Source organism: Aureibaculum flavum (assembly GCF_016406085.1).
Classification (GTDB): domain Bacteria; phylum Bacteroidota; class Bacteroidia; order Flavobacteriales; family Flavobacteriaceae; genus Aureibaculum; species Aureibaculum flavum.
In genome coordinates this window covers 1-57,671 of sequence record NZ_JAEHFJ010000014.1, presented here as the reverse complement: position 1 = coordinate 57,671, position 57,671 = coordinate 1, and the positions used below count along the sequence as shown (strand labels likewise).

50 protein-coding genes (1 of these 50 running past the window's edge) are annotated in these 57,671 nt (G+C 31.5%); 19 read left to right on the top strand and 31 right to left on the bottom strand.

Going from position 1 to position 57,671, the window contains the following annotated elements; translation table 11 throughout:
- From JBL43_RS18915 to JBL43_RS18905, 3 genes are all read left to right on the top strand, one after another.
- A protein-coding gene (locus JBL43_RS18915) for a M28 family peptidase (RefSeq protein ID WP_198842931.1) crosses the window boundary here: on the top strand, window positions 1-596 show its 3' portion. Its footprint begins 343 nt before the window's first position; only the last 596 of its 939 coding nucleotides appear in the window; its start codon lies beyond the left edge, outside the window; the stop codon is at window positions 594-596.
- Between the two features lie 328 nt (window positions 597-924).
- Window positions 925-1,920, top strand: coding sequence for a pyruvate dehydrogenase (acetyl-transferring) E1 component subunit alpha (gene pdhA / locus JBL43_RS18910; protein ID WP_198842930.1), 996 nt, complete (start codon window positions 925-927; stop codon window positions 1,918-1,920).
- Between the two features lie 55 nt (window positions 1,921-1,975).
- Complete coding sequence (locus JBL43_RS18905) at window positions 1,976-3,616, top strand: pyruvate dehydrogenase complex dihydrolipoamide acetyltransferase (protein ID WP_198842929.1); 1,641 nt, start codon at window positions 1,976-1,978, stop codon at window positions 3,614-3,616.
- Between the two features lie 64 nt (window positions 3,617-3,680).
- Here the strand turns inward: JBL43_RS18905 and JBL43_RS18900 are convergent, their stop codons facing one another.
- The 11 genes from JBL43_RS18900 to guaA form a co-directional block, all read right to left on the bottom strand.
- Window positions 3,681-6,110 carry a TonB-dependent receptor gene (locus JBL43_RS18900; protein WP_198842928.1) on the bottom strand — a complete coding sequence of 810 codons (2,430 nt, stop codon included), beginning with the start codon at window positions 6,108-6,110 and terminating at the stop codon, window positions 3,681-3,683.
- 36 nt (window positions 6,111-6,146) lie between these two features.
- On the bottom strand, window positions 6,147-7,877 hold the full coding sequence (locus JBL43_RS18895; RefSeq protein ID WP_198842927.1) for a tetratricopeptide repeat protein: 1,731 nt from the start codon (window positions 7,875-7,877) through the stop codon (window positions 6,147-6,149).
- Window positions 7,878-7,933: 56 nt separating this feature from the next.
- A complete protein-coding gene (locus tag JBL43_RS18890; protein ID WP_198842926.1) occupies window positions 7,934-8,920 on the bottom strand; it encodes an alpha/beta hydrolase in 987 nt (328 codons plus the stop codon).
- A 268-nt stretch (window positions 8,921-9,188) separates the two neighbouring features.
- Window positions 9,189-9,722 (bottom strand): nuclear transport factor 2 family protein, encoded by a 534-nt coding sequence (locus JBL43_RS18885; RefSeq protein WP_198842925.1) that lies wholly within the window; start codon window positions 9,720-9,722, stop codon window positions 9,189-9,191.
- Window positions 9,723-9,914: 192 nt separating this feature from the next.
- Window positions 9,915-10,652 carry a methanethiol S-methyltransferase gene (mddA, locus tag JBL43_RS18880; protein WP_198842924.1) on the bottom strand — a complete coding sequence of 246 codons (738 nt, stop codon included), beginning with the start codon at window positions 10,650-10,652 and terminating at the stop codon, window positions 9,915-9,917.
- A 120-nt stretch (window positions 10,653-10,772) separates the two neighbouring features.
- Window positions 10,773-12,374 carry a hypothetical protein gene (locus tag JBL43_RS18875; protein ID WP_198842923.1) on the bottom strand — a complete coding sequence of 534 codons (1,602 nt, stop codon included), beginning with the start codon at window positions 12,372-12,374 and terminating at the stop codon, window positions 10,773-10,775.
- A 94-nt stretch (window positions 12,375-12,468) separates the two neighbouring features.
- Window positions 12,469-14,097, bottom strand: a complete 1,629-nt coding sequence (locus JBL43_RS18870) for a hypothetical protein (protein ID WP_198842922.1) — start codon at window positions 14,095-14,097, stop codon at window positions 12,469-12,471.
- An 85-nt stretch (window positions 14,098-14,182) separates the two neighbouring features.
- Window positions 14,183-14,779 carry a hypothetical protein gene (locus JBL43_RS18865; RefSeq protein WP_198842921.1) on the bottom strand — a complete coding sequence of 199 codons (597 nt, stop codon included), beginning with the start codon at window positions 14,777-14,779 and terminating at the stop codon, window positions 14,183-14,185.
- Between the two features lie 157 nt (window positions 14,780-14,936).
- A complete protein-coding gene (locus JBL43_RS18860) occupies window positions 14,937-19,028 on the bottom strand; it encodes a hybrid sensor histidine kinase/response regulator transcription factor (protein WP_198842920.1) in 4,092 nt (1,363 codons plus the stop codon).
- A 214-nt stretch (window positions 19,029-19,242) separates the two neighbouring features.
- Window positions 19,243-21,141, bottom strand: a complete 1,899-nt coding sequence (locus JBL43_RS18855) for a LysM peptidoglycan-binding domain-containing protein (RefSeq protein WP_198842919.1) — start codon at window positions 21,139-21,141, stop codon at window positions 19,243-19,245.
- A gap of 30 nt (window positions 21,142-21,171) precedes the next feature.
- Window positions 21,172-22,704 (bottom strand): glutamine-hydrolyzing GMP synthase, encoded by a 1,533-nt coding sequence (gene guaA, locus JBL43_RS18850; RefSeq protein ID WP_198842918.1) that lies wholly within the window; start codon window positions 22,702-22,704, stop codon window positions 21,172-21,174.
- Between the two features lie 119 nt (window positions 22,705-22,823).
- Between guaA and JBL43_RS18845 the strand changes: the two genes are divergently transcribed.
- The 3 genes from JBL43_RS18845 (at window position 22,824) to JBL43_RS18835 (ending at window position 24,244) form a co-directional block, all read left to right on the top strand.
- Window positions 22,824-23,207, top strand: a complete 384-nt coding sequence (locus JBL43_RS18845; RefSeq protein ID WP_198842917.1) for a DoxX family protein — start codon at window positions 22,824-22,826, stop codon at window positions 23,205-23,207.
- Window positions 23,208-23,343: 136 nt separating this feature from the next.
- Entirely contained in the window at window positions 23,344-23,802 is a 459-nt protein-coding gene (locus JBL43_RS18840; RefSeq protein ID WP_198842916.1) for a hypothetical protein, read from the top strand.
- A 10-nt stretch (window positions 23,803-23,812) separates the two neighbouring features.
- Complete coding sequence (locus tag JBL43_RS18835; protein ID WP_198842915.1) at window positions 23,813-24,244, top strand: NUDIX domain-containing protein; 432 nt, start codon at window positions 23,813-23,815, stop codon at window positions 24,242-24,244.
- A gap of 2 nt (window positions 24,245-24,246) precedes the next feature.
- Here the strand turns inward: JBL43_RS18835 and JBL43_RS18830 are convergent, their stop codons facing one another.
- The 8 genes from JBL43_RS18830 to JBL43_RS18795 all read right to left on the bottom strand — a co-directional run bounded on the left by JBL43_RS18830 (window position 24,247) and on the right by JBL43_RS18795 (window position 32,344).
- Window positions 24,247-24,882, bottom strand: coding sequence for a SanA/YdcF family protein (locus tag JBL43_RS18830; RefSeq protein WP_198842914.1), 636 nt, complete (start codon window positions 24,880-24,882; stop codon window positions 24,247-24,249).
- The gene (gene bshC, locus JBL43_RS18825) at window positions 24,882-26,486 is read right to left on the bottom strand and encodes a bacillithiol biosynthesis cysteine-adding enzyme BshC (RefSeq protein WP_198842913.1); all 1,605 of its coding nucleotides are present in this window, start codon (window positions 26,484-26,486) and stop codon (window positions 24,882-24,884) included. The genes JBL43_RS18830 and bshC overlap by 1 nt, the downstream gene beginning before the upstream one ends.
- 134 nt (window positions 26,487-26,620) lie before the next feature.
- Window positions 26,621-27,934 carry a 30S ribosomal protein S12 methylthiotransferase RimO gene (gene rimO / locus JBL43_RS18820; RefSeq protein WP_198842912.1) on the bottom strand — a complete coding sequence of 438 codons (1,314 nt, stop codon included), beginning with the start codon at window positions 27,932-27,934 and terminating at the stop codon, window positions 26,621-26,623.
- 50 nt (window positions 27,935-27,984) lie between these two features.
- Complete coding sequence (locus JBL43_RS18815; RefSeq protein WP_198842911.1) at window positions 27,985-28,653, bottom strand: response regulator; 669 nt, start codon at window positions 28,651-28,653, stop codon at window positions 27,985-27,987.
- Between the two features lie 66 nt (window positions 28,654-28,719).
- Window positions 28,720-30,768: a tetratricopeptide repeat-containing sensor histidine kinase gene (locus tag JBL43_RS18810; RefSeq protein WP_198842910.1), complete on the bottom strand. Its 2,049-nt coding sequence runs from the start codon at window positions 30,766-30,768 to the stop codon at window positions 28,720-28,722.
- A 97-nt stretch (window positions 30,769-30,865) separates the two neighbouring features.
- Complete coding sequence (locus JBL43_RS18805; protein ID WP_198842909.1) at window positions 30,866-31,063, bottom strand: hypothetical protein; 198 nt, start codon at window positions 31,061-31,063, stop codon at window positions 30,866-30,868.
- Between the two features lie 87 nt (window positions 31,064-31,150).
- Window positions 31,151-31,348, bottom strand: coding sequence for a hypothetical protein (locus JBL43_RS18800; RefSeq protein ID WP_198842909.1), 198 nt, complete (start codon window positions 31,346-31,348; stop codon window positions 31,151-31,153).
- A 261-nt stretch (window positions 31,349-31,609) separates the two neighbouring features.
- A complete protein-coding gene (locus tag JBL43_RS18795) occupies window positions 31,610-32,344 on the bottom strand; it encodes a LytR/AlgR family response regulator transcription factor (protein WP_198842908.1) in 735 nt (244 codons plus the stop codon).
- A 472-nt stretch (window positions 32,345-32,816) separates the two neighbouring features.
- On the opposite strand from JBL43_RS18795, the gene JBL43_RS18790 reads away from it, so the two are divergent.
- The 3 genes from JBL43_RS18790 to JBL43_RS18780 all read left to right on the top strand — a co-directional run bounded on the left by JBL43_RS18790 (window position 32,817) and on the right by JBL43_RS18780 (window position 37,227).
- Window positions 32,817-32,993 (top strand): hypothetical protein, encoded by a 177-nt coding sequence (locus JBL43_RS18790; protein ID WP_198842907.1) that lies wholly within the window; start codon window positions 32,817-32,819, stop codon window positions 32,991-32,993.
- 136 nt (window positions 32,994-33,129) lie between these two features.
- The gene (locus tag JBL43_RS18785) at window positions 33,130-34,191 is read left to right on the top strand and encodes a serine hydrolase domain-containing protein (protein WP_198842906.1); all 1,062 of its coding nucleotides are present in this window, start codon (window positions 33,130-33,132) and stop codon (window positions 34,189-34,191) included.
- Between the two features lie 129 nt (window positions 34,192-34,320).
- Window positions 34,321-37,227: a leucine-rich repeat domain-containing protein gene (locus tag JBL43_RS18780; RefSeq protein ID WP_198842905.1), complete on the top strand. Its 2,907-nt coding sequence runs from the start codon at window positions 34,321-34,323 to the stop codon at window positions 37,225-37,227.
- Between the two features lie 19 nt (window positions 37,228-37,246).
- Here JBL43_RS18780 and ftsY read toward each other — a convergent pair whose 3' ends face one another.
- The 5 genes from ftsY to JBL43_RS18755 all read right to left on the bottom strand — a co-directional run bounded on the left by ftsY (window position 37,247) and on the right by JBL43_RS18755 (window position 40,602).
- Entirely contained in the window at window positions 37,247-38,200 is a 954-nt protein-coding gene (gene ftsY / locus JBL43_RS18775; protein ID WP_198842904.1) for a signal recognition particle-docking protein FtsY, read from the bottom strand.
- Window positions 38,201-38,478: 278 nt separating this feature from the next.
- Window positions 38,479-38,631 (bottom strand): DUF4295 domain-containing protein, encoded by a 153-nt coding sequence (locus JBL43_RS18770; protein ID WP_198842903.1) that lies wholly within the window; start codon window positions 38,629-38,631, stop codon window positions 38,479-38,481.
- Between the two features lie 124 nt (window positions 38,632-38,755).
- Window positions 38,756-38,941, bottom strand: coding sequence for a 50S ribosomal protein L33 (rpmG, locus tag JBL43_RS18765; protein WP_138948851.1), 186 nt, complete (start codon window positions 38,939-38,941; stop codon window positions 38,756-38,758).
- A gap of 6 nt (window positions 38,942-38,947) precedes the next feature.
- Window positions 38,948-39,187 (bottom strand): 50S ribosomal protein L28, encoded by a 240-nt coding sequence (gene rpmB, locus JBL43_RS18760; RefSeq protein ID WP_117885120.1) that lies wholly within the window; start codon window positions 39,185-39,187, stop codon window positions 38,948-38,950.
- Between the two features lie 164 nt (window positions 39,188-39,351).
- Entirely contained in the window at window positions 39,352-40,602 is a 1,251-nt protein-coding gene (locus JBL43_RS18755; protein WP_198842902.1) for a competence/damage-inducible protein A, read from the bottom strand.
- 104 nt (window positions 40,603-40,706) lie between these two features.
- Between JBL43_RS18755 and JBL43_RS18750 the strand changes: the two genes are divergently transcribed.
- A complete protein-coding gene (locus JBL43_RS18750) occupies window positions 40,707-42,173 on the top strand; it encodes a M28 family peptidase (protein WP_198842901.1) in 1,467 nt (488 codons plus the stop codon).
- 11 nt (window positions 42,174-42,184) lie between these two features.
- Here JBL43_RS18750 and JBL43_RS18745 read toward each other — a convergent pair whose 3' ends face one another.
- From JBL43_RS18745 to JBL43_RS18730, 4 genes are all read right to left on the bottom strand, one after another.
- Window positions 42,185-42,655: a CYTH domain-containing protein gene (locus tag JBL43_RS18745; protein WP_198842900.1), complete on the bottom strand. Its 471-nt coding sequence runs from the start codon at window positions 42,653-42,655 to the stop codon at window positions 42,185-42,187.
- Window positions 42,656-42,853: 198 nt separating this feature from the next.
- Window positions 42,854-43,462, bottom strand: a complete 609-nt coding sequence (locus JBL43_RS18740; RefSeq protein WP_198842899.1) for a fumarylacetoacetate hydrolase family protein — start codon at window positions 43,460-43,462, stop codon at window positions 42,854-42,856.
- Between the two features lie 55 nt (window positions 43,463-43,517).
- Entirely contained in the window at window positions 43,518-44,387 is an 870-nt protein-coding gene (gene purU / locus JBL43_RS18735; protein WP_198842898.1) for a formyltetrahydrofolate deformylase, read from the bottom strand.
- A 45-nt stretch (window positions 44,388-44,432) separates the two neighbouring features.
- Window positions 44,433-45,272 carry a 1,4-dihydroxy-2-naphthoyl-CoA synthase gene (locus JBL43_RS18730; RefSeq protein WP_198842897.1) on the bottom strand — a complete coding sequence of 280 codons (840 nt, stop codon included), beginning with the start codon at window positions 45,270-45,272 and terminating at the stop codon, window positions 44,433-44,435.
- 97 nt (window positions 45,273-45,369) lie between these two features.
- Between JBL43_RS18730 and JBL43_RS18725 the strand changes: the two genes are divergently transcribed.
- On the top strand, window positions 45,370-46,617 hold the full coding sequence (locus tag JBL43_RS18725; RefSeq protein ID WP_198842896.1) for an alpha/beta hydrolase: 1,248 nt from the start codon (window positions 45,370-45,372) through the stop codon (window positions 46,615-46,617).
- 51 nt (window positions 46,618-46,668) lie between these two features.
- On the opposite strand, the gene menD is transcribed toward JBL43_RS18725, so the two are convergent.
- From menD to JBL43_RS18710, 3 genes are all read right to left on the bottom strand, one after another.
- Window positions 46,669-48,330, bottom strand: coding sequence for a 2-succinyl-5-enolpyruvyl-6-hydroxy-3-cyclohexene-1-carboxylic-acid synthase (gene menD / locus JBL43_RS18720; protein WP_198842895.1), 1,662 nt, complete (start codon window positions 48,328-48,330; stop codon window positions 46,669-46,671).
- Window positions 48,331-48,426: 96 nt separating this feature from the next.
- On the bottom strand, window positions 48,427-49,818 hold the full coding sequence (locus JBL43_RS18715) for a M20/M25/M40 family metallo-hydrolase (protein ID WP_198842894.1): 1,392 nt from the start codon (window positions 49,816-49,818) through the stop codon (window positions 48,427-48,429).
- 68 nt (window positions 49,819-49,886) lie between these two features.
- Entirely contained in the window at window positions 49,887-50,738 is an 852-nt protein-coding gene (locus JBL43_RS18710) for a PPK2 family polyphosphate kinase (RefSeq protein ID WP_198842893.1), read from the bottom strand.
- Window positions 50,739-51,310: 572 nt separating this feature from the next.
- On the opposite strand from JBL43_RS18710, the gene JBL43_RS18705 reads away from it, so the two are divergent.
- From JBL43_RS18705 to JBL43_RS18670, 8 genes are all read left to right on the top strand, one after another.
- Window positions 51,311-52,153, top strand: coding sequence for a tyrosine-type recombinase/integrase (locus JBL43_RS18705; protein WP_198842892.1), 843 nt, complete (start codon window positions 51,311-51,313; stop codon window positions 52,151-52,153).
- Window positions 52,154-52,377: 224 nt separating this feature from the next.
- Window positions 52,378-52,518 carry a hypothetical protein gene (locus JBL43_RS18700; protein WP_198842891.1) on the top strand — a complete coding sequence of 47 codons (141 nt, stop codon included), beginning with the start codon at window positions 52,378-52,380 and terminating at the stop codon, window positions 52,516-52,518.
- Window positions 52,511-53,209 carry an Ea47 family protein gene (locus JBL43_RS18695; RefSeq protein ID WP_198842890.1) on the top strand — a complete coding sequence of 233 codons (699 nt, stop codon included), beginning with the start codon at window positions 52,511-52,513 and terminating at the stop codon, window positions 53,207-53,209. The genes JBL43_RS18700 and JBL43_RS18695 overlap by 8 nt, the downstream gene beginning before the upstream one ends.
- Window positions 53,210-53,387: 178 nt before the next feature.
- Window positions 53,388-54,068 carry a YARHG domain-containing protein gene (locus JBL43_RS18690; RefSeq protein WP_198842889.1) on the top strand — a complete coding sequence of 227 codons (681 nt, stop codon included), beginning with the start codon at window positions 53,388-53,390 and terminating at the stop codon, window positions 54,066-54,068.
- 209 nt (window positions 54,069-54,277) lie between these two features.
- The gene (locus tag JBL43_RS18685; RefSeq protein ID WP_198842888.1) at window positions 54,278-54,904 is read left to right on the top strand and encodes a hypothetical protein; all 627 of its coding nucleotides are present in this window, start codon (window positions 54,278-54,280) and stop codon (window positions 54,902-54,904) included.
- Window positions 54,905-55,116: 212 nt separating this feature from the next.
- Window positions 55,117-55,413 carry a hypothetical protein gene (locus JBL43_RS18680; protein WP_198842887.1) on the top strand — a complete coding sequence of 99 codons (297 nt, stop codon included), beginning with the start codon at window positions 55,117-55,119 and terminating at the stop codon, window positions 55,411-55,413.
- 270 nt (window positions 55,414-55,683) lie between these two features.
- Window positions 55,684-57,039 (top strand): AAA family ATPase, encoded by a 1,356-nt coding sequence (locus JBL43_RS18675; RefSeq protein WP_198842886.1) that lies wholly within the window; start codon window positions 55,684-55,686, stop codon window positions 57,037-57,039.
- Window positions 57,032-57,583: a DUF4276 family protein gene (locus JBL43_RS18670; protein ID WP_198842885.1), complete on the top strand. Its 552-nt coding sequence runs from the start codon at window positions 57,032-57,034 to the stop codon at window positions 57,581-57,583. The genes JBL43_RS18675 and JBL43_RS18670 overlap by 8 nt, the downstream gene beginning before the upstream one ends.
- The last annotated feature ends 88 nt before the right edge of the window (window positions 57,584-57,671 follow it).

The following is a 57,671-nucleotide window of genomic DNA, read 5'->3' as shown; positions in this document are numbered from 1 at the left end:
CTGGAGCAGATGATAATGCCAGTGGTGTTGCTGGTATTTTAGAATTGGCAAGATTATTATCAAAAGAAAAATTAAACTACCGTATCGATTTTGTCGCCTATACTTTAGAAGAGCCACCTTTTTTTAGAACCGCACAAATGGGCAGTGCCATTCACGCTCATTATCTAAATGAAAATAAGATTCCTGTTAAAGGAATGATTTGTCTAGAAATGATAGGGTACTACAATGACCAGCCCAACTCACAAGAATATCCTATCCCTGGAATGAGCTTAATTTATGGTAACAAGGCAGATTATATAACCGTTGTTCAACATAAAAACAGTGGTGAATTTAGCAATGAATTCAATCAATTATTTAAATCAAAAAAAATAATAAAAACAGAATCATTAAAAGGAAATTCCATGTTGCCTGGTGTTGATTTTTCAGATCACCTGAACTATTGGAATCTAAATTATGATGCTGTAATGATCACAAATACTGCATTTTACCGAAATAAAAATTATCATAAAAAAGGAGACTTATTATCAACCTTAAATCTTCATAAAATGGCATTGGTAATTGAACAACTCTACCTAACAATACAATCACTAAAATAAATCAGGTATTACCATTGTTATTGTTGGTACAAATGATAATTATTGATCAATAATTTAAACACAATCACTTTGAAATAGCTATAAAATCCTCTTTTACGAATCATTTGGAGCTAAAAATTAATCAAATGATTAATATGTTGACTATTTAAGCATAAGAATACTTCATTAATCACATATAAAATGTGTCATTTTTTGTGAAAAATATAATAATTACCTTTCATTACAGTTCTGAATAAAAGAAATATAACAAAAATCAAATGTTTCTTTTAGAACTACATCTAAAGTAGTATTTTTGTAACTACGTTTGTAACTATTACTTTAAAACAACATGAAGGAAATAACTAAAGAGACCTACATCAATTGGTACAAAGACATGCTTTTTTGGCGAAAGTTTGAAGATAAATTAGCAGCTGTTTATATTCAGCAAAAAGTTCGAGGTTTTTTACACCTCTATAATGGTCAAGAAGCTGTATTGGCAGGTGCCTTACACGCTATGGACTTAACAAAAGATAAGATGATTACTGCTTACCGTAATCACGTACAACCTATCGGAATGGGTGTAGATCCTAGAAGAGTTATGGCTGAGCTATACGGTAAAGAAACTGGAACTTCTCATGGTATGGGTGGTTCTATGCATATTTTTTCTAAAGAACATCGTTTTTATGGAGGTCATGGTATTGTTGGTGGTCAAATTCCATTAGGTGCAGGTATTGCTTTTGGTGATAAGTACAAAGGAAACGATGCTGTTACGCTAACATGTTTTGGTGATGGTGCTGCAAGACAAGGTTCTTTACATGAAACCTTTAATATGGCCATGTTATGGAAGCTTCCTGTAGTTTTTGTAGTAGAGAATAACGGTTATGCCATGGGTACATCCGTAAAACGTACTGCAAATCATGAAGATATTTGGAAGTTAGGCTTAGGATATGATATGCCAAGCAAGCCAGTTGATGGGATGAATCCCGTTAAAGTTGCTGAAGCGATGTATGAAGCTATTGAACATGCTAGAAAGGATGGACCATACTTCTTGGAAGTTAAAACATACAGATATAGAGGACATTCTATGAGTGATGCTCAGCATTATAGAACGAAAGATGAAGTGGCAGAGTATAAAAAAATAGATCCTATTACTCAAGTTTTAGATGTAATAAAAAAGGAAAAATATGCAACTGATGATGAAATAAAAGCATGGAACAAAGCAGTAAAAGATAAAGTAGCAGAATGTGAAAAATTTGCTGAAGAATCTCCATATCCAGATAAACAAGCATTGTATGATATGGTTTACGAACAAGAAGATTACCCTTTTGTAAAACACAAATTATAGTATACAAAAGATAAGCAAATAATAGATTACTAGATAAAAGTTTAAAATAAAATTTATGGCAACAATTATTAATATGCCCCGTTTGAGCGACACTATGGAAGAAGGTGTTGTTGCTAAATGGTTAAAAAAAGTAGGTGATAAGATCGAAGAAGGAGATATACTAGCTGAAATAGAAACGGATAAAGCTACGATGGAGTTCGAATCTTTCAATGAAGGTACTTTATTATATATTGGAATCCAAGAAGGAGAAACTTCTAAAGTAGATACTTTGTTAGCGATTATAGGTGAAGAAGGTGAAGATATATCAGACTTACTTAAAGGAGATTCAGATGCTCCTAAAGAAGATCAAAATGAAGCTGCTGTAACAGAAAAATCAGAGGTTAAAGAAGAAGAAGCGAAAGCCAGCTCAAATGCTGCAATTCCCGATGGTGCTCAGATAGTTACCATGCCTCGTTTAAGTGATACGATGACCGAAGGTACGGTTGCATCTTGGCTTAAAAAAGTTGGTGACAAAGTTCAAGAAGGTGATATTTTAGCAGAAATAGAAACTGATAAAGCCACTATGGAATTTGAATGTTTCTATGATGGTACATTATTGTACATAGGTGTTCATGAAGGAGAAACTGCTCTTGTTGATAGTGTTTTGGCTGTAATTGGTAATGAAGGTACTGATGTAACTGAATTAGTAGAAGCTATAAAAGGTGGTGCTTTTTCAAAATCAGAAGCGAAAGAAGAAGCAAAACCAGCTCCTAAAAAAGAAGAAGTAAAAGCTGCTCCACCACAAGCTCAAAAAACAGTAAGTGCACCAGCTCAAGAAGCAAATGTAACCACTTCTACTTCTGGGGGACGAATATTCGCTTCTCCATTGGCAAAAAAAATAGCACAAGAAAAAGGAATTAACCTTGCACAAGTAAAAGGTTCTGGTACTGGTGGACGTATCATCAGAAGTGATGTTGAAAACTTTACACCTAGCCAAGCTGGTTCATCTGCAATGCCATTTGTGGCAAGCGGTGAAGAAAGTTTCGATGAAATACCGAACTCGCAAATGCGTAAAGTAATTGCTCGTAGATTAGGTGAATCTAAATTTACAGCACCACATTACTATTTGAATGTAGAATTCAATATGGATAATGCGATTGCATTTAGACAACAATTCAATTCTGTACCTGACACCAAAATATCTTATAACGATATGGTTGTTAAAGCTGTAGCTTTAGCTCTAAAACAACATCCACAAGTAAATTCTCAGTGGTTTGACGATAGAATGCGTATAAATCATCATGTACATATTGGTGTAGCCGTTGCGGTTGAAGATGGATTATTGGTTCCCGTTTTAAAATTTGCCGATGAGCAAAGCTTACAACAAATTGGATCAAAAGTAAAAGAATATGCTGGGAAAGCAAGAAATAAAAAGTTAACGCCTCAAGAAATGGAAGGTAGTACTTTTACTATTTCTAATTTAGGAATGTTTGGTATAACGGACTTTACTTCAATTATAAATCAGCCAAATTCAGCTATTTTATCAGTGGGAGCAATTGTTCAAAAACCAATTGTAAAAGAAGGTCAAATTGTTGTAGGTAATACAATGAAATTAACCTTGGCATGTGACCACAGAACGGTTGACGGTGCTACTGGTGCTCAATTTTTATTAACATTAAAAGGATTTATTGAAAATCCAGTTACAATGTTGGTATAATTTATAAGTAGTAAAAATAAATATAGAAAAAGCCTGAAATTAAATATTTCAGGCTTTTTTGTTACTAATTTAACCTCTTTTTTTCCTCTTCTGCCCCTGTATCTCTTTCACGTGCGGATTTTAGTTTTTTATTTCCAAAATTTCTTGAATAGGTCAACATAAAGGTACGGTTCATAAAATCGAAGGTACTATTTGTATTCAGGTTTTGCTCAGGAACACTGTTGGTTACCTCCCATTTCATTGAATCCATCAAGTCATTGACCTTAAATCCGAGTGTACCCCATTTATCACCAAACTTTTTTTGAATCCCAAGATTTATTCCATAAATACTTTTTAACGTGGAAGTGCCTATAAAACTGTTTAAACTTGGGCTGTTATAATTTACACTAATTTCTGAAGTAAGGTTTTTTGCCATGGTAAATGACTGCGTGCAATTGATATTTATTGTATTTTTTTCAAAATTAGAAAGTGAGCCATCTACGGTATTTGAAAATTTGGTATTTGAAAATATAAAGTTGTTCTGCATTTTCCACCAGTGCGTTACGGTTATTGGAATCCCTAATGTTAAGGAGAATATTTTTGTCCTATCTATGTTTGCCGCCGCAAAAACCAATCTTTCATTTTCTTCGTCAAAAGAGGATTGAAATCTTGAAATAGTTCCATCCTCTATGGTATACTGTGCTGAAAGAATCATAGACCGGTAATTAACATCGAATTTAAAGGAATTTGAAATGGCAGGTTGGATAGAAGCATTTCCACTAAAAAAAGTGCCTGGGTCAAAGAAAATTACAAATGGAGCCATATCATTAAATGTTGGTCTAGTGATACGTCTTGAATAAGAACCATTAAAATTCAAACTATCGTTAACTTTATACGAGAGATATGCTGTTGGGAAAAATTCGCCAAAAGCCCTATCCACCACTTTACCTTGTTTGTCAGAATTCAACTCCGAGTCGGTATGTTCATATCGCAAGCCTAATTGCAGGCTTATTATGTCGTTTATGGTGTAGTCAATACTACTGTAACCAGCCAATATCCGTTCTTCTAATTTACTGATGTTGGTCAATTCAGGATCTTCGATAAAATTTTGCCCCTCAACAGTACCCACAACCACATCATTATCAAAATTATTAAAAGCTGCTTTTAGCCCTATTCCCAACTTTATTTTATCACTAATTTGACTACTATAATCGGCTTTGCCAACGGCAATGTTAATAGGGTTGTATTTATCACTTTTGGTAAATTCTTTCCTTAAAAAATTATTATTTTCATCAAAAAAACTGTTGGTATAATTTGTAGGATTTTCAATTTCATATTTTAAATAATCTAAATCAATACTGATATAAGCATCTTCTTTGAAACTATGTTTAAAGTTAATATTTGATCCAAAATGTTTATGTTGGTTTCTTTCCTTATTTAATAGTTCTATAAAAGAATTGGGACTTTCATTTAATAACTCTCGACTCATATTAGTTGCATCCATGGTCCATTTACTATCACTTGCCCAAAGTAGAAGCCCAATAACAGATTTATCGGACAGCTGATAATCTAGGCCAGACCTAATATTATGATAATTTAGATTTGGATCTCTGTCAGATACTGTGGCTACATTTACAGGAATACCATCTTCGTTCGTAAAACGCCTCTCAAATTCAAATAGTTGTCCTTGTGTTTGTCTAAAAAAAGAATAATTGCCAAAGATGTTGATTTTATTCTTTCTATAGTTAAAACTAATATTATCAGAAGTTACACTTCCGTTACCTACACCAAAAGAAAACGAATAGGAACCGTTCAGCCCAACATCTGTAAGCGTTTTTAATACGATATTTATAAATCCTGCATTCCCCTCAGCATCAAAATTAGCGGGTGGTGTGGTTATCAATTCAATGGATTCAATATTATCAGAGCTCATCCCTTGCAACATTTGCACCACACTTGATGCAGGCATATAACTTTCTTTTCCATTAATCATGACAACTACACCGTTTTTTCCGACTAAAGATATAGCGTTATTCTGTCTGTCAACAATAACACCTGGAGAACGTTCAAGCACTTCTAAAGCTGATGAACCAGTAGCAATAATACTACTAGATACATTTATAACCATCCTGTCAATTTTTTGTTCATACAATTGCTTTTTAGCCACCACTTCTACCTCATCAAGTGCCTCACCTTCAATCAAGACAAGAGGTTCCACTTTATAAGCAGTATTTAGATTAAAAGGTTTTGAATAGGCTGATTGGAATCCAACCATACTAACCATAATTAGGTATTCGCCTTGATTGATATTGTCCAAGGTGTAACTTCCGTTATTCAATGTAACAATTCCTTTCACCAATGTAGAATCTGATGATTGTAGCAATAAAACATTTGCAAATGGCAATCCGTTTCCATTCGCTTCCGATACTAAACCAGAAATGGTATATGTAGCTTGTGAAAAACAATACATTGAACACGTAAAGAGTATTAGAATTGTTAATTTCAACTTTTCCATGTTCAATGTTTTAATTTCTATTTTCCGATGTCATAATTACAACACAGAACTTTCTATTTCAATATCGGCATGTTCCCATGCCTTTTCAAATTCTTCTTTTATCTTTTTTGCTTCTCCCATTTTATCTTGAGCTTTTAAGCTATGATATAAGCCAGTTAAAGACCATCCGTTTTGTCTTAAAATATTCAAATCTTCCTTATATATTATTTCAGCTTCAGAAAATTTTCCAGCTTTCAATAGCACCGCTCCCAAATTTTGACGTGTGGGTATATGCCAAGCAGCGGGCTCAGTGTAGGTTAACCCATCTTCAAATTTTACAGCATTTTTAAGGTGTTCTATTGATGTTGAATAATCACCTTTTAATGCTGCTAACTCTCCTGCCACCACTTCAAAAGCAATATTAGCGGCATGGATGGATGCATTGTTTGCAGTGGCTACTAATGTTTCTAAATCAGGATCTTTCTTAAGTACAGCAATAGCATCCAACTCTTCTTGAGCCTCCTTTATATTCCCTTTTCTTACAAAAGCAATTCCACGAGCGTAATGCTGCATAAGACTCAAATGCTTAATTTTCGGATTAGGAGCAGGTATCGTCAAAATCTCATTCCATTTTCCAAACCGCGTATATGCTAATAACGGTGTAGCCGCAAAATCTTGTAAAAAAGTTAAGGTTTCTAATTCTCCCGTTGGTACTTTTTCAGCGGTTTTTTTGGCCGCATCTATAGCAATATCACTAGCTCCAAGTAAACTAGCTGATGACCATAAAAAATGAATGTTATGTGGGTAATAACCCAAAGGGTATATACCTTGAGCAAAACATTGTGAAATATAATCTTCATCTGCCAAAATTGCGGCTTGATTCACTTTAACAGCATCTAAATATCTTCCCACTCTAATATAAATATGTGAAGGCATATGAACAATATGACCAGCTCCTGGCATTAAAGTAACAAGCTTATCAGCACTTGCTACACCCATATCTGGATAAGGTAATTCTACCATATGGATATAGTAATGATGCCCACCAGGGTTTTCAGGTTCAAGCTCCATTGCTTTTTCAAGAGCTACTTTGGCTTCTTTAATATTTGGAGATGGATTTCCATCTTTATCCCAATAATTCCAAGGCACTGTGTTCATTATTGATGCCGCATACAAAATTTGAATATTTACATCTCCAGGATATCGTTGAACCACTTTTTTCATAGCGTTCATATAGGCCATATTCAGTTCAGCAACATCTTTTGTTAAATCAGTACTATATCTTGCAGATAATGCATTAATCAATGCTTTTTCCTTGGGACTAGCCTTAGACAATAACTGTAAGGCTTTGTCCATTGCCTCATTTATTTTTTGTTTCCGTTCACCATCTGGTAGTGGGTCATTTATATTTGGACCTAATGCAAATGCTTGTCCCCAATACGCCATGGCAGTGTTAGGGCTTAGCCGAGCCGTTTCCAAAAAAGAACGATGTCCTTCTGCATGATTGAAAGCGTAACTCAATTTCATTCCTTGATTAAAAAAGGCTTGCACCCGCTCATTTTTGGTGCTAATAGTGAAATTAAGATTTCCCAAATTTTCAAAAAGTGGAGAGATTTGTCTTGTAGTGTCTATGTCTGTCAATAAATACTTAGTTGACGTACATTTAATAAAATTTAATCCTGCCGTGGCTGGTCTCTCTGAAGTAATTTCTGAAAATGTTATATTTAAAAAATAAGCTATTGGCAATAGCATAAAGCTAAATAAAATATAATTTATTTTTGTTTTCATAATTTTATATTAATCAATTAATTACAATATATTAAGATGCTGTAGTTTATTTTACGCTAATCAAATTCCAAATAAGTATCGAAGAAAGGTAGCATATCGTTTAAAGCTCTTCCATCATCGGTCCATAGTTTATTTCCATGTGTTCCAATATATTCTTCTGCATAATGATTGACTCCCCAATTTTCCAACTTTTGACTAAAAATTCGACAAGTTAAAGGAATATGTGGGCTCCATTCATTTCTTCCCCAGTCCAATTTTAAAGCCTTGAGCATTCTTAAACTTTCAACATATTTATCTGCCATTCCAATAACTGATTTTTTATGCCATAGCTCCAACACTTCATTATTGATAATCAAGCTGTCTCCTTTATAGGTAAATGGTAGATCTGCATAAAAAGGCGGGTTATTTAGGTTTGGAGAATAAGTACGCCCCATTGCTACTATTGCATTTGGATAAAACTTATCCCATCCAGTAACCAATTCTTCCCTTGTTTTAATTTCTTGAACTCGTTTATATACCTCTCCCTTAATACCAATTTCTTTTGCAATGCCCAAAGTTGCTGGTGAAAGGGCATATACGCTTGAAAAAACGTGGGGAAAAAGCATTCCCATCTTTATCGCCCCCTGTCCGCCCATGGAATGACCTGCAACACCACGGCTTTCCCAATTGGGCAACGTCCTATACTTTTTATCAATAAAAGTAACTAAGTCGATACCTGTGAAATCGGCCCATTTTCCTGTCAAGGATGAATTAGTATACCAACTTCCCCGATATAGAGTATGTTCATCTGGCATAACTACAATAACAGGTTTTATAATTCCTTTAATTATTGCTTTATCCAACAATTTATCAAAATGGTCATAAGCAACTTGAAGGCTATCACTCCATGTGAATCCATGCAAATAATAGATTACAGGATACCGATTAGTTGTTTCATCATAATCTGGTGGAAGATAAATTGTTACCCTCCTGGTTGGATTTTCTCCTCCATTATTTTCCAAAGACTTGGAATAGAGGCGGTCATAAATAACTTTGCCAGACATATTTTGTCCCTGAACCGAATATAACATTGACATTATGAATAACACTGATAGTAAATATTTCATAATTTTTTTTTGTTGAGTTAAACATGTTTTATAGTATAACATTTCCAATTAGGAAATTCAGCTGTTATTAAGGGTTTTCCATTAATTAATAAGTCTAATTCTCTTTTTTTACCTTAACTTAGTTTCTTCATAATTAATTTAATAGTCAAATCATTTAGGACGAGGATGGGTTATAATTGTCCCAAAGCCCTCTCAAATTCTTCTTTTAACTTTCTTGCTCGTTCTTCAATGGCGAATGGTGTTCACTTACTATTTTCCATCCTTTGTCAGTTTTAACAAACAACAAGCTAATCTGATCATTAACAACAACGAGATCCTCTCCGAATTTCAATTGAAAATCGGAATGAAATGTAACATTAGCGACGTCTCCATAAACTGCAATTTGCATGTCTTTTGCATCAAACTTTACAACTTCGGTAACACCCCCAAAAACTTCACGCTCATAAGTTTCATTTGCCTCTGCCCCATTACGTGGTGCACCATCTTTAAATTCAGTAAACTTTGGTCCATAGGCATGGAAAGAAATTAATTTATCCATATCACCATCCTTTAAACTTTGTGCAATGGCTCCAAAGGTTTCCACAATTTCCTTTTTTGCTTCTGGAAACTCATCTTGTACTAAATCAATTTTAACTTCTTCAACTGCTACTTTTTGTTCTTTTTCCTTTTCCTTTTCTTTACATCCTATTATTAATAATCCGAAAATAATAATTGATGCTAATGTTAGTTTTGTTTTCATAAATAGTAAGTTTTATATAGTTTGTAAAATTGGTTATTGGATTCTTAAGGATATTAAACTAATTATTATCAATTTAATAATCAAGTCATTTAGGACGGAACTATATTATAATTGTCCAAAAGTCATCTAATAATTATCAGGTTGGTTAATTCATATCTTCAAAATATCAACATAGATTCAAAACAACCGCATTCAACTTTTTTTAATTTTTGTAAATGGAATTATCATTGGCACCTCTTTTTGATACGTTTCATACTCTTCTCCAATTAACTTTTTTAAATCTTTTTCTTCTAAGAATTTGACCGCAACGAAGATATATGCTGTGGTTACAACTGCGAATAAAAGCCGTCCAGCTGTCATCGTTGGAGCCGCCCAAAAGGCGATAATAAAGCCCAACATCATTGGATGTCTTATTAATTTGTAAAAATAATTTATCTGGAAAGGTGGATAGGTCAATTTTCGGTCTTTAAAATTCTCATAAATCTGGGTAAGTCCAAATAGCTCAAAATGACTGATCATAAAGGTTGATAAGAGTACTATTAACCAACCTGAATAAAACATAACGGTTATAATAGATGCGATTGTACCTTCAGTTTCCCAGATAATTTCCGTCATAGGTTGCCATTTCCAATACATCAACAATAGAATAAGGCTAGATAGTAAAACAAATGTACTGCGTTCAATAGCGGGATTTACATAATTACTCAACCACTTTTTAAAGGCAGGACGTGCCATTATAGTATGCTGAATGGCAAATAGGCTAAGCAAACCAATATTTATAAGGGCAGATTGTAATAACGGACCTTCCACCCCTGAATCAATTGATTTAGGGACAACAATGTTTCCAACAAAGCCAATAGCATATAAAAAGGCAATTAGGAAAATGATGTAAGCTACGATTCCGTAAAGGACGACGAGTATTTTGTTCATATTATTTATGGTTTAATGGTTTGTATAAATTGATTTATTTATCACAATGTTAAAATATAATACAAGAAACTACTTTCATTATTTCGTCATTAACTAGTAGTATTTGTGAATACCTCATGTCTAGTTCTCGATTTTCACAAAACTGCTTTTCTGAAAAGCAATAACTTCCGCTGCTTTATTCTGTATTGCAACATTTTTATGTTTTAGCATTTTTTTTAAGTATATAGAGACTTGTTTATAGTTAATTAGACTCAAAGCAGAAACCGCTTCAATCTTTACTTTTTCGGAAGTTTGAGAACTCTCAACCAAAGACTTAATAAATGGTAAAATTAAAGTTGACCCAGTATTACCCAGCACTAAAAGGTGTTGAATTGTATCTTTTTCAAATTTCATTTCTTCGATAAGGTATCTAGTTAATGTTTTAGCTTTCAAAGAATCCATTTTCAAAAATTGTTTTGCCATTCCTCCAAGTGTTAATTGTGCCGTTGATTTAATAAAATTATTTTGAGTGACTTTTTTCTCAAATGCTAATGATTTAATGATATCTGTTGCCTCACTGGTTGGCTTAGAAGTTGTTGCCAATGCAGGTAGCAATTCTTCTAACACTTCTTCATTTGTATTGTTAATCTCTATAATTTGAGCCATAGCATTTGTAGCACCCTCTGTTTCTGTTATTGATAATGCTTTTAAAAGTACCTTAGAAATGGTAGCGTTAAAGGATTCATTTTTTAGAAAAAAAACTGCTTTTTTACATGTTTCAGGTTCTAAATAATACATAGCACTCAATTTTTCAATTAAAACATCTTCTTCTTTCTTTGTTAAGCTTTTCGCAGATAACCTTTGGAGTAATTGCTGCCAATTATCAGAGCCCAATATTCCGGCATAAACCATTTTAGTTATTTTTTCTGATGAAATAGGAGCACTTATTGTTGTTTTGTTCTTGTACCTACTTGAAGTTTTATTTTTTAAAAACTCATTAATTGCTCTCTTTTTCACCTTAACTACTGATAATAACACAATAGATAATTTAGTACCAGAAGCACTTATCGTATCTGCATTATTAAGCACTACTTGTGCTTCTGATGTATTAATAGATTTAATTATACCATCATCATCATCGGTCTCTATCGTCGTTTTATTATCAGTATAAATATTTTGATTTTTCCTTTTTGACTTATATTTCAGGTACTTATCAATTTCTTTTTCATAAACCCTACCTTTTAAGTTCGATTCTAAAATTCGATAATTGGCTGTGTATGTTCCATTTGTATTTTCCTCTGTAGTTCTCCAACTTTTAGCTTTTTCTACTGGTAATACAAACTGTGTTCTACTAATAATATCTTTGAGAATTCCAATTGCCATTTCAGTCATTGATGAGTCGGTACTAATTAATCCTATTTTCCCATGATTATTCATTTCAACATATACTGGTTTTACTAATTCTTTGCTAATAAATTTAGTATCTGTAATTAGCCCTCCACTTTTAAGAATAAAGGATGGATTAATTAATTGGTAACAAACCAACTTACCTTCAGTATCTTGTTTTAAAATTGTTTGAGTCAAATTACTTCTTACAGTTACTTCTGCATCTTGTAAAGTCTCACTTTCAAAAAATGATTTCTCAGCATTTACGGTGTCTGAACTATATAGTCTATTTATATCATTAAATCCAAAATTTTCAGAATTGTATATGTAATTAAACTGATTTGAAGAATTAATCACCTTACTCCCTTTACATCTAACGAATATTAGACATAAAAAAAGTAGGCAACCAAAAAATTGTAGTATCTTTTTCATGATTCTTTTAACCTCATGTTTAATTTCCTATTATAACAAGTTCTTCATCATATTTGGCAATATTTGCTAATGTGTATGTTGCACTTCCTTGATCAACAGTTCCGGAGGAGCTAAAGCCATCCCAATCAAATAAATTGTGCTTATAACGTTTACAATCTCCACCATAAATGGGTACAAATTCAGGTACACATACTTCTGCATAAGCATTAAGTGAACCTTTTAAAATATTAATATCATATCCAAAATAATGATTGATGCCAACTACTATCTGTTCAGAATTTTGATTAAAAATTCCAGAATATGCTTGTAGTTCTAATTCACCTTTTATAAAGGATAATGTTCCTTCAACACCACCTCCAAATACCTTCAAGAATTCAATACCTGCTTTACCATAGCCTTCCAAGTTCACAATTGGTTTTCCTTTAACCATTGCTACTGTTCTATGAATTTCACCGTTATATTCAAAACCAACTTCTCCTCTGATACCAACAAGGCCAACAAAGTCTATTCCCGCAACTATTGGCACTTCTATCTCAAAAGAATTATCAAAACTTTTAGCATGTACTTTTGAAAATGAAGCTTGTTGTGAATGTAAAGTACTTTTATTAAAAATTGTTGTTCCAAGAATTTTTACTTGCATATTTGCCCTCATCTTTTTAGATTCATTAGATGGCACATAGAACCCACATGATGCATTGAGTATATCCATAGAATTCTCTCTGAGCGTACCTTTTACTTTTCCTGTTGCAGAAACATTAAACTCTGACTTATTTTTTTCTGGATTTTTAGGGTCAAAAGGATAAATTTTTGCGTAACGATGTAATGTTCCTTCTATACTTGCTTGAAACGTTTTAGGGTTACCAAAATTCCAATTAGCTCTTTTATCAGAAGGCTTGTATTCTGAAATTGGAGAAAGATTCCCTATTTGTTTTGGTTTAATATTTATGAATCTTCTAGCACCTTTTTGCTTTTTCGCTTTTATAGTACCTGACTCCGTTAAATAATTGTATTTATTAACCTCTATTTTTTCACGTTCAGTATACATACTAAATGGCTTTAGGGTAATTGTCTTTGTTCGTCCTCCAGAAGTTGACGATTCGATTTTTACTTTTTTTTCTAAACTCATATAGTTTTTAAGTACAGTTCCCTTTTTCAATACACCTTTAGATCTTGGAACCATTTTTCTTTTACCATCTAAATATGCACTACTTGTTACTGTTTTTGAAATTATTGGTGAAGTCTTATTACGCAACGAATATCCCTTAGCGTTAAGTTTTTTTTCTATCTCATTTAGTTCATTTATAACCTCTTGGGCAGTTGCTGCCTTACCATTTTTTAACACAATTCTTTTTCCAGATGAAATGGCTCTTCCTTTATCATCTTCTAATTTAAACGGTACGAACTTAATTTTGGACTTTGTTTCACCTTTCCAATTTGGATCATTTACTGTTATTTTTACCGATTTCATATTAGATTTCTCAGTTTTTGTTCTTTTTGCTTCCGCCTTCAACCTTGTAAAAGGATCATCTCCTCCTTTATTTCTATGATCACGTGTAACTTGCGACTGCATAGATGCACTAAAGACTAAAATACCTATGGCCATCACTATTAGGTTTCTTTTTGATTTTAAAATCGTTTCTATTTTCATAATTATAAATTTATTAGTTAAAAAATTTTAAGAATTTATAAGTTGTTAAAAGTGTTAACTTTAGCACTTATGGTTTTCGAATAGATTAAAATGGATTATTATTACCCTCTTTAATAGTATTTGGATAGGGTATAGGTATTGGATAAACAACAGGGATTTCTTTTGGTTTTACTAATTTCTCTTCAATCTCAGCATTATACTTTGCTGAGCTATCAACGACATCGCAAATAATCAAACAATCTTTTGAAGTCTCCTCTTTAAGATAAAGACAAAGTGTTGTACAGTTTAAGTAGGTCTTTTTACTTTCTTTTTTTAATGATTTTTTTTTGTATTCAGTTTTGTCTTTAACGCTACCAAATTTAATTATCTCACCCTTTTTTATAGTTACATATAATGAATTACCAGATTTCGTCTTATGTATCGAATTATCCCCGTCATTCAAATTTTGCGTTATAGTAATTGTATTTATCTTACCTGTTACTTTAAATGTGGGATGTGCATTTTTAATTTCGGTTCTTTTGCCAAAAATGGCATCTGCTTCATCGAAATAGACTATTTGACTTTTAGTTCTATGATCACGTACCACCTGTGCCTGTAAAGACAACAAATATGTTGAAGCAAATATTGCCGTAGCAATGCAAATCAGATTTGTTTTTGACCTTGGTACTTTTGTAGTTTCCATAACTCTATTTTAATAGTAGAGCTAAAGTAAAGTACATTGATTTTTAATACTTGTACTATTTGTTCAAAGCTTAGGAATAATTATGTATTGGGAAAGAAAAGCGTGTACTATTATTGCATTGGAGCATGAAAAACACAAATAGTTTACTAAAAATCAGCTATTTATTAATTTCGCTAGGTGCAAAGCCAAATTCATCCTTAAAGGCTCTACTAAACCAGGATGGATCGTTAAAACCGACCTCATAAGCAATTTCAGAAATGGTTTTGTCTGTAGTTTGAATTAATTCTTTCGCTCTTTGCAATCTGACAGAACGGATAAAAACCGCAGTAGATTTATCTGTAATGGCCTTCAATTTTCTATAGACTTGCGACTCGCTTAAATTCAACTTACTTGCCAGATTAACGGAACCAAATTCAGAATTACTAATATCCTCATTTATAAATTGTTTTACCTTATGAAGAAATTTAGATTCTGGACTTTCTATTTGTTTATCTAAAAATGAGTTTAAGCCCTCTTTTTGAAGTTTGTCACTTAGTTTTTTTCGGAGTAAAACCAATTGATCTAATCGAATGAATAATTCCTTTTCATTAAAAGGTTTAGCCAAATAGGCATCAGCTCCGTGCAGTAGTCCGGTCAAACGGTCTTCTGTTGTAACCATGGCGGTTAAGAGTACTATTGGTATGTGATCTGTTCGTTCATCTGTTTTTAGTGTTGCACAGACTTCAAAACCATCTTTACCAGGCATCATTACATCACTTACAATAATGTCCGGTATATTTTCGTAAGCCAATTCTATTCCTATATCTCCATTTATCGCATGTATTGTTCGATACTTCCCTTTAAGACAAGTATTTAAATAATGGGCTACATCTTCATTATCCTCAATAATTAAAACCAATGGAAGCATAGAAGTCTCATTTGAAACTATTGGTTTTAAAATTATGTGATTCGTTTCCTTTTTTACGGGTAGTTCAACTGCTATTTTAGCATCTACTGTTTTAATGGCATTATTTTTTATGGGAAGTTGAACTATAAAGGTACTTCCTTTACCTAAAGTACTTGCTACATCTATTGTTCCGTTCATTAATTCTACAAACTCTTTTACTAAAGAAAGCCCAATACCTGTTCCTTCTTGATATTTTTCGGATTCATTATCTACCTGATAAAAACGTTCGAACAAATGGACAACATCCTCTTGGGCTAGTCCTAAACCATTATCCTGAACCTTTATAATGAATACTTGCTTATCATCGCTTTGGATTTTATTAAGATGCACTACTATTTTTCCATTAACTGATGTAAATTTTATTGCATTTGAAAGTAAATTAGACACAATGGATGCCATCTTATTAACATCAATATCCATTTCTAACGTATCAATTTCAGAATAAACGGTGAGGTTTATTTTCTTGCTTTCTGCTAAAGAATGAAAGCTTTCACTCAAATATTTCACAAACGGAATGACGTCGACCTGTATTAATTTTAATTCCATAGTACCACTTTCTACCTTTGCTAAATCCAGTAAATCGTTCACTAATAATAATAAATTTTTACCATTGCGTTCTATCATCTCTAATGATTGAACTGATTTACTTTTATTTTTTAAATCTGATTTTAATGAATTTGTCATACCAAGAATTACAGTAAGCGGTGTTCTGAATTCATGTGTAATATTAGCGTAAAGACTGTTTTTTAGCTCGCTTACTTCTTTTAATCTATTGCTCTCATTTATAGCTAATTTCTTTGACAGTTGAAAACGATAAAATCTATCCGCAAAAAGAATTGCTATAGCTGCATAGATAGTGTAAGCCCACCAAGTTGACCACCATGGAGAAAGTATTGTAATATTCATCTCTAACGGAAGCTGGTTCCACTCTACCCCTCTTGAAAAGCCATTAACCTGTAAGGTATATTTTCCTGATGGTAAATTTAAAAACTGAATTTCTGGATCTTTTAAATTATTCCACTCAGTATCATTTGGAAGTAATTTGTATCTATACTCTACACTTTTATTTATTCTAAAATCTATAGAAGAAAACTGAATAAAAAAAGGAAATTGGTCATGTTTAAACTCCAAATGGTCTGTACTTTGTAATGACTGTTTTAAAAGAGTGTTTGATTTATTTTGAACACTAATATCTTCACTTTTTACTTTTAGATTAGCAAAATACAATTTTTGGGCGATGTCTATTTCATCTAATTCAGTAGGATTGAAATAAGTAACACCGCCAATTCCACCAAGGTAAATAACACCTTCCTTATCCTTGAACTTAGCATGAATATCAAACTCTTTACTCTGAATGCCATCTTCAACACCATATTGTTTAAAACTATTATCATTAGGGTTAAACTTCACGATGCCTTCATTTGTACCTAACCAAAGATTATCATTAACATCATCTTGAATACTATATACCACAGCATTACTAAACTGATTTTGAGTTGTCCATGATTTAAAATTATTATTACCTAGATATTCACTAAAACCATTTCTTGTACCTACCCAAATGCGATTATTTTTATCAATTAAAATATCATAAACCGAATTATGAGTTAGGGAGTTTTTATCATTTTGAATTTTTGAAAAGTTTGAAAATATTGGATTTTCGTACATTCGCTCTTCAAAACTTAATTTTGAAAGACCTCCTTGAGTTCCAATCCAGATGTTATTTTCTTTGTCTTTTCTTAGACAATTTACAAAATCATTTTTCATTGAATTATTATCTCCCTTTTTGTTGCGATACCTAAAAATATTATACTTCTTATCATTAAAATATTCTAAACGAAAAATACCTTGACCATAGGTGGCTCCCCAAAGATTATTATTCTTATCAAGTATTATGTCTTTTAAAAAATCAGCATTAATTGAATTCACATTTTCAGGATTATGGTGAAAAACAAAAAATTTAGGATAATTGGGATTAAATGTCTTTAAATCAATCATATTTAAACCTCTAGTCGTTGCAAACCACATTCTTTGATTAATTGAATCTTTGACAATTGCCCGAACTACCCCACCTGAAATCCCATTCGAATTATTCTGATTTTCAGTGAAATAATAGGATTTCCTATTTCGAATTAAATTCAATCCTCCATCTGAAGTTCCGACCCATAAATCATCTTTCTCTTTAAAAATTGAAAAAATCACATTGTCATTAAGTAAATGACTTCCCTTCATGTTTTTTGAAATATTCTTAAAATAAGGCTCTGTTAAATCAACCAAATTAAGATAATTTGCTGTGCCAACTAACATTTGATCTTTTGAAATTTTAAGTAATGCTTGAACAGTTCCATTACTTAAACCTTCTTTTGAGTCGTTAGAATATAAAATCTTATTTATAACGATATTATTAATCCAATCAAATAAATAAACTCCATTACCAGTTCCAATCCAAACACTTCTTTCGTCATTTTTAAGAAAGGCAATTACGTGTTTCGTAAAACGATTATCCTCTTTCTGGAGCTCAAATAAACTTGCTTTCCTTTTGTTGATATCATAAATATAAAAGCCGAAATCACTACCTATAAGTAACTTATTCTCAACTTTGTGAAAAGCTTGCACATTACCTTCTACGTGTAATTCTGGTACTTTGCTTGAAATCTTGTTATGAGATAGGTTTAACTTATATATATTTCCAGTTGATTCTCCAGCCCACAGCACATTTTCTTCATCAATCAGCAATCCATTTATGGTTTTATTTGATAAATAGCTTTCTTGCTGAAAAGCACTATCACTTATTGGACTTAATTTATGAAGCCCTGATATTCGGGAGCTAATCCATATATTATGATCTTGATCTTGATCTATCCCTGAAATAATCTCATTATCACTTAAAGAATTTTCCAGCTTTATTCTATGAAAAATATCGAATTTGGGATTATAAAAACTTAAACCGTTACCAATAGTACCCACCCATATCTTTCCTGTTACATCTTCATGTAATTTATTGATCAGATTGCCAGAAATAGTCAATGAATCTTGTTCATCATGATTAAAGTGCTCAAACTTATTTCCATCAAACCTATTCAATCCATCTTGTGTTGCAATCCACACAAATCCATTTTTATCTAATATCAAATCATTTGAAGATACTTGCGATAGACCATCTTCTAATGTGTAATACTTAATTCGTTGATGCTGTGATTGTGAAAAAGAAATATTATGAATGAAGAAAAATGCTAGTATTAATACATAATAGTAAAAGTGATTTTTGATTAATTTACGAATGTCATTTCGGAAATGGCACATTGGTTTAAAATGATATATTTAAATCTTATACAAGTTTTGATTTGCCTTACATTAGCAACTAATTTTACACTCACAAGATAGTTAAAAATTATAGTATTGCATAATAGGAAAAACCCCTTTATAATAAGGGGGTTTTTCCTATCTTACCTTATGCACATAAAAAAGCCTGAAATTTATAATTTCAGGCTTTTTTATTACTTAAACGATACGTTTTCTATTCTTCGATGACCACTGTATTAATTGGTTTTTCAACATCTACTAAATTGAGTCCGTCGTATTTTACTAAGAATATACCTTTGTTTATATATCCTTTATTACCATTTTTAGTATACAAAAATTTACTTGAAATTCTTTCAGAAATACCTCCTGAAAAAGCACTGTTTACCATTGCATACGTTGCCATACGAGCTAAAGCATCGTACGTTATATCAAAACCTTTAAAAGCGTAATCAGAAGGGTCTAGATAATTCTTCATTTTATACTTCGAAATAAATTGCTGTACGCTGGCACTATTCTCATCTACAAAGTTTTCAGTTGCATAATGTAAATGAACCCTTGCTAAATGATGATTTTCAATTTTCTCAAAATTAGCTTGATGTTGTAATGCGAAAAGTGTAATACTAATTTTTTCAGGCATTACCCCTAAGTTCTGAATTACATCATTAGTTACTGAAGAATCATCTGTCAGTAACACTACCCAATTCTCCTTCTTATCTAATATATTCTTTTTAAAATAATCAGGTCTAATATATCCCTTTAAAGGGCTTAAAATTCTTAGTTTACCTAATGAATCAATTGCTTTTAACTCTGCAATTGTTTTATTGTATTTTAATTGGTTCTCTTGGATATCATCTTTAATAACAATTAAATTTTCACCCATATAATTCTTTTTAATATACTCCAGTACTTTATGCGACAATTGATCTTCTGACGGTGTATCTTGAATTGTGTTTTTTGCTGAAAAGGCACCGTGATCTTTTGATGACACAGGAGAAATAATTGCTGTATTTTGATTTCCTAAACTTTGAGAAACAAATCTTACATTATTTAAAAACATTGGACCAATAATAGCATCAACATCGTTAAATTCATTCATTTTAAGAATAGTAGAAACCTCGGTTAAACTATTTTTAGTATCAAAAACTTTTGCAGTGATGTTCAATCCTTGCTTTTTCAACGAATCCAAAGCCATTTCTGCACCTAAATAGAAATCTGTAGCAATATCATCTAATCTCGGTTTACCTGAAGCAAAAGGTAACATTATTGCTACTTTCAATGTATTGTTTGATGAAAAATTCTCTGTAAACACCTCACTATTATTCAGAGATACTACTTTTGGAATTATGACAATCCCTCCCACTTTAGCTCCTAGTTTTAAGTCTGGATTATACAATACTAGTTGTTCTTGAGAAATTTTAAATTTTTGACTTAAACTAAAAATAGTTTCCCCTTTCTCAACTTGATGTCTTATCTTATCATCATTTGTCGCATCGGGAATTTCTTCTCTATTCGGTACTTCAATTATAGCATCTGCTTTTAACCCATCTATAATCGGAGGATTCATCTTTTCCAAATCTGCCACTGAAATACCATATCGCCTAGCAATCATGTATTTCGTTTCTTTAGTTTTAACCAAATAAGGTTTCACTGTTTTATCCTCTGGCTTCACCTCTTTAGCTTCCAGCTCATACCCTCTTTTCACAGGTATCTTAATTTCTTGACCGGGTTGTAAATCTCCTATTCTTAGCACTTCATTGTGCTTTCTTAATGTGCGTTTTGAAACACCATATTCCTTCCTGTATCTGAAATAATTCTCTTTCGGCAATACCTTATGGTATAAAAAACCATCCAACACATAATCACCATCTTCAATATTTGGAACTGCACTATACTTCTTATTTGGCACAATAACAACCTGATCTATACTGACCGCATCATTTTTAATATCAGGATTTAACTTTAAAAAGTCGGCTTTAGAAACACCAAATTTTTGCGTAATACTAAATACGGTTTCTCCCTTTTTAACTGGGTGAGCTATATACTTTTTCTCTTGAGAAAAGACACTTACCACCACGAAAAGAAAAAGAAGTATTGTTATTTTTATTTTATTCATTTCAATTAATTAATCTTTTTTAAAACGTATCTACTCCCACTCTATTGTTGCAGGCGGCTTAGAACTGATATCATAAACAACTCTATTCACACCTTTTACACCATTTATAATTTTATTTGATGTCTCTTGTAAAAACTCATAAGGCAAATTCACCCAATCAGCGGTCATTCCATCTGTTGAGGAAACCGCTCGCAAAGCTACAACTTTTTCATATGTACGCTCATCTCCCATAACTCCAACTGAATTAACCGGCAAAAGCATGGCTCCTGCTTGCCAAACATCATCATACAAATTCCACTTCTTTAAACCATTTAAAAAAACAGCATCAACTTCTTGTAAAATTCTCACCTTTTCTGCCGTAATATCTCCAAGAATTCTAATTCCTAATCCTGGTCCTGGAAACGGATGCCTGCCTAATAATTCAGGATCAATCCCCATGGTTTTACCAACTCTTCGTACCTCATCTTTAAAAATCATCCGTAAAGGCTCCACAATTTTCAATTTCATATAATCAGGTAAACCTCCTACATTATGATGACTTTTAATGGTTGCCGACGGACCGCCTGTTACAGAAACGGATTCAATTACATCAGGATAAATAGTACCCTGTGCAAGCCACTTCACATCTTGAATATGATGTGCTTCATCATCAAACACTTCTATAAATGTACCACCAATGGCTTTACGTTTTAATTCAGGTTCTGAAATACCTTCTAGAGCTTTCAAAAAACGTGCCGAAGCATCGACTCCCTTAACATTGAGTCCCATATGTTCATATTGATCTAAAACGCTTTCAAATTCATTTTTACGCAATAAACCATTATTAACAAAAATGCAATATAAATTCTTTCCTATGGCTTTATCCAACAGCACTGCAGCAACGGTAGAATCAACTCCTCCTGATAAACCTAGCACTACTTTATCATTACCCAATTGTTCTTTCAGTTTACTCACTGTAGTGTCAACGAAAGAATCTGGTGTCCAACTTTGTGCAACATTGGCTATTTTAACTAAAAAATTTTCTAAAATCTGCTTGCCTTCAGTGGTGTGATATACTTCTGGATGAAATTGAATAGCATATGTATCCTCATCTTCTATTTTAAAAGCAGCATGCTCTACATCTTCTGTGCTCGCAATATTTTTATATCCTTTTGGTAATTCTAATATAGTATCAGAATGGCTCATCCAAACTTGACTACCTTCATTAATTTTAGTAAAAAAGGCTTCACTATGATCTACTTTTGAAAGTTTAGCCCTTCCATACTCTCTTGTATTGGACGCACCTACCTTACCACCATAAAAATGGACTAAATATTGAGCTCCATAACAGATACCCAATAATGGTTTTTTTCCTTTAATTTTTGTTAAATCAGGTTTGGGAGCATCTTCAGTATCTACTGAACATGGACTTCCAGACAATATCACAGCTTTGTATTCATCTACGTTAAACTTGTTACTATTGAATGGAAATATTTCACAGAATATATTTAACTCTCTAATACGACGAGCTATTAATTGAGTAAACTGTGAACCAAAATCTAAAATGAGGACTTTTTCTTGCATCTGCAAAAATAAAATTTAATTCCTAAAACTTGAGGACCTTTTATGATTTGTTTATAAATTGTTTGAATATAGCTGTATGGTTTTAATTGATTTTCGACTAAACCTTAAATTAAAAGGCCATGAACTCTCGAATTCACTTCATTTTAAGGTTAATAGTGGCTCTTATCTTAGTTCAAACATTGTACTTTAAATTTTCTGCACATGCTGACAGTGTTTATATTTTTAGCACTCTAGGTCTTGAGCCCTATGGCAGAATTACAATAGGTATCTTGGAATTGATAGTAGCAATATTATTATTTATACCCAGAACTATTTGGCTAGGAGCATTACTGTCATTACTTATTATTACTGGAGCCATATATACTCACCTTACCAAATTGGGAATTGAAATTCATGGAGATAGTGGTAAACTTTTTTATTTGGCCATTACAGTCTTTATTTTTTCTGCTATTATTTTACTGAATAATAGACAAAAGATACCATTTACCATCAAAAAAATGTAAATCGTTGATTTTAACAGATTTGCTCAATAATATTCGCTATATTTGAACTCTATCAATTATTTTTCTAACGATCATATTTTAATCCCAAGTATTATTCCATTCAACTTAAATGGATCAATGCTACAAATTGTTGCACATGATATTAGAATTAGAAAAAAAAGTTAAAGAAAACACTTTCCTTATTGAGAACCTGATTTCCAACTATTTCTTGAACCATCTTTCAAAGAAAGATATGCAAACGATTAATGGACTATCAGCTAATAACAAGTTCACTTTCAATCAAAAGGTAAAATTATTTTGCGATTTAGTAACTATGTCAAATATAGACCAGGCAAAATTTAAAGTCTATGCTAAAATAACTACTGATTTAGAAAACAATGATCTTCTGAATCCTGCTTATTTTCAAAACATTAGAAATTATCACACCTTCCTTATAAATACCTACTCTGCTGCATCAGATTCGAATTGTACGCAAGTAAAACTATTTTCAGCAACTAGCAGATTGTCTAATAATATTGTTAGATTAACCCAAGTTTATACTGAAAAACCTCAGATTTATGCTCAAAAAGGTCCTAGAAACATTTTTTCTAGATAACTTTGTTTGAATGAAACAGGAGATTCGAAAAGCTGTGATGGCAGTAATTGTAAACATCGAGAATAAGGTATTAATTGGTTCTTCACCAAGAGATGGCGGTTTTAAATTCCCACAAGGTGGATTAGATGAAAATGAACATTTTATAGATGGTATTATCCGTGAATTAAAAGAAGAACTAGATCTTGATATTACTATTGATGATATTACTCAAAGTTATACTGAAACTGTAACATATATTTACCCAAATGAGGATAAATATATTTTTAAAAGCCAAGAATTAAATATTGTTAAGGTAACCTTTAACGATCAAATGAAGCTTATACCTCAAGATGATGAGTTTGAGAAGTTAATTTGGATAAACCCATCTGAATTACCAAACTACAACACCTATTTTAGAGCAAAAGCATATGAAAAGGCGTTGGTAATTTGTGGTCTTTTGTAACTTTATTTAATTTCTATTTTGTCACCTAAAAAATGAGGTTTTACACCGAAGAGTAAATCAACAAAAACTTTTACTCTCGCTAAGTATTCTCGCATCATTACTTTTGTACCTGATTTACCACCAACGTCTTTGGCATTAAAACCAATGCTCTTAATACCATTCTTTTTCGCGAGATAGATCGCTCTTTCATTATGAAATTTTTGAGAAATAATTGTTACTTCTGTTAATCCAAAAATTTCCTTCGCTCTTACTACAGAATCTAAAGTTCTGAATCCTGCATAATCTAGAAATATTCGTTCAGCCGGAATACCTTTAGCAATTAAATCATTTTTAAAATCAGTAGGCTCATCATTGTTAACCGAACTATTGTCACCACTGACCAAAATAAACTCTATTTTACCTGCTTTAAATAATGCTACGGCGGCATCAACTCTATATTGATAAAAAGGATTGATATTCCCACTCTTTAAAAGCTTAGAAGTACCTAAAAGCAAGCCGACTTTATTTGGCTTTATTGCTGAAACATTATCAAATAATTTATCCTTTGAAGTAGTTACTATTTTAGTATTGGCAGCAAAAATCATTACTAAAGGAATAATGAAAAGAGCAAGTACAACATAAATCAAACGTTTCTTCATTATAATTGTATAATCGAAAAGTTACCTTCCAACGGATTTAACGTTGCCATCAATGTTGGAATCAAACGGTCTCCATATAACAAGTACAATTCAGAAAAATTACGTTGTCGTTCTTCCAAACTCTGATTCGGAAATAATTGATTCTGCAACTCCATTATGCGATCAACTTCGTCTTTTAGTTTTCTCTTTTGTGCTTTTAAAAGTCGTTTTTCTAGGTTATCCAACCCTTTTAGCTGCTTTACCTTTTGTGCTTTAACAGCCCCTATAAATGACTTGTCCGTTTTAGTGGCAACCTCTTCTAATTCGTTAAACTGCTTTTCTAAACTATTGCGTTGCTTAGAAAAATCAATCTCAATTTTAGAAATTTCTTTTATTTTCTTATTGACTAACTGATGTTGATCTAAGAACAACTCGTCAATTGCTATATTTAATTTCTCTGCTTTATTAAATTGTTTCTCTGAAATAATTAAGGCTGAATTTCTTAATAATAAAACTGGAAATGGAATTTTAACGGCCTCAAAATAATCTTTAAGTTCCATCCAATAGGCCAATTCTCCACCACCACCGATATAACATAAATTAGGCAAGATGATTTCTTGATATAATGGTCGCATGATTACATTAGGACTGAATCTTTCTGGAAATGCATTTACTTCTTTAAGAATGTCTTCTTTACTCCAAGAAATATCAGTATCAACTACCTTATAAACACCATGCTCAAAAACAATTCGTTCTCGAATGGTATCCGTTAAGTAAAACAAGTTAATTTCACGTGGATTTACTTGAATACCATAATTTTTTTCTAATTTTTCAATTGTTTTAGAAACCTGTTTAAAACTTGTTTGATTCAACAATTCGTCCTCAACAAAAGGTGTAAACAATTCTTTTAAATTTTTATCATCACCATCAATAATTACTAAGCCATATTCGCTAAATAATTCATTTGTTAAATATCTTGTGGCGTCAGTCAGATTATTATGCTTTACATACGCATCTTTAAAAAGCTGAATTAAATACTTCGCATTTTTTGAGCCATCTAACGCTTTTTCAAAAATAGCAGCAACGTTTTCTAATCCATCGGTAGGTAAACGTCCTACTCCACTTTTACTCTCAGTGTTCCAGCTTATTTTTTGACCTTTAAAATTAAAATAATTGATTTCGTCAAAATCATGATCCTCCGTTGCCATCCAATAAATTGGAACAAAATTATCATCAGGAAATTCTCTTTTTAATTGTTCGCATAAATTAATTGTAGAGACTATTTTATACAAAAAATAAAGTGGCCCTGTAAATAAATTGAGTTGATGACCTGTTGTAATTGTAAACGTATTTTCCTTCTTTAGAAGTTCAATATTACTTTTTGTTGTGCTTGAAATTTCAATTTTTTGATATTGCTTTTCTAAAGAACTGACCAAGATAGTTCTAGACTCTAATTTAAAAGACAATCGTTTTAATTCTATTTGTTTCTTAAACCCGTCAATAGTTGTAAAATTCGCATAAAACGGCTTAATCTTATCATTTTGAGTAAGATAGTCGCAAATAATATCGGAAAAATAGCCCGTTTGGGCAAAAGGAATTGTAGTTAAACAGTCTTCTTCAATCATGTGATAAAAATAGGAAAAAATTAAAAGATTGCGTAATTATTGAAATACTATTTAAAAAATTTATCCCTTCGTGTTACAAATAGCTCTACTTGAAATAAGGTAAGCAATCCGTATTCATAAAATATAAATATTAACTAAGAAACGGGTTCTCCATTCAAGTCAAAATCACCTGCAGAATTAATTTTTACATTTACAAACTGCCCTAATTGTACATAATGTTTTGTTGCATCAATAATTACATCATTATCAACATCTGGCGAATCAAACTCCGTTCTACCAAAAAAGTAATTCCCTTCTTTTCTATCGAAAAGACATTTAAAAGTTTTACCCACTTTCTCTTGATTTAATTCAAAAGAAATTTGACTTTGTATTTCCATAATTTCGGCAACACGCTGTTCTTTTACCTCTTCAGGAACATCATCTTCTAAAGTTGCTGCATGTGTATTTTCTTCATGCGAATACGCAAAAGCCCCAAGTCTATCGAAGCGGGTATCTATAACCCACTTTTTTAATTCTTCAAAAATTTCATCAGTTTCTCCTGGATATCCAACAATTAGCGTTGTTCTAATGGCCATATCAGGTACGGCCGCTCTAAACTTTGTAATAAGATTTACTGTTTTTTCATGCGTTGTGCCTCTTCGCATGGATTTTAAGATCTCCGTATTAATATGCTGTAAGGGTATGTCTAAATAATTACATACTTTAGGCTCATTTTTCATCACGTCAAGTACATCTAATGGAAAACCTGTAGGAAAAGCATAGTGTAACCTAATCCATTCTATTCCCTCTACTTTTGCTAATTCTATTAATAAATCGGCTAAGGCTCTTTTTTTATAAATATCTAGTCCGTAATACGTTAAATCTTGAGCAATTAAAATCAACTCTTTGATTCCTTTTTCAGCTAAATTTTGAGCTTCTTTCACTAAATTTTCAATAGGTGTAGAAACATGCTTACCCCTCATTAATGGAATGGCACAAAATGAACATGGTCTATCACAACCTTCTGCAATTTTTAAATACGCATAATGCTTTGGGGTCGTTGTTACACGTTCTCCTAGCAACTCATGTTTATAATCTGCTTCTAAAACTTTTAATAAGTTTGGTAAATCATGTGTACCAAAATAAGCATCAACATCAGGTATTTCTTTTTCTAAATCGGGTTTGTAACGTTCACTTAAACACCCAGTAACAAAAACTTTATCAACCTCTCCTTTTTCCTTTTTGTGAGCATAATGTAAAATGGTATTGATAGATTCTTCTTTGGCTTTACCAATAAATCCACACGTATTTATGACTACAATATTACCATCGTCATTTTCATCTTCATGGACAACCTCTTTACCATTGGCTTGTAGTTGCCCCATTAGTACTTCAGAATCATAAACATTCTTAGAACATCCTAGAGTAACAACGTTAATCTTGTTTTGTTTTGTAGATTTTGTTCGCATGTAGCTTTATTATTTTTTGCAAAAATAGGCTATTATGCATTAAAGACTAATTATATAAGACCTTTTTCTTTAGCAATACGCACCAAATCTTCATCGTTTCCTCTATTTAGATTCAATGATTTTTTCAATTGACTTTTTTTCTTTTCAATTGAACTTAATGATAAGTTAATATATTGATCTAAATCTTTGGTTTTGATCCCCTGTTCTAAATGCATTAATATCTTAATATCATTATCGTCGAATTTATCACTTTCTTTACGGAGACTAATATTACTTAAAAATTTTATTACGGAAGTACTATAAAATGGGGGATTCGTCATAATCGTCTTAAACCCATTGATAAATTCTGCTGGATTGCTATCGTTTTTTATCAATAGCCCATCCGGCTTAATTTTAGTTAATATATTATGAATACTAAGACTGTCATTGTTCAACGTTAATATAGCTACTTTTGCTTTTGGAAAATTTTCTTTAGCAAATAAAGCGAGATCTTCGCCTGATTTATAATTTCCATCAAGTGATGGCGGTAAATTCATGTCAAAATAAAAACAATTATAAGGCTCTTCTGATAAGGCCAACTTCATTTTTGAAATGGCTCCTTCACAATCACAGGCAACATCGATATTTAGGGTGCAACAATCTAAATCGGAAGAATTAAACAAGCTCTTATAAGCCTCTATAATCATCGGATTATCGTCAACTATTAATATGTTTATCAAATTTTTGGCCAAAACAAGATAGGGGTTGGTTGATTACCACAAGTTAGTAAATTTTTATTTAATAAACTAAAATGGTATCTTAATATTTATGGTAGTTCCTTTTTTCAGTTCTGAAATAAATTCAACAAAGCCATTAAGACGTTCCACCCTTGATCTTATATTTTTAATACCGATACCGTCTTTATTGGTGCTCGTATTAAAACCTATTCCGTCATCTATAATTGATACATAAATAAAATCACCATCACTATTTATAGATATGTTTAAGTTGTTGGCTTTGGCATATTTATTTATATTCTGAACAGCTTCTTGAATTATACGATAGATATTCATTTTTATATCTCCCTTTATCACTGTCCATTTTATAGTATCATCTGCTAATAATTTAAATGCATAGCCGTGTAATAAACTTTTTTCTGATAATAGGTCTTCAATTAATTGAACATATCCCACATTGGCATCAATTGCATTTGCGTGTAATTCATGTGAAACATTTCTTATTTCATCAATTACTTTAGATAGCCCCTCAATAAAGGCTTCTCTTTTTATTACAGACTCTGAATTGTTTTGAGCATTTAATACGGCTAAATTCATTTTTATACCATATAGATTACCTAAAACACCATCGTGCAACTCTTCAGACATTCTTTTTTTCTCATTTCGCTTGCCCTCATCTATTTTATTTTGTTGGGTCAACATTAAATTATAAATTTCTTCATTAGCAAGTTGCTGTTCTTTTTCCAATTTTAATCTAATATTTTTTAATCGCTGATCTCTAATAATATAAATTAACATCCCTAATACAAGAATTATTGAACCTACAATTAAGATATTTTTCTGTTGTAAAGCTAAAGCATCTTTCTCTCCTTCTAACGCTTCATTTTCTTCAATAAAATGATCGGTCTCAAACTGTATTCGAGCAAATTTATCTCTAATAGCTCTTTCTTCCTCTTGAAGTGTCTCAGATAGGGCAATGTACTGCTGTGTATATTGATCTTTGTTAGGTGCATCTAATTTATAAAGGAGTATTAAGCATTTTAATATATCTCTATAATTTTTTGATTTTTCAGCTATCTTTTTAGCTTCTTTTACAGCTTCAAACGCTTTTATAGTATCATTATTGGTGTCGTAATATTCTGCCATGTGCAGTAAACTCATTGATTTACCCCAAACGTCATTAATACTATCTCTTGTATGTAATGACTCTTTAAATAACTTTACAACACCAATAGTATCATTTAGCTTGAATTTACTATATGCTAAATTATCCAATAATTTGGCATATAATTTTGTGTTTTCATTTTTTAAATCATCTCTTCTTAAAGCTTTTATATAATGATCTCTAGCCTTTTCATATTGCTCATTATTAGCATAGACAACCCCTATATTATTTAATGTATTTTCAAAGTTGGTATCTTTCCCATCACCATTAAATTGATTTTGATATTCTAATGCTTTGTTATGATATTTTAAAGCTTTACCATATTCATGTAATTCATTAAAAACAACACCAAGGTTGGTATAACATTTATACAATTGATCTTCTTTCCCTAACGGTTCTAATATTTTAAGAGCCCTTATAGTAGTCACCTCACTACCCGTGTAATCTCTAAGTTCAGACTGACAAATAGCCATGTTCAACAACATTCTTCCAGATGCATGGTTATCTCCTATTGCATTAAAAATTTTTTGTGCACGAAAATAATTATAATAAGCACTATCATTTACTTTATTAGATCCGAAAAAACTACCTAAATCCCAATAATTAAAAGCAAGCCTAAGAGAATCTTTTAATTTAATTGATAATTGAATCGTTAATTTATTAGTTCTTCTGAACGAAGAAGAATCATTTAATCTGGAATAACGTACTGCAATTTTAGATAAATATTTATTCCGCAGAGAATCATTTTTTTCTAGTAAGGCCTTTTCATACGCCTTATCTAGAAAAAACAATCTATTTTCTAATGTTAATTCTGATTTCTTTGCATATTTAATCCAAACAGGTATACTATCATTTGTATTATCAATATAATCATAGACATGATTATCAAGTGCTACTGCCTGAGTAGTTATTAAAATTATTAAAAACGTAATGTAAATAAATAAATGTTTCAATTAGAATAATTTTCTAGATGCAAATCTATCTAATATAAACAAAAAAACCTTAAGTTTTCACTTAAGGTTTTATATCTATTTATTATTCTGTACAAATTTAGTTACCATCCACCAAATCGTCCTCTTCTTCTCTTTCATCTGGCTCATTTCCTTGGTCTCCTGTATCTGCAGATATGTTCTCGCTAAGTTCTGTTTGCTCAGCTTGCTCTAATTCATTTAATGTTGCATCAGCATCACAAGAATAAAAGGCAACTGATAATAATAGTAGAACGAATGTATTTCTTAAGGTCTTCATGGGTTTATTGTTTTGATAATGTTTATAAATGGATGTGCAAGTCTGCACGGTATTTGTATAAAATTCTTTTATTAATTATGTTAAGATTTAGTTACCATCCACCAAATCGTCCTCTTCTTCTCTTTCATCTGGCTCATTTCCTTGGTCTCCTGTATCTGCAGATATGTTCTCGCTAAGTTCTGTTTGCTCAGCTTGCTCTAATTCATTTAATGTTGCATCGGCATCACAAGAATAAAAGGCAACTGATAATAATAGTAGAACGAATGTATTTCTTAAGGTCTTCATGGGTTTATTGTTTTTTAATGATTATATTCTATTTAGTTAATTGATGAATATATAAGTCAACACTGTTTTGTGTAAACAACTCATATTCTTATTGTTAAATTACTATTTGAAATGATATAGAAGCTTCAATTTCTGTTACAAAACTAAGCCGATAAGGAAGTTTAAACTACTATTTAAAGGAAGACATAGTGGATGACCCACAAAGAGAAGTGCTTTGCACGTGTTTAACAGTAGATGGTAATTAATGAATGATTTACAATACTAGTTTAATGATAAAAGGGCGTTTTTAGAAATCGATTTTTCTAAAATAACGACATTTTCTTTATACGATTTTGAGAACGGAATGGCAAAACTATGCTGCTTTATTGAGCATTTAGCTTTTCCGAAGTGAATTCTAGATACATATTTTTGGTTTACAATATAGCTATTGTGTATTCTAGTAAAATTTTCAGGTAAAAGCTTTTCAAAGTATTTGAGGGTTTTATATGCACTAATGGTGGTCCCATCTTCCATAAAAAAATCAGTAGATGTATTGTCTGCTTTTAGAAACAGTATTTCATTCATTTCAATAAATCGATAATCTTTATATGATTTTAGACATAACTTATCTGAAGGTTTTCTTGGCTTTATTTTTAATCTTGCCACAGATTTACGGAGCTCAAAATCATTGATGGGTTTTAAAATATAATCACAAAAATTATTCTTCATACAATTATACGCCTCCTCTTTTGTAGTTGACAATGCAATTACTTTAGGCATTTCTTTTACGTACTTATACAATTCATTTACAAAACTAAACGCATCGTTAGTGTTCGCTTTATTATTATCTACATCAATAAAAATAATATCTGGTGTATATTCTAAAATAGTATCCAATGATTGATTAAAACATCCCGAAGCACCTATACAAACAAAGTCATCTGTATTTTCGAAGTATTTTTGAATCTTAGTAACGGTTTTTTTGTCACCATCTATTATTGAATATCTATTTTGCATAGGCCGGTAATTTAATTTCACTAAATTACATCGATATTTTATTTTAGATTAGCACTTTAACCTCAAAATAATAGCTATTTACCCGCAATATTTTACGGTTTAAACCGTAAAATATTGCGGTTTAATTCACAAACTATTGCGGTTTTTTTTGGAATAAAGTCCTTCGTTTGTCGTTATCTTTGTAACAACTTAAAACAATAAGTGCAGCTAAACACATTATGTATAATCTAGTCCTTAACCCAATGATCTACTTTCCTAAAAATTTCCACTTATTACGAAGGAAGTAAAGTCTATTCATAGCAAGTACTTTACTCACAATCATTGGGCTGGACTTTTTATCTACTTTTTAAAAAAGTGATTCTCATTTAAAAAATCACTTTTAATAAAAATATTTTAATAAGGGAGTTTATGTAATAGAGGTTCGAAAGAGCCTCTATTTTATTAAATACAACCCAATCTAATTTTTAAAACTATGAAAAACAGATCATCTCAATTTCTTGTTGTAGGATTATTATTAGTTATTTTAGGGGCCATTTTAAAAGTTATTAAAATGGAATTATATGCTACTACTTTTTTAACCATTGGTTTATTGTTGGAAATTAGTGCTGGTCTTATTTTCTTCTACGATCGTGTTACTTCTAAAAAATAACAAACCATAAGTTTCTTTCTAACCTGTTTTGATCTTTTCTTTCGAACCATTAAAAATTTTATTTTATTTTTAAATTCAACTACATTAAACCTTTATAATTACGTTATGTCTTATAATTACTTTAATTGTAGCACCTATGAGACTCTTTATTATAGCAATCCTTTTTGTATTACAATCCTGCTCATCTAATGACGACACGATAAAGGAAGACAGCACTAACAAACTTTACTTTCCCCCAATCAATGCTGATTCTTGGGAAAAAACAATTCCCTCTTCATTGAACTGGGATGAAACTAAGCTACAAGAGCTATACACCTATCTAGAAGATAAAAACACGAAAGGTTTTATCATTTTGAAAAATGGAAAATTGGTCATTGAAAAATATTTTAATGGTCATTCTAATAATTCAATATGGTATTGGGCAAGTGCAGGTAAAACCTTAACCACAGCCATGATTGGAATTGCAGAAAATGAAGGTTATTTAAACTTAAATGATAAGGCTTCTATACATCTTGGCACAGGATGGACTAGTGTTTCGTTGGCCAAGGAAAATCTTATTACCATTTCACATTTACTATCCATGACATCTGGTTTGAATGATACTTTAGGGGATGATGTGAGTCCTGAAAATCTTAAATATGTTTCAGATGCTGGTACCCGATGGGCGTATCACAATGTATATGTAAAATTACAAGACATCATAGCCACCGCTTCAAAGCAAACTTATGCTGCTTACTTTAACACAAAACTTAGGGACAGAATTGGAATGACAGGTAATTGGATTACTCTAGGAAACAATAGCGTCTATTGGAGTAATACAAGAAGTATGGCTCGTTTCGGATTATTATCTCTAAATTATGGTAATTGGGATGGTTCTCAGATTGTAAATAAAAATTATTTTCAAAAAGCAGTGAGCACTTCACAAACTATAAACCAATCCTACGGGTATTTATGGTGGTTAAATGGAAAATCAAATTATCATTTACCTCAAACACAAATTGAATTTCAAGGTTCGTTAATTGAATCAGCACCTGATGACATGTATTGTGCACTTGGTAAAAATGATCAAAAAATATATGTCGTACCTAGTCAAAACCTTGTGATTGTACGTATGGGTGAATCTGCAGAAAATGCTGAGTTAGCAAGTTCAAGTTTTGACAATGAACTTTGGGTAAAAATTAATTTAGTGATTAATTAAAATCCAAAATAAATTTCTCGTTATTTCATTATTGTTAATTGTGTGTTTTTAGACCTTAACCTCTAATAATACTCAATATTCTTATCGAAATTCTAGTTTAATTTAGTTCTTTGATGTAAATTTATCCTAATGAAAAGAATTCTTACGCTTGTCATACTTTTATCATTGTCAATAGATTTATCATCACAAACTCTCTATGACACTTATGATGGCTTTTTTTCAAATAATTCATCTGATAATAAAAATGAAACTCAGATTTCACAGATGGTAAAATATGGCTTTGATGATATTTTTAAATACACTTTTTCCGAGTTAAATCAATACAAAGACTCAATTATAGTATTATCAAAAATACAAAGTGTTTCTATTGAATTAAGGGACAGTACTGATTTAGAAAAAACCATTAATCATTTAACACTGTTACCCAATTTAAAGTTTCTAAAATTTAAAAATCTATATTTATTTAAAAAGTCCGCCGAAAATTTACCATTCCCTAATAACTTACGAGAACTAAATAAATTAGAAACCATTATTTTTGAATATTATTCAGATTGGGATCATACTGTGGGTTTCAATAAATTAATGGAGTTACCTAAATTAATTAATATTGGTTTTTATGGATTTCCACGTGATATATTTCTAAACAAGCATTTTTTAAAATTGAAAAAATTAGAAGGAATATTATATTCCTCACGTAATAGCCCCATCTTTCCGCAAAAATTAAAAACATTAAAATTTCTGAAAAGTGTAATTATATCAACTGATTTTGATATTAAAAGCATTTATGAATTTAAGAAACTATCTCAAGTAAAAAGTCTTGAAAATTTAGTTTTAGCATATCTTGATATTAATGACACCATAGCTAATTCATTTAAAAAATTTAAATCTCTAAAACGATTAAATCTAAATTCCTGTAAAATCACTTCTCCTAATTTATTATTTTCTGCAATAGGAAAAAAAAATAAATTAACAGAATTAAAATTATCAAATAATAAAATAGAAAAACTTCCAAATGAAATAAAATATTTTAAGAACTTGGAAAACTTTTATTCTTCCAATAATCAATTGGGTACTGAACTACCTCTTGAATTCTACAGCTTAACAAAACTAAAATCAATTGAAATTCAAGGAAGCACAATTGAAATTATAGATGATAAAATCAATAATTTAAAAAGCCTAGAAGTTTTAAAAATATATTTTAATCAAATCTATAAGTTTTCTGAAAAATTAGATAATCTTAAAAAATTAAGTACACTTTACCTAAACAATAATAAGCTTAATACGATACCAAAACAAATTGGAAAATTAAGTAGTTTAAAATACTTAAAAATAGACGATAATGAATTTAGTCATTTACCAGAATCGATATCTCATCTAAGAAATTTAGACACTTTAATCTGTGCCAATTCTAAACTGATCGGATTACCTAAAAATTTCGGATCCCTAAACAGTTTGGAATATTTGGACTTGAATAATAGTCTAATCAAAGAACTTCCTGAATCATTCATAAATTTGAAAAATCTTACCTTTTTAAACATAGAGCAAAATGATATTAAGATGTTTCCAGAAGGTTTTGGAAAATTAAGTTCTTTAAAAACCATAAAGGCTTCCTATAATTTTATCGAAACACTCCCCTCCGATTTTTGTGAACTCTCCAAGTTAAAGACTTTAGAACTTACTCAAAATAAGCTTCAACATTTATCTGAAAATTTTGGAAACTTAAAAAGCCTTGAACGATTAATGTTAAACAACAGAGAAGATCCTATGAGAATGTTTACAATTTATAATGGCGGAAAATTTATTAGGGACTCCTCTCGTATCGAACGGAATTCGAACGATCTCAAGAGCCTGCCTTCCAGTTTAAAAAATTTAGTCAGTTTAAAATATATTAGTTTATCGATGAACGAAAACATAAGCGAAACAAGCATTTTTAATATTCTAAAAAATAATACGTACAAAGATTATCGATTGGAATTGGATTATTGCAACATAGATTCTTTACCAAAAACCGGTTGGGTCAACAGCACAGTCAGATCACTTAATCTTTCCAATAACAATATTAAAAAACTACCTCAGGATATAAAAAACGCAAAACATCTATCAGAACTAAACCTTAAGAACAATTCGAAAAACCTGAACACTTACAGCGGTAACCGCGAACAACTAAATATTTTGTTTGCAGAAGAAGGATTTCTATCAAAAGAACAACTGCCCAAAACAATAGCTATGGCCAAAGCATACGCTAAAGTTGCCAATAGGGAAGGCTATTCAGGCAAATATGAAAAAGTTGTTGAATATGCCGAACGAGCTATTGATATTGATCCAGAGTTAGCAATGTCGGCACTATACGACGACAACTTTATTGAAGCCTTATACAAAACTGAAAATTATAAAAAAGCAATCATATATGCAGATTTAGCTATTGCAAAAGATACCTCAAGCAATGTTAGACTTTTAAATTCAATAGTCCCAAATTTTCGGTACAAGGCCAAAAGCGAACTGGCAATCGGCGACACTCTAGAAGCATTGGAAACTTTAACTGCATTGGCTAAAAACTTTGATAGACAAAGCTGGTCTGAAATCGGAATATTATCGATACGAAGAGGTAATGATTCTTTGGCTAAAGTGAGTTTTAATAATACAATAAAATATTATAGAAAACATCTTAAAAACAGACCAAATGACTGGGGTTATCAATTAAGTCTTCTTGAAATATATGTTATAGCTGATCAAAAAGAATTAGCAGAAAAATTACATTCCAAATTAACTGAGCTAATAGATGAAGAAGATTATAAAATATTATTAGAATATTTTAAAGTCGCATTAAATATAATATACGAACCAAATTTAAATACCAATAAAGAATGTAAAAGGTTTCAATCTTTTTTAACAAATAAAAAAACAAAACTAAACTTATGGAGTTTTGAATTATTTTTAGACTGGAATGAAATTAATAAATTAAATGCAGAAAAAAAATCTTCTCTTAAAACAATTACAAATCTTTTAAGAAGAAATGATTTAAACTTTTTTGATTAGGTTATAAATAAAATTTACATTATTTAAAAAAACTATCTACAAACTCAATTTTATTAAACACTTGTAAGTCGTCTACTTGTTCACCTACACCAATATATTTTACGGGAATTTTAAATTGATCAGAAATACCGATTACAACACCACCTTTTGCTGTACCGTCTAACTTAGTTACCGCTAAAGAAGTAACTTCAGTAGCTTTTGTGAATTGCTTGGCTTGTTCAAAAGCATTTTGACCCGTTGAACCATCTAATACAAGTAATACCTCATGGGGAGCATCATCAATAACTTTTTGCATAACCCGTTTAATCTTGGTCAGCTCATTCATTAAATTTACTTTATTATGCAAACGTCCTGCCGTATCGATAATTACCACATCAGCATTTTGATTAACTGCTGATTGAACAGTATCAAAAGCCACAGACGCAGGATCACTACCCATTTTTTGCTTTATGATGGGCACACCTATCCTATCTGCCCAAACTTGTAATTGATCTATAGCCGCAGCTCTAAAAGTATCACCTGCACCCAAAACTACATTCAGGCCTTGCTTTTTAAATTGAGACGCTAACTTACCAATGGTTGTTGTTTTCCCTACTCCATTTACACCAACTACCATAATAACATAAGGTTTCTTATCTTTAGGCACTGTAAATTCGGTTTCGTTACCGACATTAGTCTCCGCCAATAAACCTGCAATCTCTTCTCTTAAAATTTTATTCAGCTCTTCGGTACCTAAATATTTATCTTTAGCTACTCTTGCTTCAATTCTATCAATTATTTTTAAGGTAGTAGCCACACCCACATCGGAAGAAACTAATATCTCTTCCAAATTATCTAATACATCATCATCTACTTTTGATTTACCAGCTACCGCTTTAGACAGTTTAGAAAAAAAAGTAGTTTTACTTTTTTCTAAGCCTTTGTCTAAGGTTTCCTTTTTTTCTTTTGAAAATATTTTTTTAAATAAACTCATTTTTGAATTTAATAGTTATTGAGTTAGTGTTTGGTATTTTAAATAATGGAGTATCGAGTGATCATTTTGATTCTCAAATTTCAACATCATTCTTACAAAGATAAGAAAGCTTTCTAATACACAATGACTAAATAGCAAGAGGAGAGAAAAATTTTAGATCTATGACTTTTAAAGTCACTAGAGCTTAAATATTTAGTAACCTATTTTCAAAGGTTATTAAATAGCAAAAGCTACTTCCAAAAAATGAAAGTAGCTTCTATATAATTTATAAATAATGATTATTTTTTACTAAAATAATCACTTACGTCAGCGGGATCCATAATTGATTCAACAAAAGAATAAGCTCCAGTTTTTGGAGATTTTACCATTTTTACTGCTTTTGTTAATCTTTTTGCCCCTGTTTGTAACGATGCTACTGATTTCTTTGCCATACTTTAAATATTATTTGAAATTTTTATTATGAAACTTATAATATAAAATTTCAAAATAGTTATTTGAAATTTTATTCTAAAATCTCTAAACCGATTATTTGAAATTTTATTCTAAAATTCCGAATTATTTAATTTCTTTATGAATAGTCATTTTCTTTAGGATAGGATTGAATTTTTTCAATTCCATTCTATCTGGAGTATTCTTTTTGTTCTTTGTAGTAATGTATCTAGATGTACCTGGTTTACCACTTTCTTTGTGTTCCGTGCACTCTAATATAACCTGAATTCTATTACCTTTACCTTTTGCCATTGTATTCTATTTTTTCAAAAAGCCATTAGCTCTGGCTTCTTTAATTACAGCAGATATGCCTTTTTTATTGATATTTTTTAAAGCTGAAGCAGAAACTTTCAAAGTAACCCACTTATCTTCTTCAGGAATATAAAAACGCTTCTTCATCAAATTAGCGTCAAATTTTCTTTTAGTCCTATTCATGGAATGAGAAACGTTGTTTCCTACCATAGCCTTTTTTCCTGTTAACTCACAAACTCTTGACATTTTCTAAACTTTAAATGTGTTAATTCTAAACGAGGTGCAAAAATAATAAATTAATTGAATTTACAAACAAATTTTTCACTGTTTTTTAGTCAACTCTGATCATTTTTTTCTTTCCCTTGTTATTTACGCGTTTTCTACCTCTACTTTTATCACAGAAAAATGGATCACAATGTATTCAATAATGCTATTCTTAACAACTCTAATGCCTTTACTGAAGCCCGTTCTATAACCTTTTGGCGAGGTTGGCCAAAATTAAATTCTTGGGTCGTAATTCCATCAGGCGTTAAAACACTAATAAATACAACACCCACAGATTCATCTGTTTTATCTTTTGTAGGCCCAGCATTACCAGTAACCGCAATAGCATAATCCGTTTTATAAAGTTTTTGAATTCCTCTTGCCATTTCTTCAACCACAGCTGCACTTACCACGGAATGTTCTTCAATTGTTTTTTCAGACACTCCTAAAACTTCTCTTTTAATGCTTTCGTTATAACTAACCACAGATCCTACAAAGTATTGAGAAGCACCAGCAACAGAAGTAATCATAGCTGCAATATTTCCACCTGTACAACTTTCGGCTGTAGCTATTGTTTTATGCTCTGCAACTAACAATTTACCAATTAACGTCTCTATTGATTCCTCTCCTTCAAAACCTACAAAAATATCTTTAACATAACCAACTAACTCCTTTTCAAGCCTTAGCATTTCACTTATTAACAAATTTTCATCAAAGCCCTTTGCGGTTAATCTTAGCCTTACTTTACCTAAATTTGGTAAGTAAGCCAATTTAATATTTTTAGGCAAATTATCTTCCCAAGTATCTAATCGTTCAGCAATAGCACTTTCTCCTACACCATACGTGAGCAAAGTTCTATGCATAATATACGGACGGTTATATTTCTTTTGTAAATAAGGTACCACTTCTCCGGTAATTAAACCTTCCATCTCATAAGGCACACCAGGTAATGAAATAAATACCTTATCATTTTTCTCCATTAACATTCCGGGTGCTGTACCAAAATTATTTTTTAAAACTAATGCTTTGGAAGGCACTAGAGCCTGCTGGCGGTTAATATCAGAAATTGGTGTAGAAACATAATTTTTAAATAAATTTTCGACATGCTTTAATACCGCATCATTAAGCACTAGGGTATCCTTAAAATAGTCACAAAGTGTATGTTTTGTAATATCATCCTTCGTTGGACCTAATCCTCCCGTAATAATAATGATATCAGCATTTTCTTCGGCTTCTTTCAACGATTTTAAAATATGCTCTTTATCGTCTTGTACGGATGTAATCTGATAAACAGAGACTCCTATTTTATTTAATTCTTGAGCAATAAAAGCAGAATTGGTATCTACAATCTGTCCAATAAGAATTTCATCTCCAATTGTAATTATTTCAGCATTCACAAATTCTAGTTTTAAAATTTAACTACAAAGGTAATCAAGTGTTTTGTATCATAGCATTTTAACTTTATAAGTAATTCCATATATTTACGTCAAATAAAAATATTATGCGACAATTACTACTTTTTATTCTACCACTCACTTTTACGTTAACATGTATTGCTCAAACGGATGCGGATAAAGTAAAGGAAACTGTTTCTAAGAATGATATTGAAGGACATATTTATTTTTTAGCTTCTGACGAATTGCGAGGAAGAGAAACTGGGAGTCCAGAAATTGATATTGCTGCCGCATATTTAGCCAATTCTTTTAGAAGATATGGTGTTAAACCTGCAGATAATGGTAGTTATTATCAAGCTGTTGAACTTGAAAAAGTAAGTGCTGCAAAAGATATTAAAATCGAATTAAATAGCTTTACATCAGATAATTTATTGCCATTAGCCGCCAGTAACTTTGACTTTAATGGTGATGCCATTTTCTTAAATTATGGTTTAGAAGAAGATTATAATACAAAAGATGTAAAGGGTAAGTTGGTTGTTGTAAAAGCAGGAACCGCTGAAAAAGGTGATCCAAGGGCTGCTTTTAGAGCTGCTCAACAAAAAAGAGAACTCGCTTCAAAAAATGGTGCGACAGGTATTGTAGAATTAAGTAGTGCTGATGCTGCTCTTTGGACACAACTATCAGGATACTTTGGTGGTGAACAAATAGGATTAAAAAGTGAAGATGCTGAAAAACTAGTACATGTATGGCTTCAAGATACTGATGGGAGCATTGAAAAAGCATTGCGTTCTTCTAAAAAAATCTCAGGAAAATTAAGTGTTTCTGGAATTCACAAAAAAGCCGTTCCGTCAAGAAACGTAGTGGGAATGGTAGAAGGCACAGATCCTAGCTTAAAAAATGAATTTGTGATTTATTCCGCACATTATGATCACAATGGCGTTGGTAAACCTAACGCAGAGAATGATTCTATTTATAATGGTGCCCGTGATAATGCAGTAGGCACTGTTACTGTTTTAAGTGCTGCCGAAAATATTGCTAAATATCCTACAAAAAGATCAGCGTTGTTTATATTATTTACTGCTGAAGAAAAAGGGTTATTGGGTAGCAAATGGTATGTAGAACATCCTGTTATTCCTTTAGAACAAATGGTTTATTGTTTTAATAGTGATAATGGTGGTTATAATGACACTTCCATTGCAACTATTGTGGGATTGAACAGAACAACTGTTAGTCAACATATAATCAATGCCACTTCTGAATTTGGTTTAAAAGCAATTGATGATCCTGCCGGTGAGCAAGGTTTATTTGACCGTTCTGACAATGTGAGCTTTGCAGCGAAAGGCATTCCCGCTCCAACATTTAGCTTAGGTTTTACCGCTTTTGATGCTGAAATTAATAAATACTATCATCAGACTGCTGACAACCCAGACACGTTGGATTACGACTATTTAGAAAAATTCTTTAAATCATATGTAATGGCCTGTAGACTTATTGCAAATGACCCTAACACTCCATTTTGGACGAAGGGTGATAAGTATTATGAGATTGGTGAACAATTATATAAAAAGAAGTAATTTTTTTAGTATTACCAATTCACATAGGGATTGTTTACTAAAGCTGAATTGTAATATTTAGTAATGCCTGTTACCTCATTGCCTAACCATTCAGGTTTAGTGAACATTTCTTCTTCGGAGGATAATTCAATTTCTGCGACTACTAACCCTTTATTCTCCGCATAAAATTCATCAACCTCAAAGGTATGAATCCCTGATTTTACTAAATACCTACTTTTATCAATAACACCAGGTTCACAAATTTTTAATAAATCTTTTGCTTCATTAACGGGAATCTCCTTTTCCCATTCGTACCTAGAAGCTCCAGAGGCATTACAAATTCCTTTTACGGTCAAATAACCTAAGTCACCCATAATTCGAACACGTACTGTACGTTCTGGCACAGAAGATAAAAAGCCTTGAATAATTTTTAGATTTTTAAAAGCTTCTTTTTTATAAGCATCACTTACAACTAAGAATTTACGTTCAATTTCTAATGCCATAAATTATAATTAAGTTATAAATATTAAGATAATAAAGTATTTAATTGAGTATGACTTCACTTGCTTCAATACTTTTAGTTTTTTTTAATTAAAAAACAAATTTCAAGTACCAAAATCCAACTAAAAAATAAAATACCAACAGCAACATTTTGCATTTATATTATAATCTTTATGTTAATGCTTTTTGCTGTGTATAAACTATTTTATTTTTATGCTAAATGCTTCGTTGTCTTCCAATTTTCCAATTAGAATATCATTCTCAGCTACTCTACCCACGCCTTCAGGTGTTCCTGTAAAAATAATATCACCTTTTTTTAGGGTAAAAAATTGAGAAACGTAAGCTATTAAATCATCTATTTTCCAAAGCATAGCGTTTGTGTTTCCGTTTTGAACAACAACCTCATTTTTAGATAACTGAAACTTTAAATTTTCTAAATCAAATTTATCTTTAGGATAAAACTCACCTATCACAGCACTACCATCAAAAGCTTTGGCTTTTTCCCATGGCAACCCTTTTTCTTTACATTGAGCCTGTACATCGCGAGCTGTAAAATCAATACCCAGGCCAATTTCGTCATAATATTTATGAGCAAATTTAGACTCAATATGCTTTCCTACTTTATTGATCTTTACCAACACCTCAACCTCATAATGAATGTCACTCGAAAATGCTGGAATAAAGAATGGCATTTTCTTCGGTAAAATTGCAGAGTCTGGCTTTAGAAAAACGACTGGATTTTCAGGTCTTTCATTTGCTAGTTCTTCTATATGTTTGGCATAATTTCTTCCTATACAAATTATTTTCATCGGTTTTATTTTTTAGGATTAGCTGTCTTTTAAATGAACATTAGTGCTATGTTATTTATTCACCTGATTCTGGAAATACAACAGCTCTGTTATTTGCTACTATTATTTGATTTTGCAGATGACATTTAATGGCTTTAGCAAGCACTAAGCGTTCAATATCAGCTCCAATACGTTTTAATGTTTTTGGAGTACAGTCATGCGTAACACGCTCTACACCTTGTTCAATGATAGGACCTTCATCTAAATCTTCAGTAGCGTAATGTGCAGTAGCTCCAATAAGCTTCACCCCTCTTTCATACGCTCTTTTATAAGGATTAGCTCCTTGAAATGCAGGCAGAAAAGAATGATGAATATTTATTATTCTTTCCGGAAAGCTATTGATAAAATTAGAAGACAGAATTTGCATGTATCTTGCCATTATAATTAAATCGATTTTATGATCATTTAACAATTTAATAACCTCATCTTCTTGTTTCTCTTTAGCTCCCTTAGTCACAGGTAAATAAAAATAAGGAATGTTAAACATTTCAGCAATAGGTCGTAGTTTATCGTGATTACTGATTACCATACTAATGTTACAATTTAAATCACCCTCTCTTTGCCGCTCAAGTAAATCATATAAACAATGCGATGTGTGTGAAACCAAAATAGCAACATTTGGCTTACGATCTCCATAATTAACAGACCAATTAAAATTTAAAGGTTCCGCTAATTCTAAAAAATTAGCTTCCAGCTCTTTTTTACTGATATGGGTTCCTTCTGCATTTAATCTAATTCGCATAAAATATGTATTTTCAATAGAATTTACATATTGCTGACAGCTTAAAATATTAAAGCCTTTACTGTAAAAAAAGTTCGTGATTTTCGCCACCAACCCTTTGTTATCTGGACAATTTATTAAAAATGTTACTATTTGCGAATCCATTTATTATGCTATTTTTAATTTTAGATTATTTAAGAAACTTTGAATTTATGGCAACCATTTCTTTTCAAAATTAGGTTTACGTTTTTCTAAAAAGGCATCGCGACCTTCTTTGGCTTCTTCTGTCATATAGGCTAATCGTGTCGCTTCTCCGGCAAAAACTTGTTGCCCTACCATTCCGTCATCGGTTAAGTTCATGGCAAATTTTAACATTTTTATAGAAGTAGGCGATTTTTCCAAAATTTCTTGTGCCCACTGATATGCGGTATCTTCTAATTCATTGTGCGGTATCACAGCATTTACCATTCCCATTTCATAAGCTTCTTGAGCGGAATAATTTCGTCCTAAAAAGAAAATTTCTCGTGCTTTTTTCTGCCCCACCATTTTTGCTAAATATGCTGATCCATAACCACCATCAAAACTAGTTACATCTGCATCCGTTTGCTTAAAAATAGCATGTTCTTTACTTGCCAATGTTAAGTCGCATACTACATGTAAACTATGACCACCACCTACTGCCCATCCTGGTACCACAGCAATAACGGCCTTTGGCATAAAACGAATTAAACGTTGTACTTCTAAAATATTTAAGCGGTGCATACCATCTTCACCAACATAGCCTTGATGGCCTCTTGCTTTTTGATCTCCTCCACTGCAAAAGGAATAGATACCATCTTTTGAAGAAGGTCCTTCTGCTGAAAGCAGCACAACACCAATACTGGTATCTTCTTGTGCATCATAAAAAGCATTATACAATTCACTTGTCGTTTTTGGACGAAATGCGTTGCGTACATCAGGCCTATTGAAAGCAATTCTGGCCACGCCATTAGACTTTTTATAGGTAATATCTTCGTATTTTTTTACAATTTTCCAATCTGGTTGTATCATTTATTACAATTTTATGCGATTCTAATCGTTTGTAAAGATAGAATTAAGAAAAAGAGAAAAAAAATTAACCACTTAAAAATCCAAAAATTGTGTAAGTATGAAAAAAATCTACTCGCTATTACTTGTATTAACGTTTAGTTTTGCTGCATTTAGCCAGAACATTTCGTTAGAAGCTTTTAAATCATCCGAATTAAGCGGTGAATTAAATAGTACACGTACTTTAAAAATTTATGTACCCGATTCTTATCAACAAGACTCTACGAGGGTATACCCATTAGCTATTGTTTTAGATGCTGAATATCTTTTTGATATTTATGTAGCCAACTCTAAACTTTTTGCTGCTAAAGACAAAGCACCAGAACAAATTGTTGTTGGTATTTTTCAAAACCAAAAAAACGAACGTAAACTTGATTGTGCTGTAGATTTAAACAGTATGTTAACAGAGACAAGTTCTAAATTTTATAAATTCATTAAGAATGAATTGATTGGTTATATTGAACATAATTATAGAATTTCACCATTTAGAACTATTGTAGGAAATACCATTACGGCAAATTTCACCAACTACTTTATGGTAGAACCAACACCAATTTTTAATGCATATATCAATATTAACCCAAGATATTCTCAAGATATTGCAGATTTATTTAGAGGTAAAGTACCAACCATAGACCGACATACTTATTATTATTTGAATAATGGTGCATTTTTAGGTGAAGAGAAAAGCAAAAACATTGAGTCTCTTTATTATGTTTTGAAAAATTTTGAAAACGACAATTTTAAATATAAATATGACGCATTTGATACCTCAACGAACATTTCTTCAATGGGGCAAGCAATACCCGCTGCTATGGCTCATATTTTTGACATGTATTCATCAATTTCTAAAGAAGAATTTGATACTAATATTGCCGATTTAAATCCGGCAGAAGCTATTGAGTATATAGAAAAGAAATATGTTGAGATACAATATCTTTTTGGAGCCAATCTAAAAATTAGAGAGAGAGATATTTTTGCTATTGAGTCTATAATTTTAGATAAAGAAGACGGTGCGTATTTAGAAGAATTCGGTAAAATGATTAACAGATTGTATCCTGAATCTCCCATAGGCGACTATTATATTGGTCAATATTACGAAACAGGAAATAATTTAAAGAAAGCTTTAAAATATTATAAAAACGGATTTGCAAAAATATCATCTGAAGATCCTAATTCTGACGGATATTATCAAAATGTAGAACGTGTATTAGCAAAGCAGAAAAGCTTAAATAACGGTCAAGAAATTGGTGACGATTACGATGAAGAAATAATTGAGTCTGTAGAAGGTGATGAAACTGGACGCTAGATCCTAATAATCTTAAAACAAAATAAAAGCCGCTCTACAAGAGCGGCTTTTTTATTTAATTGCATTGAAGTAGTTTTTTAAGACCTCATCATTTATAGTATTGGGTGTGAAAATTTCTAATAATTTAGGCTGTTCAGAAGCCTCAAAGAAAGTATCTAACTGTCGGAATAACGCTTCTTTAGTTGAAGCTTTACTATAACATAACTGATACATTTTACATAGATGTTCTGCATTTAGATGGTGCTTGGTTTCAAAATAGTCTAAGGCATTTGTTTTTTTAGGTCCAGGTAAAATTTTAAAAATACCTCCACCTCCATTATTTAAGAGAATAATTCTAAAATTTTTAGGTATATATTTATTCCACAATGCATTACTATCATAAAAGAAGCTAATATCTCCGGTAATAAAAGTAGTTTGTTCTTTTGAAATTGAAGCTGCTCCTATCGCTGTAGAAGTGCTTCCGTCAATACCACTTGTGCCCCTGTTGCAAAACACTTTTATTGAAGGATTGTTATCATACAATTGAGCGTAACGTATTACCGAACTGTTTGAGAGTTGCAATTGTGTAGCGTCAGGTAGTTTATTTAACACCGCATCAAAAACTTCAAAATCAGAAAAGGTGACGTCTTTCACAAATTGCTGGTGCTTACTATTTCGTTCTTCTTTTATGGTTAACCAATGTTTCTGATACGTACTTTCTACCGGTTTTATTAAATTTATAAATTGTTCAAAAAATAGTGAACCTGACATTTTAAAATGATGCGTTAAACAATGATACGTATCTAAGCAGTTATCACTATTGATATGCCAATGATTTTTGGGTTGGTACTTTCGTAAGAATTGTTTTATCTTTTTTGAAACAATCATCCCGCCAAGGGTAACCAACAAATCTGGTTTTAGTTGCTCAAAATCAGTATCCTGTAATGAAAAAATGAGTTTATCAATACTATTTATAAAGTTGGGATGGTGAAGGTTAGAGGTGTTTTCTGTAAATACCAACACTGACTGATCATGTACCAATTCATTTAAGTGTTGCTGTAATAAATCATCGGGATAATTGGCTCCTATCAGTATTATTTTTTGAGCTGATTGATTCCAAATGTTGGAAAAATCTTCCAAATTAAAATCTATTTCCTCTTCAATAGTCATGAATTTTGCCTCAACATTATTTATAGATAAGCTATTACAGGTTTCGTATAAAGGCTCATCAAAAGGCACATTAATATGAGTTGGTCCGCTTTTAAGAATGGCGTACTGTATGGCTTCAGAAATCAATTTTTCATTTTCCTGTTCAAACTGCTTACCATGCCTTAAATTGGCATTAAAAACACTGTGATTTTCAAAAATATTTTCTTGGCGGATGGTTTGTCCATCACCAATATCTATCAACTCTTTAGGCCTATCTGCAGAAATAACGATTAGCGGAATATTACTATAAAAAGCTTCTGCAAAGGCAGGATAATAATTCAACAACGCAGAACCTGAAGTACACACTACGGCTACTGGCATTTGAGTTTGCTGAGCAATACCCAATGCGAAAAATGCGGCACACCTTTCATCTACAATACTATATGTTTTTATATGGGGATGATTGGTAAAACCAATGGTTAAGGGTGCATTACGTGAGCCCGGAGAAATGATGATATGTTCTACGTTATACGCAACACAACTCTCTACAATTAATTGAGAAAGTTCTTTTTGGGAATAAATCATTACTATTGTTTCTGATTTAGGGGTAAAGGATTAACTAAAACACTGAATAAATAACAAAATTAAGACTATTGTTCAAGTTTACCTTGGTTCTTCACACTATTTAACAACACCATATTGATCAAATAAATAAAGCATTGATGCCATAGAGGCCGCTCCTAGTTCCAATTCACGTTGGTTAACCGCCTCAAATACATCGGCTTCTGTGTGATGGTAGTCAAAATACCGTTGCGAATCTGGTTTTAACCCTAACAATACATTATCATCTTTTTTTAAGGGGCCAATATCTGCACCACCTCCTCCTCTGGCAAAAATATGAATGTTATAAGGTTCAAATAATGATTTCCACTGTAAAACTTGATCGTAATTTTTATCATTACATGTAAAACCAAATCCGCGAGGTGAAAAACCACCAGAATCAGATTCTAATGCCACAATATGATTTTCTTTTTTCTTTACCACTTCAGCAGCATACGCCTTTCCGCCACTTAAGCCAAACTCTTCATTAGCAAACAACACCACCCTTAAGGTTCTTTTGTTCTTAATTCTCAAGGTTTTAAATAATCGTAATACTTCCATAGATTGCACTACTCCTGCCCCATCATCATGTGCACCTTCTCCTAAATCCCAAGAATCTAAATGTCCACCAACTACCATTATTTCATCTGGGTAATTAAGGCCTTCAATTTCACCAATTACATTAAAAGACTGTGTATCTGGTAAGTTCTTACAATTTTGTTTAAAGTAGAATTTAAGCTTCATTTTATCATTTTGCTTTAACAAGCTACTCAACATTTCTGCACTATTTGTACTTATGGCTGCTGTAGGAATTTTTTGACTTTCATCAATATCTCCATAACGCATAGTACCTGTATGTGGCACATTGTCTATTTTAGTAGTCATAGAGCGGACTATAGCACCTATTGCTCCATATTTACCTGCCACTGCGGCACCGTTTACACGTTGACCAACAGCAGCTCCATAGGCTTTAAAAGTTTCAATTTTATCAGCAGGCATGGCTCCGTTATAAAACACAATTTTACCTTTTACTTTGTCTCCTAATTCTTCTACTTCTTTTAAACTTTTCACTTCAATTACCTCTGCTAACAATCCTTCTTCCGGCGTGGCAATAGAACCACCTAAGGCTCTAATATTTACATTAAAATTACCGAACTCTGTTGCTACATGCCCCTCTTCTTTCTCTCCACGTACCCAATGCGGTACGGTTACGGGTTGCAACCATACTTTGGTTAGACCTAATTTATCTAATTCAGCTTTTGCCCAAGCTACGGCCTTTTTATCGCCCTCTGAACCTGTTAAGCGATGGCCTACTTTTTTGGTTAATTGTTGTAACCATAAATAGCTTTTACCTTTTGTTAACGCCTCTGTATAAAGTTTTTTTAGCTGAACAGAATCGTTAGTAACATTTGTTTGTGCAGAAAGGTTTGCGGTCATTAATAGTAGTACGCTTAATGTTATTAACTGCTTCATAATTTTAATTGCTATTATTTGTGAATTTATGTAAAAAGAGGTTTTGAATCTGGTATGATTTTTCAAAATTAATCATTTTGAAGTTGTGCTCTAAATTCGTCTAACCGAGCTTTCGTTTTATCATCTAATTCAGGTGCCTTAATGTCTTTATAACTTTCTAAGGTTTCTAAAATAGTAGTTGCTACGATAGTTCTCGCAGTAGGTTTATCATCTGCCGGTACAATGTACCAAGGTGCTTTTTCTGTAGACGTTCTATTAATAGCATCTTCATAACAGGCTTGATAGGTACCCCAATGTTCACGTTCTTCAAGATCGCCAGCAGAGAACTTCCAATTTTTATTTTTTTTCTCTATTCTACGTAACAATCTGTTTTTCTGCTCCTCTTTAGATACATGTAGAAAGAACTTTAAGATGATAGTACCATTATCAGCAATGTGCTTTTCAAAGTTATTGATGTCTTCCATTCTGTTATGGAAAAAAGTATCATCAATATCGTTTATACTCTTTACGGATGGAAGTTTTTCACCCATAATATATTCAGGATGCACTCTTGTAACCAAAACATTTTCATAATGGGTACGGTTAAAAACGCCTATTTTACCTCTTTCTGGTAAGGCAACATAATGACGCCACAAAAAATCGTGCTTTAACTCTTTATCTGTTGGCACCTTAAAGCTATGTACTACAACACCTCTGGCATTTACTTGTTTAAAAACCTCTCTTATTAAACTGTCTTTACCTGAAGTGTCCATGCCTTGTAAACAAACTAACATACTATACTTACCATGTGCATACATGGTATCTTGTAATTCACTAAGTTGCTTTCTGGCTTTTTTTAATTTGTCTTTGGCATTAGTATCAACTTCTTTTGTTGAAATTTTGGACAGATTTATGGGAGTGTTAACTTTATATTTATGCATACGGATTCGAAGGATTTTATAGGGTAAAATTAGGTAAATTAATCTGTTTTTAAAAAGGTTAAGCGGTATTGATAATAAAAATAGGTATTGACACTATTTTTATCTTCTTATTATTAAAACCTCATCATCTGAAAATTCCATCCAAGCAAAATCATAAACGTAGTTATAAATTTTCCCCTGTTTATTAAGGTTGTAATGTGTTAAATATTTAAAATTGAATTTCTTTTTTGCCAATGTTAATCGCTTTACTTTTTTCTGACCCAAATTTTTTCCTAATAACTCTAAAAGTATAGCTCTATTTCTATGTAAAATTCTATCAATTTCTATAGCATTAATTCTTGTAATTCTTCTTAAGTTGGTGTGGTAATAATTTTTACATTTTACAGAACAAAACAACCGATCTGATCGTCCAACAATTTTTTTTTACAAATTTTACACATCATAAGTTTCTAAAGGTACTTATTTTAATTGATTTCACCTCTAGTCGTTTTTAACGGTTAATATACGTTTACAAACGGATACAGTCGACTAATAACCGTTTATAGCTTTTTTTACGTTTAGTTTTATCCATTATGAAAACATTAGAGAAAATACAAAACAAATTAAAACAGCGTAACTATTCAAAAAACACGCAAAATGTATATTATAGTTTTTTAAAAATGTATGCCAAATATTGCAATGAGCATAATTTAGATGCAAAAAAGGATGCTTCACCATTTATTTTACATTTAATTGATTTGGGATATGCCATAAGTACACAAAACCAAGCCATTAATGCGATAAAATTTTATTGGGAACATATTTTAGGTTTTGAACCAAAATTTATTACCATTGATAGACCTATGAAGGAGAGGCGATTGCCTCCTATTTTTAGTTTAGAAGAGGTTGCTAAAATATTTGATTGCACTGAAAACTATAAGCACCAAATGGTTTTGACAACTATATATGCCTGTGGATTAAGAATTGGTGATTTAATTAATTTAAAGATTGAGGATATAGATGGTGAGAGAAAAACAATGCACATTAAGCGTGGAAAAGGTAAAAAGGACCGAATGATACCAATACCTGAGAGCTTATTGATTAAATTAAGAGTTTATTTAAGAATTTACAAACCTGAATTGTATCTTTTTGAAGGACGAGCAAAAAAAGGGAGCACTGAATCTGTTAAATATTCTGCCAGTAGTATCAGATCCTTTTACAAAAACTCATTATTTAAAGCTCATATTAAAAAGAAAGCTACTTTGCACACCTTAAGGCATAGTTATGCAACTCATTTATATGAAAATGGAATAAATTTAAGGAGTATTCAGGTATTACTGGGACATGAAAGCTCTAAAACTACCGAATTATATACACATGTCAGTAATGTACACATTAATAAAACACCTAGTCCGTTAGATTTTTTAAAAAAATAATTACCTTTAAGGCCATAACGGATATAAACGCAATACGTTTATACAATTGTTGGCATTCATTAAAAAAAAAATACGATATAAACAATTAGAAGATATTTAAGAAATCCTTAGGGGTAGCCTCTTTGCACTGCAATGGTTTTGTTCCAGTAGCCTTTTTAGTAGTTAGTTTAATAATTTTAAGGTTCATTTTGAGCCTAATAACCAATAAAAAAAAGGAAACAGATATGGAGCAAGTTAAAAAAAGAGTCAATAAAGTCAGAACACAAGTAATGAATGGAGTAACATCTACAATTGAAACAGTTTGGGCTATTGGAACATCCATTGCAGGCACTGATGTGCTAAAAAACAAAAAAGTAAATGACTGAAAAATTTATATTTCCAAATGCTGGAATTCATATCGTTTCTCATAAAATTGGAGAAGCGGATTATTTTTTAACAAAACTGAAAGAAACACATTCTTGGGACAATGAATACAATTATATTTTTAGTGCTTATGTAAGTGCATTAAGAAGTATCACTTTTACATTACAATTCGTAATGAGAAAATATCCCGAATTTGATGAATGGTATAAAATAAGACAAGATAGATTGAGAAAAAGCGAAGTTGCTAAGTCATTCGTTGAATTCAGAAACCACGCACAGAAAACAGGAATAATTCCAATAGCAAAGGAAAGGAGTATTTTCGAAGGAATACTTTACGATTCTGACCAATTTTATGTTCCAACAAATTCTGATATTAAAAGTGTACCAAGCGGAAATGTTATTGATTTATCAGAAAAATGTTTAATCGAAGTATTAGAGGTCGTCGCAGAATGCTACAAAGACTTTGACGTATATATCGACCCAAGAGTTTTATTTACTAAAAGAGCTTTGGAAAAACTTAATTGGACGATTGAGGATTTAGAAGAATTCGTTGGAATTCCGAAAGGATATACTGATATGGATTATGAAGACTTGGAAGTGTCAAACGACGAAATTCGATTAAAACTAATAAGAAAACAAGGTGGAGATGAAACATTACAAGTTTACATTGACAAATATTTAATTGAAGAATAACGAAATGCCAACACCGTATATAATTTATTGCTGGCTTCTCGCCTACTTACGAAAGTCCTCGTGGACTTTCTTGGTCGGTAATTATTTACTAAATTAGTTGCTTGAAACACGCAACAAACCATATACAACAACGTTACCATACATTAAAAAAATGCTAAGATTTAAAACAATATTCTTTGTGATATTTTCACTCTTTAGTGCATTATCCTTTTCTCAAACTAAAGATACGATTGTACACGCTTATATGAGTGTTCAAAATTATGAAATGAATCCATCAGAAATCAAAAAAACTATAAATCCTAAAAAAATAGATTATGAAGGAAGTTACCATTTCGGTGAATCCGAAGGAGAGTCTGATTTAGAAATTATCTTTAGTAATAATAAACTCTATGCTAGAACGGAATATGCTGACTGGGAAAATAATACTTGGGTTGGAAAATCTGATAGACTTCCTATCGAATATTCAAAGCATAAAACTGTAATTGACAAAACGGAATATGAATTATCAATTTCTGACAATGAAAAAGGACTAATTTCTCATTATTATAAAAATGTTGGAGAAAAAACACATCACTATATCCAGTTTAACCCAAGTAATGATATTGAAAAACCTCAAGGTAAATATCCTGAATCTAGCTTTGTAAAATTAACATTAAAAGAATTAACTGAACTACCTAAAAGTGAATTAAAAATAATGCGAAATGAAATATTTGCTCGAAATGGATACATTTTTAAGTCAGGTGGAAAAATGGATACTTATTTCTCAAAAAAAATATGGTACAAACCTATAAAAAAAGATAATATCAACTTTAGTGATATTGAAAAACACAATATTGAGTTAATCTTGAAATTAGAGTAAGTATAAACGTATGGTAACAATGTATAAAAAACATAGGGCTTTTGTGTAAACTCCAAAGGTCAGTGTATTTTTATGAAGTCCGCTAAATATAAAATTTGACATTTAACTCAAAAATAAAAGCAAAATATTTATATTTAGCTAAGTTCTAAAACGAAACGAAAGTGCTTATTTACTGCCCTACGTTTCTTATACAAAACGTTGCCCACAATATGAAAAAACCATTGAGAATTTTAATAACACTTCTGATTTTCCTGATTACGGGCGAATCTTATTCTCAAGAATTTAATAAAATATATTACGGAATTGTTTCTGACAGCATCAATCGAAACCACTACTTGGAATTTAAAAATGACTCAATCGTTGAATTGATTTCTATTCGCAGGCATATGCAACCTCAATTAAGAATAGAACTGACTTATTCAAACAACGAGGGAAATATCTCAATAAAGTCTGACCAAATAACGGAACAAGATGCGGACGAAATAAAGCAATACGGTTTTATTCCATTTTTGACTGAAATTTATATGGAGAATGACGGAAAAGCATTTCTTAACAAAACGGATGGAATAATCTATGTTATTTACGATGATTTTAAAAACGAAAGTTACACGACATATATAATTGACGGAATTGAATATCGACAAGAAGATGCAATTGCAAATTCTTACGGCTTACTGGAAAGAGAACCGAAAAGGAATCGAAAACTGAAAAGGAAACTCAAAAAAATAGAATCGGATTTAAAGAATTACAAGATAGAAGTACATAAAGGAATTGACGCCTTTTTAAAATTCGGTTATGAAAAAGTATTGGGTGTTATTGAACTGAATCGGAAATAAATACTGTGGGCAACAACGTGTATAAAACATAGCTATTATAGGCTTTTCGAGAGTTTTTTGCTTATTTACAAAGTACGCCAAATTTTTAATTTGGTATATTTAGAAAAAGAAAGTTAAACATAAAAATTAAAAATTCGGCTCGTGCTAAACCCGAAAAGTTAGCGTCTTTTTATAAGCTACGTTTCATACACAAGACCGTTGTAGCACATTAGATGAAGCATATCTCAACTTACCAAATTCATGATACTTTCATAATTACTGGAAGAGGAATTGTATTGACTGGAAGAATTCTAGATGGTAGTATATTTTCGACTAATGACATTTTAGAATTTGAATTTAAAGGACAGATTTTGAAAAGAAAAATTTCGTGGATTGATAATGGAATGAGAGTGGAAAATGGAAAACCGAATATCGGAATTATGATAGAGACGGAAAATGAGGATGAAATCTCGGAATTGAGAAACTGGAGCCCAAAACTGACAATCGGAAAAATTTATTCTAATGGATAAAATTGGAATTACAATATATAGAATAAAAAAACGTGCTACAACAACGCCTATAGTTCATTGCGGCGGAATTTCCTTCTCGGAAATTCTTATCTTGCAATGAAGGCTTGGTAATATCGGAATAGTCCTCGCGGACGATTCCGCAACGAAAACCATAGCCCAACCGTTGGGCGTAATTTACCACATAAAGAAACATTAGTTAAAGTGTCAAATTTTATTTAGAAAATAACACTAAATTTAACCGTTAATCGGATTTAAAAAAAACAAACGCAAATGATAACAAAAATAGAGGTTAATGGATTTAAGTCGTTATCAGATTTTACTTTAAAACTGAATTCAGGATTAAATATATTAGTTGGTCCAAATGGTTCTGGTAAGACAAATATTATCTTGTTTTTTGAATTTTTATCACAACTAATGTCAAATCAAATAGGTCACGCCGTAAGTGCCGTTGGAGGTGCTGGGACTATTTTTAAAAAAATTGGATTAAATGATTACGAAAAAGACATAGAATTTAAAATATATGGTTCAAAAAAAATTCAAAAAAGAAAAACAGTTACATACGAATATCATGCTAAAATAACCACATCGTTTGAAAAGGATAGTATTATATACTCACACCAAAATATTAAGTTAAGGTCAGGTTCTAAATTTTGGAAAGACCCAGACGAAAAAAACTATACTAGACCTAAATGGGATATAGACATTTCTCATAATCAAATAGATGGCAAACCAGATATTAAAATTAACACTCTCAATACTAAAAAAATTGAATCTCGTTTTTTGAGAAGAGAAAATGAAGAACCAGAAAAACTAAGTGAGGGAATTACAAATTTCATAAAAGAATCCTTACCGTCTGTCAAAAGTATAGTAAGTTCCCTATTTGTAATTGCTGATGATTTTGCATTCGCAATTTATGCAGATTTAATTGGTGGCGAGACATTTAATGTTGTTCCTAGTAAGGTAAAAGAGCAAGAAGATGCCGCAACACCACCAGGGATTAAAAAAGATGGCTCTGGTTTAGCAACCACTCTTTATGCAATGAAAAACAGTAAATCTAAAGAACCAAATAATTTAAGATTTCATTTTTATTTTGACCATAGAGAAAGAACTTATGACCCAAACACCTTAAAGAAAATTGTTTCCTATTTAAAACTTGCGAATCGAACAATAAAAGATTTAGACGTAATAAATGACCCTTTCAATAATAAACTAATTGTTAAAGTATTTATTGAGACAGGTGAGTATACTTCTGTGCTTCCGCTTTCTGCAATGTCAGATGGGACAATCAAATGGCTCGCATTAATTACAGCAATTCTAACGTCAAAAACCATCTTCTCAATAGAGGAGCCTGAGAATTTTTTACATCCTTGGATGCAAGCTGAGATTGCGAATATTATGAGAGAACATATTGAAAATAAAAAATTAGAATCATTTGTTTTAATGACAACTCATAGTGAATCTCTATTAAATCATTCTGAACCAAATGAAATACTCTTAGTAGACCTCGATAATGGAAAAACAACTGCCAAACGACTTACTGATATATCGCTTATAAAAGACGAAATTTCCAAATCTGGATTTGGATTAGGACATTTTTATTTTTCTAATGCTTTACACAATGAGTAATCCAGCGTTCATAGTTGACGGGTTTACTGAAAAGCTCGTAATAGGGAGCTTATGCCCTGGAAAACCAGTAAGCAGAACAGACTTAAATGGCAAGTCTGTAACAATCGAAGCTATCGCGAATAAAGTCGCTAGTTTAATAAGACTATTTAACAATAGACATTATCCGATTATTATAATAATTGATAGAGAACAAAGAGAAGAAAGTTGTTCAGATTTATGTGCAGAATTGGGTAATAAACTTATTAAATTAGGACTTAATGACCAAGATATTCGAATTTGCTTTGCAGATAGAATGTTCGAAAATTGGATAATCGCAGATTGGAATGTATTTGAAACGGAAAAAGAAAAACCGGATTCAACTGATGGTCTTAGAGGTTCTTCTGAGATAAAAAAGATACTTGGTTCGTACCATAAAACCACAGAAGGAGTTGAACTATTCTTAAAATGTGACTTAGAAAAAGTCTATTCATGCTCAGAAAGTTTTAGGAATTTTGTTGATTCAATTCCTGACATAAATTGCAATAAATTGAAGTTTGCGAAATAAAAACTACGCCCAACAAAGAACTGTGGTAAAAAACAAGTAAAATTTGCTTAATTTACCACTAAAGTACTTCTGTAATTCTGATCGTAAG

Bases quoted from the DNA above. Each gene is read 5' to 3' on its own strand.
- rpmG (WP_138948851.1), bottom strand. From the start codon at position 38,941: ATGGCAAAAGGTAAAGGTAATAGAATTCAGGTTATATTAGAGTGCACG.
- JBL43_RS18750 (WP_198842901.1), top strand. From the start codon at position 40,707: ATGCGACAATTACTACTTTTTATTCTACCACTCACTTTTACGTTAACA.
- rimO (WP_198842912.1), bottom strand. From the start codon at position 27,934: ATGCGAACAAAATCTACAAAACAAAACAAGATTAACGTTGTTACTCTA.
- JBL43_RS18860 (WP_198842920.1), bottom strand. From the start codon at position 19,028: ATGTGCCATTTCCGAAATGACATTCGTAAATTAATCAAAAATCACTTT.
- JBL43_RS18905 (WP_198842929.1), top strand. From the start codon at position 1,976: ATGGCAACAATTATTAATATGCCCCGTTTGAGCGACACTATGGAAGAA.
- JBL43_RS18695 (WP_198842890.1), top strand. From the start codon at position 52,511: ATGACTGAAAAATTTATATTTCCAAATGCTGGAATTCATATCGTTTCT.
- JBL43_RS18710 (WP_198842893.1), bottom strand. From the start codon at position 50,738: ATGCATAAATATAAAGTTAACACTCCCATAAATCTGTCCAAAATTTCA.
- JBL43_RS18870 (WP_198842922.1), bottom strand. From the start codon at position 14,097: ATGAAAATAGAAACGATTTTAAAATCAAAAAGAAACCTAATAGTGATG.
- JBL43_RS18770 (WP_198842903.1), bottom strand. From the start codon at position 38,631: ATGGCAAAGAAATCAGTAGCATCGTTACAAACAGGGGCAAAAAGATTA.
- bshC (WP_198842913.1), bottom strand. From the start codon at position 26,486: ATGATTGAAGAAGACTGTTTAACTACAATTCCTTTTGCCCAAACGGGC.
- JBL43_RS18885 (WP_198842925.1), bottom strand. From the start codon at position 9,722: ATGAAAACAAAACTAACATTAGCATCAATTATTATTTTCGGATTATTA.
- JBL43_RS18745 (WP_198842900.1), bottom strand. From the start codon at position 42,655: ATGGCATTAGAAATTGAACGTAAATTCTTAGTTGTAAGTGATGCTTAT.
- menD (WP_198842895.1), bottom strand. From the start codon at position 48,330: ATGATTTATTCCCAAAAAGAACTTTCTCAATTAATTGTAGAGAGTTGT.
- JBL43_RS18715 (WP_198842894.1), bottom strand. From the start codon at position 49,818: ATGAAGCAGTTAATAACATTAAGCGTACTACTATTAATGACCGCAAAC.
- rpmB (WP_117885120.1), bottom strand. From the start codon at position 39,187: ATGTCAAGAGTTTGTGAGTTAACAGGAAAAAAGGCTATGGTAGGAAAC.
- JBL43_RS18795 (WP_198842908.1), bottom strand. From the start codon at position 32,344: ATGCAAAATAGATATTCAATAATAGATGGTGACAAAAAAACCGTTACT.
- JBL43_RS18680 (WP_198842887.1), top strand. From the start codon at position 55,117: ATGAAGCATATCTCAACTTACCAAATTCATGATACTTTCATAATTACT.
- JBL43_RS18725 (WP_198842896.1), top strand. From the start codon at position 45,370: ATGAAAAAAATCTACTCGCTATTACTTGTATTAACGTTTAGTTTTGCT.
- JBL43_RS18805 (WP_198842909.1), bottom strand. From the start codon at position 31,063: ATGAAGACCTTAAGAAATACATTCGTTCTACTATTATTATCAGTTGCC.
- JBL43_RS18840 (WP_198842916.1), top strand. From the start codon at position 23,344: ATGATATTAGAATTAGAAAAAAAAGTTAAAGAAAACACTTTCCTTATT.
- JBL43_RS18700 (WP_198842891.1), top strand. From the start codon at position 52,378: ATGGAGCAAGTTAAAAAAAGAGTCAATAAAGTCAGAACACAAGTAATG.
- JBL43_RS18785 (WP_198842906.1), top strand. From the start codon at position 33,130: ATGAGACTCTTTATTATAGCAATCCTTTTTGTATTACAATCCTGCTCA.
- JBL43_RS18705 (WP_198842892.1), top strand. From the start codon at position 51,311: ATGAAAACATTAGAGAAAATACAAAACAAATTAAAACAGCGTAACTAT.
- JBL43_RS18845 (WP_198842917.1), top strand. From the start codon at position 22,824: ATGAACTCTCGAATTCACTTCATTTTAAGGTTAATAGTGGCTCTTATC.
- JBL43_RS18685 (WP_198842888.1), top strand. From the start codon at position 54,278: ATGAAAAAACCATTGAGAATTTTAATAACACTTCTGATTTTCCTGATT.
- pdhA (WP_198842930.1), top strand. From the start codon at position 925: ATGAAGGAAATAACTAAAGAGACCTACATCAATTGGTACAAAGACATG.
- JBL43_RS18730 (WP_198842897.1), bottom strand. From the start codon at position 45,272: ATGATACAACCAGATTGGAAAATTGTAAAAAAATACGAAGATATTACC.
- JBL43_RS18740 (WP_198842899.1), bottom strand. From the start codon at position 43,462: ATGAAAATAATTTGTATAGGAAGAAATTATGCCAAACATATAGAAGAA.
- guaA (WP_198842918.1), bottom strand. From the start codon at position 22,704: ATGCAAGAAAAAGTCCTCATTTTAGATTTTGGTTCACAGTTTACTCAA.
- JBL43_RS18675 (WP_198842886.1), top strand. From the start codon at position 55,684: ATGATAACAAAAATAGAGGTTAATGGATTTAAGTCGTTATCAGATTTT.
- JBL43_RS18835 (WP_198842915.1), top strand. From the start codon at position 23,813: ATGAAACAGGAGATTCGAAAAGCTGTGATGGCAGTAATTGTAAACATC.
- JBL43_RS18790 (WP_198842907.1), top strand. From the start codon at position 32,817: ATGAAAAACAGATCATCTCAATTTCTTGTTGTAGGATTATTATTAGTT.
- JBL43_RS18890 (WP_198842926.1), bottom strand. From the start codon at position 8,920: ATGTCTGGCAAAGTTATTTATGACCGCCTCTATTCCAAGTCTTTGGAA.
- JBL43_RS18830 (WP_198842914.1), bottom strand. From the start codon at position 24,882: ATGAAGAAACGTTTGATTTATGTTGTACTTGCTCTTTTCATTATTCCT.
- JBL43_RS18900 (WP_198842928.1), bottom strand. From the start codon at position 6,110: ATGGAAAAGTTGAAATTAACAATTCTAATACTCTTTACGTGTTCAATG.
- JBL43_RS18895 (WP_198842927.1), bottom strand. From the start codon at position 7,877: ATGAAAACAAAAATAAATTATATTTTATTTAGCTTTATGCTATTGCCA.
- mddA (WP_198842924.1), bottom strand. From the start codon at position 10,652: ATGAACAAAATACTCGTCGTCCTTTACGGAATCGTAGCTTACATCATT.
- ftsY (WP_198842904.1), bottom strand. From the start codon at position 38,200: ATGAGTTTATTTAAAAAAATATTTTCAAAAGAAAAAAAGGAAACCTTA.
- JBL43_RS18780 (WP_198842905.1), top strand. From the start codon at position 34,321: ATGAAAAGAATTCTTACGCTTGTCATACTTTTATCATTGTCAATAGAT.
- JBL43_RS18800 (WP_198842909.1), bottom strand. From the start codon at position 31,348: ATGAAGACCTTAAGAAATACATTCGTTCTACTATTATTATCAGTTGCC.
- JBL43_RS18670 (WP_198842885.1), top strand. From the start codon at position 57,032: ATGAGTAATCCAGCGTTCATAGTTGACGGGTTTACTGAAAAGCTCGTA.
- JBL43_RS18855 (WP_198842919.1), bottom strand. From the start codon at position 21,141: ATGAATAAAATAAAAATAACAATACTTCTTTTTCTTTTCGTGGTGGTA.
- purU (WP_198842898.1), bottom strand. From the start codon at position 44,387: ATGGATTCGCAAATAGTAACATTTTTAATAAATTGTCCAGATAACAAA.
- JBL43_RS18865 (WP_198842921.1), bottom strand. From the start codon at position 14,779: ATGGAAACTACAAAAGTACCAAGGTCAAAAACAAATCTGATTTGCATT.